The organism is Streptomyces sp. NPDC085931 (assembly GCF_044540565.1).
GTDB lineage: Bacteria > Actinomycetota > Actinomycetes > Streptomycetales > Streptomycetaceae > Streptomyces.
Genome location: NZ_JBITSK010000002.1, coordinates 346,028 through 402,491, shown reverse-complemented (window position 1 = coordinate 402,491; position 56,464 = coordinate 346,028). Strand labels below are relative to the sequence as shown.

The window sequence follows — 56,464 nt, the reverse complement described above, 5'->3', positions numbered from 1 at the left end:
GAACTGGTGGCCGGACGCGGCATCTCCCCGGGCGTGGCCTGGGACGTGCTGAACGGCGGCGGTGACGCGACGGAGCGCCACATCCTGTTCCAACTGCGCCTGCCCAGAATGCTGGTGGCGCTCTGCGCCGGTGCCTGCCTGGCCGTCGCCGGGCTGGTCCTGCAGTCCGCCCTGCGCAATCCCCTGGCCGGACCGGAAGTGACGGGCGTGACCCCGGGCGCGGTGCTCGGCGCCGTCACCGCGACCGCGCTGGGACTCGCCGGGTGGGACTCGCCCCTCGCCGTGGTCCTCGCCGCGTGTGCGGGCGGGTGCGCCGGAGCGGCGCTGCTGTGGCTGCTCGCCGGGCGCGGGCGCGGCGACCCCGCGCAGACCGCCGTGCACGGGGTCCTGGTGTCGGCGGTGCTGGGCGGCCTGACCGCCATGGTGCTCCTGGTGGAGCCGGGCGAACTCGGCAGCGTCGTCCAGTGGCTGGTGGGCACCACGGAGGGCCGGGTGTGGCAGCACTGGCACCTGCTGTGGCCGTGGGCCCTCGCCTGGGGGGTTGCGGCCTGGCTGCTGGCGGGACCGCTGACCCTGCTGCGCTGCGGGGACGACATCGCGCTGGCCGCCGGCCTCTCCGCCCGCCGGGCCCGGACCCTGGCGCTGCTGTGCGCGGTGGCGCTGACGGCGGGCGCGGTGGCCGCCGTGGGAGCGCTGGGCTTCGTGGGGCTGCTCGTACCGCACCTGGCCGTGGCCGTCTTCGGAGCGGACCTGCGGATGAGTCTGCCCGGTGCCGCCCTGGTGGGCGCGGTGGTGGTGTGCGGGGCGGACGCGGCGGCGCAACTGTCCTCGCGGCTGCTGGCGCAGGCGCTGGACTCCGGTCGGCTCACCCTGCCGGTCGGCGCGCTCACCGCCTGCCTCGGGGCCGCGTTGCTGCTGCTCGTCGTCCGCCGCGCGCCGAGCCGTTCGTTGTGACGTCGAATCGAGGACTGACGATGACCGAGTCCGTGGGGATCCATGTCGAGGGGGTCCACTTCGGCTACCCCGGGCGACCCGTGCTGCGGGGCGTCGACCTGACCGTCCGGCCGGGCGAACTGACCGCCCTGATCGGCCTGAACGGCTGTGGCAAGTCGACCCTGCTGCGCCTGGCCGCCGGGCTGCTGCAACCGGACCGGGGGCGCGTGCGGCTCGGCGGGGACGACCTCGCCCGGCTGTCGCGGCGCGCCACGGCCCGGCGGGTGGCGCTGCTGCACCAGTCCGCGCCCGCCGTACCCGGCATGACGGTGCGTCACCTGGTGCGCCAGGGGAGATACGCGGCGCGCGGGCCTTTGGGCATGCTCCGCGAGGGCGACGACCCCGTCGTGCGCCGGGCGTTGCGGGACGTCGGGGTGGAGGAGTGGGCCGACCGGGACGTCGACGCGCTGTCCGGGGGCGAACGGCAGCGGGTCCGGCTCGCGATGGCGCTCGCCCAGGACACGCGCGTCCTGCTGCTCGACGAGCCGACCACCTACCTGGATCTGCACCACCAGCTCGACGTGCTGCAGACGGTGGTCCGCCTGCGCGAGGAACGCGGGCTCACCGTGGTGATGGTGCTGCACGACCTGGCGCACGCGGCCCGGTTCGCCGAACGCGTCGTGGCGCTGCGCGACGGCCGTGTGGTGGCCGACGGAGCACCGGCCGAGGTCGTCACGCCGGCGTTGCTGGCGGATGTGCTGAGGGTGGCCGGGCGGGTCGGCCGGGACCCCGAGGGGGGCTGGCCGGTGTGTTACCCAGATCACCCTCTCTCCGCTCTAGAATATGAAAATCAGATTCATTAGTGTGGCGGGTGCGGCGCTCGACCGAACGCCGTAACTCCCGTACGAACAAGGAGAGTTCATGGACAACGAGCAGATCTTCACGCCGATCGCCGACCAGGGGCAGCTGGCCCACGCCTCGGCCTCCCACTCCAACGCGCTCGTCGAGAACCCCTTCGACGACAACGAGGAGTAAGCGAGGGCCCGTCCCCCTCGACCGTGGGCCCGCCCGGTGCCTTCCGGGCGGGCCCACGCCCATCCCCGAGCTTCCCGTCAGGAGGATCACCGTGTCCCGCAGCCGACTCGTCCCCGGCGCCGAGGTCGTCGCCGTACCCGGGCGAGGGCTCGCCGTCCGGACCCCGGAGGGGGAGTTCCTCGGCGTCCGGACGACAGGCGCCGACGAGAACGTCCTGCTCTCCCGGCTCACGGGCGCGACCACGGGCCCGCTCGGTGAGGAACTCGACCGTGTGCTGCGGGCGTTCGAGGAGGCCGGCTACGTCGCGCCGGACCGCCCGGACGCGCAGTGGCCCGCCGCGCGCCGGGACATCCGGCTCCTCGGCGACCCGGTCCTCACCGAACCGCTCGCCGCGCAACTGACCGCCCTGGGCGCCCGGCCCCGCACGACCGGGACCGCCCCCGCCTCGGACGCATCACCGGTCTCCGTCGCGGACCTGCTCGACGGAGACCCTGCCGCCGTCGTGTGGTGCCTCGACGGGCCCGTGCCCGACGGGCTGTGGGACGCCGCCGACAGCCTGCCCTCCCACGGCGTCGCGTGGCTGCGCTGCCACCGCGAGGGGTGGCAGGCGTACGTCGAACCGGTGGCCGCAGCCCCCGGCGACGTCACCGCGGCGCACGTCCGCTCCCGCCGGCTGGCCGCCACCCCCGCCCACCGCGAACTGGCCGCGTATTGGAGCGGACCGCGCACCGCCGGCGCGCCGGTCCGGCTCACCCCGCCCGCCGCCACGCTGCTCGCGGCGCTGCTCGCGGACGAACTCGGCCGCTGGGCCACCGGCGCCCCCGACCCGGCCGGCCTCCCGGCCCGGCGCCGGCTCCGCCGCGTCGACCTGCGCACCCTGACCGTCACCGAGCACCCCGTCCTGCCGGTGCCGGAGGTCGCACCCATGCCGAGGACTGACGGATGACAACCGCCGGCGCGGCCGACACCGAGGACAGGCGGACGAGAGCCGCCGGTGAGGAAGGGCGCACGGCTGCCTCGGGCACGGCTGTCGGTGAGGGCGGGCGAAGGCGGGCCCTCGGTGAGGGCGGGCGAACCGGTCGCCTTCGCGCGGCCGTTGGCGAGAAGGGGCGCACGGACGCCTCGGGCGCGGCTGTCGGTGAGACAGATCCCACCGGAGTTCTCGGCGCGGCCGGCGGGCCCGGCGGGCCGGTGGTGGACTTCCGTGCGGTCGTCGGAGGGCTCGCCGCCGACGTCGTCCTCCCGGCCGGCGACGGTCCCTTCCCGGCCGTACTGATCCGCACCCCCTACGACCGCACCCGGCACCGGGCCGAGGCCCTCGGCTGGGCGCGGCGCGGCTTCGCCGCCGTCGTCCAGGACGTGCGCGGCCGGTTCGCGTCGCCGGGGGAGTGGCATCCCTACGCGCACGAGGACACCGACGGCGCGGCGGCCGCGCGCTGGATCCGGCGGCAGCCGTGGAGCGACGGCCGCCTGGTGGCCGCCGGTGCCTCGTACGCGGCCCACTGCGCCCTCGTCCTCGCCCTGGATGCGCCTGAGGACGCCCGGCCCGACGCCGTCCTCGCGGCCGTGCCCGCCCTCGGCCCGGCGGAGACGGCCCGTGAGCCGTCCGGCGTGGAGCGGCTGCTGTCCCGCGCCGGCTGGTGGGCCGCCCACGGTGACCGGCCCGACTCGGACGAGCAGGCGCTGGAAAGGGCCCTCGCGCAGGATCCCGGTCTCCTGGCCCACCTGCCGCTCACCGGCCTGCCCGAACGGCTGGGCCGCCCCCTGCCTTCCTGGGCGGGCCTGTGGCACCACCGCGACCGCGGCCGCCTGATCGCGCGCGCGGCGCACGCCGCCGTACCCCTGCTCGCGGTGGGCGGCCACCACGACCACTTCGCCGAGGAGACCGTCGCCCTGTGGCGCGCCTGGGCGGGACCCTCGGCGCGGATGCTGCTGGGCCCCTGGTACCACGGCCTCGGCAGCACACCCGGACCCGACGCCGGCCCGGCCCACCGGATCAACCTCGGCGAGCTGTACGTGCGGTGGGCCCGCCGCGCCCTGACCGGCGAACTCGCCCCCGGCCGCCACGGCGCCCAAGGGCTGGGCGGGGCCGACCTGTGGCTGCCCGCCGGCACGGACGGCGAGCCGAGCACGCGGCGACCGCGGCCGCTGCGCGGGACCGTCTTCACCGCCGACCCCGAACGGCCCGTTCGCTCCGACTCGTTGACCGTGCCCGCCGACGGCCCGCCCGACCGCTGCCTGCTGGTCACCCCGCCGCTGCCGCGCCCCCTCGATGCCGTCGGCCCCGTGCGCGTCCACCTGCGGGCGACCGCCGACACCCCGTCCGCCGACTGGGCCGCCCGGCTGGTCGCCCTCCCACCGGAAGGGACCGCCGAGCGAGTCGCCGCCGGGATCGTGCGGCGTGCCGAACCGGCCGGGCGCGAGGCCGCGTTCACCATCGGCCTCGGCCGCATCGCGCGCCGGCTGCCGGCCGGCACCCGGCTGCGCCTGGAGATCAGCGGACACCACTTCCCGGCCCACGCCCGCAACCCGCACACCGGGCAGGACCCGATGACGGCCACCCGGCTGCACGCCTCCCGGCGCGAGATCGATCCGGACCGTGTGGAGCTGATCCTGCCTGTGCTCCCGTCCCGCCCCACCCCTGTCGACCCCGCGGAGGAGATCCTGAGATGACGACGCTGCCGCTGGAAGCACTCGTCGACCCCGTCTGCGGCATCGTCCGCACGGTAGAGCCCGTCGCCCACCCCGCAGGAGCCCCGCCCCGCTACACCGCTCTCACGGCTGAGATAGCCGACGCCCGCAGACACGGCCTGTGGCCCGCCGACCGGGTCTCCCTCGGCACCACCTTCGGCGACCCGGCAGGGGCCCGCATCGCCGCCATAGCCGAAGGGGTGGAACGCTACTGCGGCAACCGCGTGCCACCGCCCGGCCACCCCGACGCTCCGCTGCGCGCCACCGCCGCCGAACTGGCCGACAAGGGCCTGCGGCTCTACGGCCCGGGAGACCTGCCCGCCTACGCCGACTGGCAGTACGCCCGGGAGAAGTTCCCCTACCGCCGGTTCACCCCCGACACCCCGGCCCTGTGGACACGCGGCAGCGAACTGCTGCCCGGCGGGGGGACGACGGAGGTCTGGGCCCCCGTCGCGCTCACCCACCTCAACTGGCGCCAGGGCGAACTGCGCGAGCTGCCCCGCACCCACCACCTCAACTACGCCGGGATCGCCACCGGGCAGGGCTTCGACGACGCCGTCGAACGCGGCCTGCTGGAGATCGTCGAACGCGACGCCCTGGAACTGTGGTGGCACCTGGACGGCCCCGCCCGCGGCATCGACCCCGCGAGCGTGCCCGGCCTCGCCGAGGACCTCGCCGGCTCCGCCTTCGACGTCCACATCGTCGAGATGCACTCGGAGTTCGCCCCCTGCATGGCCGCCTTGGTGCACGACCCGCGCCTCGGCCTGTACGCGGCCGGCTTCGCCTGCAAGTACGACCCGGCCGAAGCCGCCCGCAAGGCCGTCCTGGAAGCCGTCCACACCTGGGTCTTCACCCAGGGCCTGACCGATCCCGACGGCTGGGTGTTCCAGGCCGTTCAGGCCGGGCTGCTCGCCCGCGGGCTGTACCTCGACCACCGGGCCGACGGCCGCTATCTCGACGCGTGCGGCGAGCAGTTCGAGCACGTACGGGACCTGGGCGCGCACGTGCAGGTGTGGCTGGACGCCAGGATGGCCGCCGAGGCCGGGCGGTTCACCGAGCCCGCGCTCGGGACCGTGTCCGTCGACCAGGTCGAGCCCGGCAGCCGGCAGCGGCTGGACGCCGCGCTCCAAACCGGCGGCCACCGTGTCATGACCTTCGACCTCACCACCGAGGACGTGGCCGAGACCCCCCTGCGCGTCGCGCGGGTCCTCGTCTCCGGACTGCTGCCCAACGCCCCGGCCGCCTTCGGCTACTTCGGCTGCCCGCGCCTGGCCGGGGCCGCCGTCGCCCGAGGGTGGCGCACCAGCCCGCCGAGCGCGCCGGAGGACTTCACGCTGGCGCCCCCGCCGCACATGTGAGGACCTCAGCCGTGGAAGACCTCCGCGAGGACCGTCCGGTGGACCTCGTCGCCGCCCTCGCCCGCGCCCGCTCCCCGGAGCCGCCCGGCCCCGACACACCCGCCGGGAGAGCGGTCCGGAGCTGGCCCGGGCCGCCGTGCCCCCTTCCGCAGGCGGGCCCGGCCGGCCTCGACCTGGGGACCCTGCTGCGTCTCTCGCTGGCCGCCGCGGACGACAGCGGACGCCTCAGGCCCGTACCCTCCGCCGGTGCGCTGCACCCGGTGGACACCCGGCTGGTCGTCGGCGCGGGCTGCTCCCTGCCACCGGGCCGCTACGGCTACGACCCGGTGCGCCACCGCGTCCACCGCCTCGGCCCGCAGCCCCGGGACACGCCGCCGGGTGTGACGGCCGAACTCTTCGTCACCGCGCGGCGCACCGCCTCCCACTACGGCCACCGGGCGTGGCCGCTGCTGCTGCTGGACACCGGGCACGCCGCCGCCGCCCTGTTCCTCGCGGCCCGCGCGCTGGGCACGGACGAGCCCGAGGCCCGGCTGGACGGTGGCACCGGGAGCCCTCTGGCCACCGTGCGCGTCCCGCCGCCCGGCGGGCGGGGCCCGGCGCACCCGGACGCTGCCACCCGCGCCGCGAACCCGCCGCCGGAGGTGGCTGCACCCACCCCCGCCGACCTGCTGGCGCGCCGCAGCGCCCCACCGCCGCTGCCGGGCACCCCGCCCCCGGACGCCCTGCGGGCGGTCCTCACCGCCGCCGCACGGGCGGGCTCCGGCGACCTGCGCTGGTGCGTCGCGGTGGGCCCGCCGCAACCCGCCCTGCTGGCCCTGTCCGCCGACGGCACCGCCCTGAGGCGGCTCGCGACCGGCGAGGCCCGTCCGACGCTCGCCGTCTGGGCGGCGGGCCAGGCGTGGCTCGCGGACGCCGGCGCCGTCCTGCTCGCCCACGGCTGCCCCGCGGACGCCGACGCCCCGCACATACGCCGCGCCCACCTGCGGGCCGGCTTCGCCGTCCACCTGGCCCAGGTCACCGCCCTGCGCCACGGGCTGGCGGCCCGGCCCGTCGGCTCCTGGCAGCAGGCGGACCTCGGCGCCGCCCTGGGAGCCGCCCCGGACCGGGACTTCGTCGTCCACGGCCTGGCCCTCGGCACCCCTCACGCCGACGAGGAGAACCCCACGTGATCGTCCACCCCGAGCTGCGCCGCGCCGCCGGACGCGCCCGGCGCCCCCTGCTCGCGGCCACCCTCCTGCAGGGCGCCGTCACCCTGACCCACCTCGCCCAGGCCGCACTGCTGGCCCTCGCGCTCGCCGACCTGGCCCGCGGGAACACCGGCCGGCTCCCGTGGCTGCTGGCCGCGGCGCTCACCGTCGTCGCCGCCCGCGCGGGACTCTCCCTGGGGCAGCGGCGCACCGCCACCCGTGCCGGGGCCGCGGTCAGAGTGGCCCTGCGTGACGAACTCCTCGCCCACCTGGGCAGGTTGGGCCCCGCCCGGATCACCAGCGCCCGGGCCGGAGCCGTCCGCACCACGCTCGTCGACGGCGTGGAGGGCGTCGACGCCTACGTCTCCCGCTACCTGCCGCAGCTCCTGATCACCCTCACGGTGCCGCCGGTGGTGCTGGCCGCCCTGACCCTGGTCGAACCGTGGGCCCTCCTCGGCCTGGTCCCCGCCCTGGTGCTGGCCCTCGCCGGGCCGCGCGCCTGGGACCGGCTGCTGGCCGCCCGCGGCAAGGAGCACTGGGACACCTACGAAGGGCTCGGCGCCGACTACCTGGAAGCGCTCCAGGGCATGCCCGCCCTCCGTGCCGCCGGCGCGGTCGCGCGCACCCGGGCCCGCCTGGAGGAGCGGTCCGCCGCGCTGCACCGGGCGACCGTCGCCAAACTGCGGGTGTCCCTGGTCGACACCGCCATCACCGACCTGGCCATCCAGGGCGGCACCGTCGCCGCCGCGCTCCTGGCGTGCTGGTCGTCCGTCACCGGATCCACCACGGCGACCGGCACCTACCTGGTGCTGCTGGTGGCCTCCGAGTGCTTCCGTCCGGTCCGCGACCTGGCCCGCGAATGGCACGCCGGCTACCTGGGCGTGTCGGCCGCGGACGGACTCGCCGCCCTGCGCACCGCGGAGCCGGCCGTCCCGGACACCGGCAGGACCCCCGCCCGCTGGACCACCCCGCCCGAAGTGCGTTTCGACGACGTCCGCTTCGCCTACGACGGCACACCGGCGCCCGTCCTCGACGGTGTCTCCTTCACCGCGCAGGCGGGACGGACGACGGCGATCGTCGGCCCCTCCGGCGCGGGCAAGTCCACGCTGCTGGCCCTGCTGCTGCGCCACCACGACCCGCAGCGGGGCCGCATCACGCTCGACGGGCGCCCCACCACCGCGTACGCACTCGACTCGCTGCGGCAGGGCATCGCCGTCGTCTCGCAGGAGACCTACCTGTTCCACGCCACCATCGCCGACAACCTGCGCCTGGCCCGGCCCGGCGCCGGTGACGAGGACCTGATCCGGGCGGCCCGCGTCGCCGGCATCCACGACGAGATAGCGGCCCTCCCCGACGGTTACGCCACCGTCCTCGGAGAACGCGGCGCCACCCTCTCGGGCGGCCAGCGGCAGCGTCTCGCCCTCGCGCGGGCCCTGCTGGCCAACGCGCCGGTGCTGGTCCTCGACGAGGCCACCAGCGCCGTCGACGAGCGCCGCGAAGCGGACATCGTCCGGGAACTGACGAACGCCGCGCGCGGCCGGACCGTCCTGGTGGTCGCCCACCGGCTGGCCGCCGTCCGGCACGCCGACCGCATCGTCGTGCTCGACGAGGGACGGGTGGACGCCGTCGGCACGCACGCCGACCTGGCCGAGGCCGGGGGCGTGTACACGCGGCTCGTCCACGCCGGCCGCGCCCACCGAGGAGAACTCGCCGCATGAGCACCACCGCAGCCACCACGACCGCCACCGCCGGCGTACCCGCGCGAGGCGCCCTGCGCGCCCTCCTGCCCGCTCTCGCGGCCCACCGCGCCATGACGGCCCGCACCTGCGTCGCCGCCCTCCTCGAACAGGGCTCGCTCGTCGCGCTGCTGACCCTGGCCGCGCACACCGTGGGCACCGCGGTCATCGAAGGGCGGGCCCCCTCGGCCACCGCCGTCACGGCGCTCGTCGCCCTGGTCCTCGTCCGCGCCCTGACGACCTGGCGGGAGATGGACCTCTCGCACGACCTGGCCTACCGTGTCCTGGCCGTGCTGCGGGTGCGCGTCTTCGACGGGCTCGCCCGCAGCGCGCCCGCCCGGGTGGCGGGCCGGCGCAGCGGCGACCTCGCCGCCACCGCCATGGCCGACGTGGAGGCACTGGAGTTCTTCTACGCCCACACCACCGCCCAGCTCCTGGCCTCGGGAACCGTCCTCGCCGGCGGCTCGCTGGTCCTCGCCGTGGCCGAACCGTGGCTGCTGGCGGCCGTACTGCCCGTCGCGGCCCTGCTCGCCGCGGCACCCTTCGCCGACGCCCGCACCCGCGCGGCACACGGCGGCCGCACCCGTACGGCCACGGCGCGGCTGTCGGCGGACACGGTGGAGACCGTCGACGGACTGCGCGAACTGCTCGCCTTCGGCCGGCTCGCGGAACGCCGCCGCGTGCTGGCGGAGCGGGGGCGGCAGGTGGGCGACGCGCAGCGCGCCGAGGCCACGTGGGAGGCGGTGGCCGCCGCGGTCCGCGACCTCCTCATCGTGGCCGCCGTCCTGGGCGTGGTCGCCGCGGCGGCGCAGTCCGTGACGTCCGGACGGCTGCACGGGGCATGGGCCCCGGCGGCGATGACCCTGGCCCTGTCCGTCCTCGGCCCGGTCGCGGAGTCCGCCCGTGCCCTGAGCCAGGCCGTGACACTGCGCGCCGCGGCCGCCCGCGTCGGCGCGGCCGTGCGGGCCCCCGCCCTCGCCCCGCCGCCCTCCGCGCCCCGCCCCCTGCCGCCGGGCCCGCTGGGCGTCCGGCTGCGGGGGGTGCGGTTCGACTACGGCGGACGGCCCGTGCTGGACGGGGTCGACCTGGCCGTCCCGCCGGGGCGGACCCTCGCCCTGGTCGGTGCCTCGGGCGCCGGCAAGTCGACCTGCGCCCACCTGCTGGCCAGGTTCTGGGACCCCTCCCGGGGAACGGTCGAGCTGGTGTCCGGCGACGGCGAGGCCGTGGACGTCCGTGACGTGAGCGACCCCGAACTGCGCCGGGCCGTCGTCCTCGTCGGACAGGACACGCCCCTCTTCCACGGCACCCTCGCCGAGAACCTGCGGCTCGCCGCCCCCGAGGCGGACGACGACGAGCTCGCCGCGGTGGCGCGCCGGTGCGGTGTGGACCGGATCGCCGCCATGGACACGCTGGTCGGGGAGCGCGGTGCCACCCTGTCGGGAGGGCAGCGGGCCCGGATCGCGCTCGCCCGCGCGCTGCTGGTCCGCCCGCGGGTCCTCGTCCTCGACGAGTCCACCGCCCACCTGGACAACACCGGTGACGCCGAACTGTCCGCCGCGCTGCGGGAGGAGGGCCGTACGACGATCGTCATCGCCCACCGGCCGGCCACGATCCGCCGTGCCGACCGCATCGCCGTCCTCGACGAGGGCCGCATCACCGAAGAGGGAGACTGGGAGACCCTCACGAGCGACCCCGCCAGTGCCCTCAACCGCGTCCTGGCCAGGCCCTCCTGAACCCCGGACAGGGTGGCTGCGGACCGCCGCGTCCCTCCGGAGAGTCGTACGTGCGTTTGATGCGGCGAATAGCGGTCATCCGCATGCCAGGCCTGCCTCCCGGTGGGGCAGCGCCGACAGGTTCATGCGGAGAGACGACGCAGGCGACGAAGGGTGAACGCGATGACCGTCGCGACGCAGCAGGGTGGCGGGGGCGGTTCCAGCGGCCTCTACGACGTTCTTGAACTCATCCTCGACCGCGGGCTGGTGATCGACGCGTTCGTGCGCGTCTCCCTCGTCGGTATCGAGATCCTCAAGATCGACATACGGATCGTGGTGGCCAGCGTGGACACCTACCTGCGCTTCGCCGAGGCGTGCAACCGCCTCGACCTGGAGGCCGGGCCGCGCAAGCCGGCCGGGCTGACGGAACTCGCGGGCAAGGTCACCGAGTCCGGTGCCCGGGGCAAGACCAAGGGCGCGCTGTCCGGCGCGGCGGAGACGATCGCCGAGGCCTTCCAGCAGGCCCGTGACGAGGGCCGGGAACGACAGGGCACACGGCGCCGCACCTAGGCCGTGTCCGTAAAGTCCCGCCTGCCCCGCGACGCCTGGCACGCACTCTCGCCGCACCGAGCGAAGCCCGAAGTACGTCCAGTACGCGGGACTCCGCCCGGCGCGCCGAGAGCACGCACCAGACGCCGCAGGGCCCGCCCTCCGGGCGGACGACGGGACTTTACGGACACGACCCAGGGCCTGTCGTGTGGATCACGTCGGGGAGCTGAACAGCACCGTCACATTCCTGCGACCTGATCCAAACGAACAGGCCTCCGGCCCCGGTCGAGGGGGGCCGGAGGCCTGGGGCTCAGCGCTTCGTACGGGCCGCGGACGCCCCGTCGGGTGTGCCGGTGATGGTGAACTGCGATCCCGGCTCGATCAGTACGCTCCCTTCCGCCGAATCGGTGATCGTCACGTTCGTCAGGGTGGCGCTGCCCCGGGCCCCGCTCATCGCGAGGATGCCGGAGCCGTTGTTGGAGCCGTCGATCCGGACATCGGTGATCTTCACACCCGGCATCGCGCCGCCACCCGTCTTGAACTGGATGCCGTCGTACGTCGAGTCGAGGATCTCGGTGTCACGGATGGTGACGCCGGGGATGTCCTGCCCCTGTGCGAAGAGGGTGATGGCACCGAACTCCTGGGCCTCGTTCCAGAACGCGCCGCCCGTGCGGTGCAGGGCGTTGCCGGAGATGAGGGTCTGCCCGGAGAACGGCAGCGGGTCGTGGTCGGTGGCGAGCATGATGCCGGGGTAGTTCATCGTGTCGGCGACGACGTTGTTCTCGATGGTGTTGCCGTAGCCGCCGTACACCGCGATGCCGTTGGCCCGCCACGGCAGATGGACCGTGTTGTTGCGGAAGTGGTTGTCGTGGCCGATGTCCACCGAGGTGTCCTTGACGTACTTGCTCGACCAGACGGCGAGGGCGTCGTCCCCGGTGTTGCGGAAGGACGAGTTGTACACGGTGGAGTTGCGGGTGCCGTTGGCGAAGTTGATGCCGTCGGCGTAGGTGTTGCGGATGCGGACGCCGGAGAACTCGAGGCCGTCGCCGGGGCCCCACAGCTCGGGGATGTTGGAGTAGTCGCGGCCGGCCCACACGCCGACGTTGGCGTGCTCGATCCACACGTTGGTGATCTTCGTGCCCTTGCCGAAGCGGCCGTTGAGGCCCACTCCTCCCTCGGCGTTGCCGTCGCCGCCGCGGATGGTGCCCGAGCCGAAGATCGCGATGTCGGAGATCTGGGTGTTGTGGTCGATGTCGAAGCCGAAGTTGCCCTCGTGGGGGTGGTTGATCCCGCCGGCCTGGTGCGGCGGGGTGAGCGTGTACAGCTGGGAGTGCCACATGCCGGCGCCCCGGATGGTCACGTCCCGGATACCGACCTGGTTGTACTGGCCGCGGTTCAGCGGGTCGTCGGTGAGGATCTTCTGTTCCTGGCGCCACTGTCCGGCGGGGATCCACACGCAGGAGATCTGGCCGTTCTGGTCGGCGGTGACCGCCCGCTGGAGGGCGTCGGTGTCGTCGAGTCCGTCGTTCGGGACGGCCCCGTACTCGGTGATCGACGTGCAGTTCGAGGGTTTGTCGGCCGGGGGCGCGACCTGCTCCAGGTCCACCAGGTCGATGATGTGGAACGCGGCGGTGTCGCCGGCGTCCCGCTGCAGGCGGAACGTGGTGCCGGCCGGGTAGGTCCGCGTCAGCAGGGCGTGCGACTCGTCGAAGAGCCGCCGGGCGTCGCCGCCGGGGGTGTTGGTGAGCCCTTCCGGGTCGTCGGTTCTCCCGTACAGCCAGCTGTGCTTCGACGACAGCGTGAGCTTCCGCACGAAGGTGCCGTCGGCGTACAGGCTGATGGTGGCGTCCTGGCCGCCGCCGCGTGCCGCGTCCGGGACCGAGTTGCGCACCACGAGGGAGTTGGCGGGCGCGGTCGAGGTGAACTCGACGAACTGTCCGGTCGCGTCGAGCCGGACGGACTCGCGGCCGGAGGACTCGGTGGCGAAGTTGGTGTGCCCGAAGGTCCGTTTGGCGTCGGCGGTGAGCAGCGTGCCCTGGTAGCGGCCGTCCTCGGCCTCCAGCTCGGTGTACGGCACGGCGGCGCCCCGGCCGACCACCAGTGACTTGGTCAGCACGTTGTTGTTCTCGTTGGTCTCGGCGACGACTCCGGTCGCGTCGGCGGTCGCGGCGAGCGTGACCCCGCCGCTGGTCGCCTTCCACGTCCCGTCGACCCTCACGTCGACGGTCGCGCCGGCCGCCACCTGCCCGGTGGTGCCGTCGAGGGTGGTCGAGCCGGCCTGGAGCCGCGTGACGGAACCGGCCGCCGCGGCGCTCGTGCCGCGGTTGTGCACGGCCACGGTGAAGGTCACGGGCGAACCGGCGGCCGGATCGGCCGGGTTGCTGGTGATGCCGGTGACTTCGAGGTCGGGGCCCGGCGCCCGGCCGACCACCAGCCGGGTCGCGGCGGTGCGGCTGTTGTTGCTGTCGTCGAGTTCGGCGACCGTGCCGCGCGGGTCGACGGCGGCGGAGACGGAGTAGTCGCCGGCCGCGCGGGTGCCCGCCGCGACGGCCATGGTGGTGGACGCGCCCGGGTCGAGCGCGGGGACGTTCCCGCTGCCGGCGACGGCGCCCTCCAGGCTGGCCTCGACGATGGTGGCGGCCGAGCGGGCCGTGCCCGCGTTGCGCACGGTGGCGCGCACGGTCACCGTGTCCCGCTCGGACGGGGCGGAGGGCGTCCAGTCCAGGCCGGTGACGGTCAGATCCGGTGCGGGCGCGGCGGTTCCGACGACCTGGAACTCGGCGACCTGGCCGCCGGGAGCACCGGTGTTGGAGAAGAAGCGCAACCGTACGTCGGAGGCGCGGCCGCTCACCGGGATGGTCACCGAGTTGCTGTCACGGGACGGGCTGAAGGCGTAGTCGGCCCGGTCCTTCAGCGAGGTGAAGCCGCTCGCGGAGTGCTCGCGCCCCAGCACCTGGATGCCCTGGGTCCGCGGACCCCAGACCGGGTCCGGGTTGAGTCTGACCACCACCGCCTCGATGTCCGCGTCGGTGCCGAGCTTGACGGTGAGGTCGGCGGGGTGGCCGGCCGCCTCCCAGTAGGTGGACGTGGAGTCGTCGGTGGCGTTGGCGGCGACGAAGGTGTGGACCGACGAGGTGGCCTCGACCGGCTTGTTGCGGGCCAGGTTGGTGCCGGCGGGCGGCGGGGTGGTGCCGCCGTCGTCGCCGTGCACCTCCAGCTCGGCGAGCTGGGCGGCGTTCCAGCCGGTGTTGCCGGTGATGTGGACCCGGACGTGGCGCGTCTCGGCGGGGGAGGCGAGGTCGATCTGGACGGTGTTGGCCCGGGCGGGGTCGAACGTCCGGTCCGCGGAGGCCGAGAGCGTGCGGAAGCCGGTGCCGTCGGTGCTGCCCTGCACCGACAGCGTCTGCCTGCGGCTCTCCCAGGCGGCGGGCAGTTTGAGCACCACCCGGTCGACCGTGCGGGTCGCTCCGAGATCCACCTGGACCCACTGCGGGAACGAGCCGGCCGGCCCTTCCCAGTAGGAGGCCTGGACGCCGTCGGTGACGTTCACGGCGGTGTAACCGCCGTTCGAGCCGCCCGCCGTGGCCGGACGTCCCAGTGCGAGGTTGGCGTCGGCGGCGGCCGCCGTCCGCCCGGGGTCGGCGGGATCGGCGGCCTGGGCGGGTGACGAGAAGGCCAGGGGTATCAGCCCGGTGGTCATGAGCGCGGCTATGACGGCACCGGTCACTGACCGGCGGCCGAGGGGTCTCCATCTCATGAGGTCCTCAGTTCCGTGGGGTGCGGGAGCGCGACAGGCCGGGGAGCTGGTGCGGGGGAAGACGGGGCCCGCTGCGTATCGCGCAGGGCTTGTTCGCGATTTCAGCTGATCGGTCGACTTTTTGCGGAAACCTCGCCAACAGATTTCTAGCGGGCCTCTGCTTTGTCAACGGCCCCGGAACAAGCGGTAGTTCGCACGCAAGCCGCTTGCATGGCTTGCGGAGTTTTACGTCCTGACGGGCGGGCCCGGGCGACCGCGCCTGCCAGCGTGAACGCATCGGTGGAACAAGGGGAGTGTCCGAACGAGGGCGCGATCAGGGTGAGTCGGCGTTCCTCATCCGCAAGTCGATGACCGATCGACGCACATCACTCGGCACTCCTCGGGCCGCGCAGGACGACGTACACGAAGAGCGCGCCCATGAGGGCGACACCGGCCCACATCGACTGCTGCCAGCCGTCGACGAAGGCCTGCCGGGCGGCGTGCAGCAGGTTCGGGGCGTGCGTTCCGGTGCCCGGGGCCACCTCGACGGCGTTGGCGATGCCGTCGCGTGCGGTGGCGGCCGCTTCCGGCGGGACGCCGCCCAGCCGGTCGTCGATGGTGCGGCGGTACCCGGCCGACACCAGCGCGCCGAGCAGGGCCACCCCGAGTGCGGTGCCCAACTCCCGGGTGACGTCGTTGAGTGCGGAGGCGACGCCCTGCTCGTGACGGGGCAGGGAGGCGGTGATGGCCTCGGTGCTCGGGGTCATCGACAGACCCATGCCGAGACCGATGGCGAGCAGGCCGGGCAGCAGGGACGGGTATCCGCCGTCGACGGAGACGAACAGGGCCATGAGGGCCAGGCCGAGGGCGGCCAGGGCGACGCCCGTGGCCATCGTCGGGCGCGTGCCGATCCGGGGGGCGAGCACGGGCGCGAGGCCGGAGGCCGCCATCATCATGACGGCCATGGGCATCAGGGCGACCGTGGACAGCAGGCCGGACCAGCCCAGGACGGCCTGGAAGAAGGGGAAGAGGACCACGGCGACACCCGCCTGCACCCCGAAGACCACGAGCAGGGTGACCGATCCTCCGGCCAGGCCGCGCTCGCGGAACAGCCGCACATCCAGCAGGGCGCCGTCGCGCCGGTGCAGCTGCCAGGCGACGAACCCGGCGGAGGCGGACAGGCCCACGGCCAGGCCGGCCACCGTGGCGGGGGCGGTCCAGCCGCGTCCGGGCCCCTCCTGCAGGACGAAGACGAGGCCGGCCACGGCGACCGTCGACAGCAGCGCGCCGAGCGTGTCGAAGCGGTGGGACGGCTCCTGACGGGAGTCGGGGACCGACCTCAGTGTCATGGCCAGGGCCGCGATCACCAGCACCACCGGCAGGGCGAACAGCAGGCGCCAGTCGGCGACATCGACGAGGAGGGCGGAGAGGACCATGCCCAGGATGCCTCCGCCCCCGGCGACACCGGTCCACACGCCGATGGCCTTGCCGCGCCGGTCCTCGGGGAAGGTGGAGGTGATGACGGCCAGCGTGATCGGCATGATCAGGGCCGCGCCGACGCCGCCGGCCACGCGTGCGGCGAGCATGATCTCCGCCGTCGGGGCCAGTCCGGCGACGACGTTCGCGGAGCCGAAGACGCCGAGTCCGGCGACCAGCACGGGTTTGCGGCCCAGCCGGTCGCCGATCGCGCCCAGCGGCAGCAGGAGTGCGGCCAGGGCGAGCGTGTAGCTGTTGATGATCCACAGGATCGTGCCCTGCGAGGCGCCGAACTCGACGGCCATGTGGGTCTGCGCGACGTTCAGTCCGGACACCGAAGCGATGACGGCCATGAGGGCGAGCGAGACGGCGGTCAGGATCGCGCGCAGCCGACGCGCGTCCGGTGTGCCGTCGTCCCGCGGGTGGGCGGACGCCGCCGGGTCGGAGCGGTGGTACGTGGTCATCGTGTCCTCTCGGTCGAAGCAGGTGGGGCCGGACGTCGAGGCGCTGCGCCCCGGGACCCGCACGACGCTAAGCCCGTGTTGCGGACACGGCATAGACTCTTGCCCATGACGCAAGAAACCGAGGATCTGGACGGCCTCGTACGCAAACGCATCCGCGCGCTGCGGGTGGCGCAGGGCTGGTCGCTGGAGGAACTGGCCGGCCGCGCGAACCTCAGCCAGTCCTCGCTCAGCCGTATCGAGAACGGGCAGCGCCGCCTCGCCCTGGACCAGCTCGTCACGCTCGCCCGCGCCCTGGACACCTCACTCGACCAGCTTGTCGAGACCGCCGCCGACGACGTCGTCATCAGCCCCGCCGTCGACGCCGCCCACGGGCGCATGCGCTGGCCCGTGAAGGGCGACCCGGGCCTGAGCGTGGTGCGCCAGCGCCTGGTCGAACCGCCGCCGGAGAACCCGGCGCGCATGCGTGCCCACCCCGGGCGCGAATGGCTCGTCGTCCTGTCCGGCACGGCGATCCTGATGCTCGGCCACCGCCGCTTCCGCATCGAGACCCACCAGGCGGCCGAGTTCCCGACGATGATGCCGCACGCCATCGGCGCCGCCGGCGCGCCCTGCGAGATCCTCGGCATCTTCGACCGCGACGCCCGCCGCGGCCACCGGGACGAGGACGCGGACGACGGGACGAAACGGCGTCCCGCCTGACGAGGCGCGCGCAGGACGGCGCCGCCCGGCGCGGCACTTTGCGCGCCGCGCAACGACCGGAACCATCCCCTTGCGTAGATCGGGAGAGGTCGTGCTCCACACGCATACCCGCCCTACGGTGAGGACATGACTCACGCCCACCCGCACCACCACGCCTCGCCCGGACACCACCAGGACACGACCGGCGGCCAGGCGGACCTCCTCGACCTCGATGCCGAGATCCTCGCCGACCACACGGCCTCCCTCACCGCATGGCTCCCACTCGAGAACGCTCCCCGCCGGATCGTGGACCTGGGGTGCGGCACCGGAGCGGGCACCTTCGCCCTCCTCGACCGCTTCCCCGACGCGCACGTCACCGCCGTCGACAGCTCGTCCGAGCACCTCCGCCGCCTGCGCACGAAGGCCTGCGCCCGCGGCGTGGAGCAGCGGGTGCGCACCGTGCAGGCCGACCTCGACGCCGTCGGATGGCCCGATCTCGGCTCACCCGACCTCGTGTGGGCGTCGGCCTCGATGCACCACATGTCCCGCCCCGACCGCGTCCTGCGCGGCGTCCACGACCTGCTCGTGCCGGGCGGCCTGTTCGCCGTGGTGGAGCTGTCCGGCTTCCCGCGCTTCCTGCCGCCCGGCGCCCCCGAGGACCGGCCCGGCCTGGAGGAGCGCCTCCACGCCGTGACCGATCGCATGCAGGCGGCGCACCTGCCCCACCGGGGCGCCGACTGGGCCCCGCTGCTCGCCGACGCCGGGTTCACGGTCGAGGACCACCGCACTCTCACCGTGAGCGTCGAGGGCTCCCGCGACACGGCCGTCGGCCGCTACGCCCTCGGCGGCCTCCAGCGCATGCGCGGCGCCGTCGCCGGGACCCTGGCCCGAGAGGACCTCGCCGCGCTCGACCGGCTGCTCGACACCGACAGCCCGCACAGTGTCCTGCACCGCGACGACCTGACCCTGCGCACACAACGCACGATCTGGGCGGCCCGCCGCACCTGAGGGGCCGGCTCCGGGCGAGGGGCAGTGACAGGTCCGCGCCCCTCCGGCGCGTCCTCCGCCGTCGACGGCATGCGGCTCATGGACGGCGGAGCGCTGGGTACCCGGGTGATGATCTGGGGGCGGCTGCGCCGTGCTCATCTGTGGGGCCGGTGTGCCATCTGCGCAGTTCCGGGCTTATCCGCGAGCGAGCGGGGAACCCAGAGGATCACAGCCGCCCATCGTCCAGGGCCGGGTCACGTACCCCCCTGAGGGCAGCGCCCGGAATCCTAGGAGTGACTGTGAGCATGCGTATCGGGGTGGAGGAGGAGTTCCACGTCCTGGAGGTGGAGAGCGGCCTGCTCGTGCCGCGCGCCGACGCGATCCTGCGCCGGCTTCCCCGCGAGACCTTCACGACGGAACTGCACCAGTGCACGGTGGAGACCAACAGCGCCGTGCACACGTCCTTGCACGATCTGTACTCGGACCTCTCCCGGCTGAGACGTCAGCTGGACGGCGCCGCGTCCTCGCAGGGCCTCGCCGTGGTGGCCGCCGGGACGGCCCCGCTGGCGCCCGCCGCCGCGGCGCACCCCACGGCCGACGCCCGCTATCACCACATGGCCGAGGAGTACCGCAAGGTCGCCGACGAACAGCTCATCTGCGGCGCCCAGGTCCACGTGGACGTGCCCGACCGCGACACCGCCGTACACGTCATGTGCGAGGTCTCGCCCTGGCTGCCGGTCCTGCTGGCCGTCTCCGCGAGTTCGCCCTTCTGGCAGGGCGCCGACACGGGGTACGCGAGCTGGCGTTCCATGGTCTGGCAGCGCTGGCCCACCGCGGGCCCGGCCGCCTGCTTCGCCGACGCCGCCGAGTACGACGCGGCGGTGGAGGACTTCATACGGGCCGGCGTCATCAGCGACCCGGGCATGATCTATTACGACGTCCGTCCCTCCGCCCGCCTGCAGACGCTGGAACTGCGCATATGTGACGCCTGCCCGCGTGCCGAGACCGTCGTCCTCATCGCCGGACTCTTCCGCGCCCTGGTCACCGAGGCCCTCGAACGGCTGCGCAGGCGCGGCCCCGTATGCGACGGCAAGCACGAGTGGCTGCGGGGCGCGAGCTGGCGCGCCGCCCGGTCCGGACTCGAAGGCATGCTGGTGGACCCCGGAACACACCGTGAGGCGCCCGCGCGCCAGGTCCTGCGCAAGCTGCTGGTCCGGCTGCGCCCCGCGCTGGAGGCGCACGGCGACTGGCACACCGTCCGGGACCTGGCCGAGGCGGCCCTGGCGGACGGCAGCGCCGCCCGGCGCATCCGCCGTACCGCCCAGGAGGAAGACCTCCTCGGCTGCGTCGACCTGCTCATCGCCGAGACCCGCGGCGAACGCGCACACCGCCGTTCCGCGCCGCCCGCCCGCCGGCTCGCCCCGGCCGGCGCCGCGCACGGCCCGCGCTCCGGCGCCGACTCCGCCACGCCGGAGACCATCGGCCCCTGACGAGCCGTACGTGTCATGAGAGCCACCGGACCCACCGTCCCCGCGCGCGGCGGCCCCGCCCGCAGGCGTCCGCCGTCCCGCCGTCACCGGCGCCGCGGCCCTCTCGGATCGCGCCGCCCCCGTGTCCTGCCCCGTGGGCAGCACGTGTGTCCCGACCCCGTGCAGAAAGGTTCTGATCATGTTGTGCAGCACCGCCCCGATACCGACAGGAGGGCGGACACCGCTGGTTTCCGCCGGCAGCCGGAAGGGGGGCGGGACGTCATGTGCGGTCTGAGTGGGGAGATCCGCTTCGACGGCCGGCGGCCCGACCTGGCGGCCGTCGGACGCATGACCGACCGGCTCGCCGCGCGCGGACCCGACGGGCACGGCACCTGGACGCGGGGCGCGGTGGCGCTGGGACACCGGAGACTGAAGATCATCGACCTGTCGGACCGGGGAGGTCAGCCGATGACGGACGCCCGGGGCGAGGTCACCGGCGTCTTCAACGGCTGTGTGTACAACTATCCCGAGCTGCGGGAGGAGTTGCGCCGCCTCGGGCACCGCTTCGAGTCGACCTCGGACACCGAGGTGGTGCTCAACGCCTACCTGCAGTGGGGCACCTCCTGCGTCGAGCACCTGCGCGGCATGTTCGCCTTCGCGATCGTGGAGCACCGCACCGGCCGGGTGATCCTGGCCCGGGACCGCCTCGGCATCAAGCCGCTGTACCTGGCGCAGACACCGGACCGGCTCCGGTTCGCCTCCACGCTGCCCGCCCTCCTGGCCGCCGGGGACGTCGACACCTCCCTCGATCCCGTCGCCCTGCACCAGTACCTGAGCTGGCACGCCACGGTCGCCGCGCCGCGCACCGTCCTCAACGGCGTGCGCAAGCTCCCCCCGGCCACGGTGCGGGTCGTCGAACCGGACGGCAGCCACCAGGACCACTGCTACTGGCAGCCGTCCTACACGCGCCGGGCGGAGTACGACGGCATGAGCCCGGACGAATGGCGGGACGCGGTGCTGGACGCCCTGCGCACGGCCGTGCGCCGCCGCATGGTCGCCGACGTCCCCGTCGGCGTGCTGCTCTCCGGCGGGCTCGACTCCAGCCTGATCGTCGCCCTGCTGGCCGACGAGGGCCAGCGCGACCTGATGACGTTCAGCGTCGGGTTCGAGACGGAGGGCGGCGAGAAGGGGGACGAGTTCTCGTACTCCGACCTCGTCGCCCGGGAGTTCGGCACCGACCACCGCCGGATGATGATCCCCTCCGAGCGGGTCTCCACGGCGCTCGACGGGGCGGTCGCGGCGATGAGCGAACCGATGATCAGCCACGACACGGTCGCCTTCTACCTGCTGTCCGAGCAGGTGTCCAAGGAGGTCAAGGTCGTGCAGAGCGGACAGGGCGCCGACGAGGTCTTCGCCGGCTACCACTGGTACCCGCAACTGGCCGACGTCTCCCGCGAGGGCGAACCGGAGCGCTACGCCGAGACCTACTTCGACCGGTCGCACGCCGACCTCGCCGAGATCCTGCGGCCGGAGCTGCTGCCCGGCACCGACGTCTCGGGCGACTTCGTCCGCAGGCACATGGCCGTACCGGGGGCGCAGACCGCGCTGGACGCCGCCCTGCGCCTCGACACCCACGTCATGCTCGTCGACGACCCGGTCAAGCGGGTCGACAACATGACCATGGCCTGGGGCCTGGAAGCCCGCGTGCCCTTCCTCGACCACGAACTGGTCGAGCTGGCGGCGGCCTGCCCGCCGGAACTGAAACTGGCCGACGGCGGCAAGGGCGTACTGAAGGAGGCGGGCCGCAAGCTCCTGCCCCGTGACGTCGTCGACCGCCCCAAGGGCTACTTCCCGGTACCGGCCATCCGGCACATGGCCGGCCCCGTCCTGCAGCGGGTGCGCGAGGCACTCGAGGCACCGGAGGCCAAGCAGCGCGGACTGTTCCAGGAGCCGTACGTCGCCAAGCTGCTCGGGGCGCCCGACGAGCACCGCACCAGGCGGGGCGCGAACGCCCTGTGGCAGATAGCTTTGCTGGAGATATGGCTGCAGACCCACGGAATCAAATGACCGCTGACCCGGGCGTGCGGGCGGGGGACGGACCGCAGCCGGTCCTGCCCGCCCCCGGGACATCCGGCCCGGCCCCCGCGCCGCTCCGGCAGGGCCGGGCACAGGACCGGCCGGGCATCTCCCGGCCCACGGCCCCGAACGCCGCGCCGCCCGAGCCCGCGGCAGCACCCCCGGCCGCCGCGCCGACCGAGCCCGCCGCAGCGCCCGCCTCCGTCGCGCTGCCGGAGGCGGTCGGCCCCGCGGACGCCGTGACCAGGCTGCGCGCGCACGGCTGCTGGTACCCCTCCGCCGACGCCGACGGCACCCACGCGGCCTTCATCTGCGACCGGGGCGGCGTCCCCCAGCTGTGGGCCGCACCCGTCGGCAGCGACGAGGTGCGCCTGCTCGACTCCTCACCGGACCCCGTCAAAGAGGTGTCCTGGTCGCCGGACGGCCGCTGGATCGCCTACACCACCGCGCCCGGCGGGGGCGAACACACCCGGGTGCTGTGCGTGCGGCCCGACGGCACCGGCCGCCGCATCCTGGCCGGCGCCGACCCGGCCAGCTCCGCCTACCTGGGGTGCTGGGCGCACGACGGCTCGGCCGTCGCCGTCACCGTCGCGGACCCCGCCACCGTGCCGCCGGGCCTCTCCCAGCAGCCCGCGCCCGACCACGGCCCGGCGGACGGCCTGTACCCCGGGACCCGCCCGCGCCCCGACTGGGCCGACCGGGACGGACACGCGACACTCCTCGGCCCGGCCGCCCACGACCCCACGCCCGGCGCTGCGCCGGGCACCGGGCCGGACGGGACGCCGGACGGCACCGCGGCTCAGGCGGCCCGGCCCGGCGGCGGCCTCTCGGTCTACCTGATCGATCCCGACGGCCTCGCGTCTCCCGTGCTGCTCACCAGGGAGACACACGCCGCCTCCCTGCGCGCGTGCGACCTCAGCCGTGACGGCCGCTTCGTCCTGCTGCGCCGCGGGCCGCGCGGACGGCGCGAGGCGGTGCTCCGCCGCACCGCCGACTCCGCGGCCACCTTCGCCCTGCCGGTCGCCGACGGCGACCCGTGGATCGGCCGGTTCTCACGGGACGGTCGGACGCTGTGGCTGCGCAGCGACGCCGACCGGGAGCACGCGGCACTCCTCGCCGTCGCCCTGGACGACGACGGACGGCCGCACCACACCTCCGTCGCGGCCGAACGCGACACGAGCGACCTGGAACTCCTCGCGTTCGCCCAGGACGGCCGCACCGCCGCGCTGGCCTGGAACGCGCAGGGCGTCAGCGAGCTGGAACTCGTCGAGACCTTCCCGACCGGGCACGCCCCCGACGGCACCGGCCCGGCACGCCCCCTTCCCCTGCCCCACGAGGTCGTCACCCGCGTGACCGCCGCCGGAGCCGGGCGACTGCTGCTCGCGCTGTCCGGATCCCAGCGCCGCCCGGGTGTCTGGTGGGCCCACGAGGGCGTGTCCACGCTGCGCACACCCTGGTCCGCCCGGGACGAGGACGCCGTCCCGCCGGGCCGCCCGCCGGTACGCCCCGTGCCCCTGCGCCTGACCGCCCGCGACGGGCTGCCCCTGAGCGGCTGGTACTACCGGGCCCCGGGACGCGCCCCCGACGAACCGGCACCGTGCGTCATCCACCTGCACGGCGGTCCGGAGGAACAGGAACGCCCGGTGTTCCACCCGCTCTACCACGAGCTGCTCGGGCGCGGCCTGGACGTCTTCGCCCCCGACGTCCGCGGATCCCTGGGCCACGGCCGGTCGTTCGTCGACGCGGACCTGGGCGCGGGCCGCTTCGCCGCGTTCGCCGACGTCGCGGACTGCGCGGCGCACGCGGTCACCGCGGGCCCCGCCGATCCGACGCGGCTGGCGGTCATGGGCCCGTCCTACGGCGGCTATCTCACGTTCGCCTCCCTGGTGTGGCACCCGGACCTCTTCCGCACCGGCATCGCCGTGTGCGGCATGTCGGACCTGCTGACCTTCTTCGCCGGTACGGAGCCCTGGATCGCCGAGTCGGCGGCGCACAAGTACGGTCACCCCGAGCGCGACCGCGAACTGCTGCGCGCCCTGTCGCCGATGAGCCGCATCGAAGCGCTGCGCGTCCCCGTGCTGGCCGTCCACGGCGAACACGACACCAACGTGCCGCCGGGGGAGTCCCGGCAGTTCGTACGGGCGGCGCGGGAACGGGGCATCCACGCCGAGCTGTTGATCCTGCGCGACGAGGGCCACGACTTCCAGCGCGCGGACAACCGGCGCCTGTTCCGCCGGGCCGCCGCGGACTGGATGGAACGCCACCTCCTGGGGTGACCGGCCCCCGTACCACGAGGCGCGGTCGGGCACTTACCGGCCGACGGGGCGTTAAACCGCCTTCAACGGTTTGTCACTGCTTCGAGGTAAGCATCCGGCCTCCCCGCCGGATGCGCGCGCCGCAGCGGCTAGCTTGCTGCCGGTGGACGGATCCTCGCGCTCCCTCCCGCCAGTTGCCCGTCCCTCCCTGTGTCCCGGTCGGCGCACCCGTGTGTGCCGGGCGCCCCGTCGTGCAAGGAGAAGCTCCTTTCCATGACCGTCGACAGCAGTCCGGAGACCCGGATCACCTCCGACACACAGCAGCAGTCCCTGAGCACCGCCGCCGCCCGCAACCTCGCCACCACCACCAAGTCCGTCCCGCAGATGCAGGAGATCACCTCCCGGTGGCTGCTGCGCATGCTGCCCTGGGTCGAGGCCGCGGGAGGCGCCTACCGGGTCAACCGGCGACTGCGCCACACCGTCGGCGACGGGCGCATCGAGTTCCTGCAGGAGGGCGCCACCGTCCGGGTGATCCCCCGGGAGCTGGGCGAACTGGCCGTGCTGCGCGGCTTCGAGGACGTCGACGTCCTCACCGCGCTGGCGGACCGCTGCACCCAGCACGACTTCGCGGCGGGTGAGGTCCTCGCCGAGCGCGGCAGCCCCGCCGACCGGATCCTCCTGATCGCGCACGGGCGGATCAGCCAGACCTCCGAGGGCGAGTACGGCCAGGAGACGGCGATCGCGGTGCTCGCCGACGGCGCGCACATCGGTGGAAGCGCCGCCCTGCTCGACGCCGAGGCCCGCCACGACTGCACGTTCACCGCACAGACCGCCGGCACCCTCCTCACGCTCTCCCGCGCCGACTTCGCCGCCGTCCAGTCCTCCGCCCCCCGGCTGCGACGCCACGTCGAGGAGTTCGCCGCCCGCAGCCGGAAGCGGCAGAACAAACACGGCGAGGCGGAGATCGCCGTGTCCGCCGGCCACGTCGGCGAGGCCGAACTGCCCGGCACCTTCGTCGACTACGAGCCGCAGCCGCGCGAGTACGAACTCTCCGTCGCACAGACCGTTCTGCGGATCCACACCCGCGTCGCCGACCTCTACAACGGTCCGATGCACCAGACGGAGGAGCAACTCCGCCTGACCGTCGAGGCGTTGCGTGAGCGCCAGGAGTACGAGCTGGTCAACAACCGCGACTTCGGGCTGCTGCACAACGCCGACTTCACACAGCGCATCCAGCCCCGCTCCGGTCGGCCGACCCCGGACGACATGGACGACCTGCTCTGCCGGCGGCGGGGCACCAAGCTCTTCCTCGCCCACCCCAGGACCATCGCCGCCATCGGGCGCGGCTTCAACGCCTGCGGCCTCTATCCCGACCACGTCGACCTCGGCGGGCAGTCGGTACCGGCCTGGCGCGGCGTCCCCATCCTGCCCTGCAACAAGATCCCGATCAGCAAGGAACAGACCAGCTCCATCATCGCCCTGCGCACCGGGGAGGAGAACCAGGGCGTCATCGGCCTGCGGCAGACCGGACTGCCCGACGAGTACGAGCCGGGTCTGTCCGTACGGTTCATGGGCATCAACGAGCAGGCGATCATCTCCTACCTCGTCAGCACCTACTACTCCGCCGCGGTGCTCCTGCCCGACGCCCTCGGCGTGATGGAGAACGTGCAGATCGCTCCCCGGCCGCACTGAGCCCCCGGGCCGCCCGGGCGCTCCACCGCCCGCAGGCGGTTCCCGGCGCCGCGCCCCGGCCGCACGCCGTGCCGAAGCCCGAAGCGGCCTGCCCGCACCCCGCCCGGTCGGCTCCGCCGACAGGGCCGCCCGTCTCACCGCACCTCCTCGCACGTACCAAGGAGCCGCCGATGCCCGACTCCGGCCCCCTCGGACCACCCCCTCGCCCCCAGCGGCCGGCGCCACCGGCAGCCGTACCGGAGGCCGCCGGGGTGACCGCCCCCGGCCCCCCGGCCCCGCCGTCCGCCTCCGACTTCCTGGCCGCGCTGCATCCGCCCGTCGCGATCCCGGCCCCGGCACCGCCCCGGGCGGCCGCCCCCGCGCGCACACCCGACGCGACAGCGGCGAACACGGCCCTCCAGCGGATCCTGCGCGGACCGACCGGACCGGGCACCAGCTCCCTCTCCGTGATCCGGGGAGACGCACCCCCGCCGCCGGATCCCGTGCTCCCGCCGACCGCACCGCCCGCCGAGGGGCAGGCCGTCCCCGGGCTGTACCACCATCCCGTCCCGGAGCCCGACCCCGTGCGCGTGGAGGAGGTGAGCCGTCGGATCAAGCGCTGGGCCGAGGACGAGGTCCAGCTGTATCCCGAGGAGTGGGAAGGGCAGTTCGACGGCTTCTCCGTCGGGCGCTACATGGTCGGCTGCCACCCCGACGCACCGACGGTCGACCATCTGATGCTCGCGACCCGGCTGATGGTCGCGGAGAACGCCCTCGACGACTGCTACTGCGAGGACCACGGCGGATCCCCCGTCGGCCTGGGCGGACGCATCCTCCTCGCGCACACCGCGCTCGACCACCTCCACACCACCGCGGAGTACACCCCGGCGTGGCAGGAGTCGCTCACCTCGGACGCGCCGCGCCGGGCCTACCGCAGCGCGATGGGCTACTTCACCGGCGCGGCCACGCCCTCCCAGGCCGACCGCTACCGGCACGACATGGCCCGGCTGCACCTGGGCTACCTCGCCGAGGCGGCCTGGGCCCAGACGGACCACGTCCCGGAGGTGTGGGAGTACCTGGCGATGCGCCAGTTCAACAACTTCCGGCCCTGCCCCACGATCACCGACACGGTCGGCGGCTACGAACTGCCCGCCGACCTGCACGCCCGGCCCGACATGCAGCGCGTCATCGCCCTGGCCGGCAACGCCACCACCATCGTCAACGACCTCTACTCGTACACCAAGGAACTCAACAGCCCGGGACGCCACCTGAACCTGCCGGTGGTGATCGCGGAACGCGAGAAGCTCTCCGACCGCGACGCCTACCTGAAGGCCATCGAGATCCACAACGAACTCATGCACGCCTTCGAGGCCGCCGCGGCCGATCTGGCCGAGGCCTGCCCGGTGCCCACCGTGCTGCGTTTCCTCAGGGGCGTGGCCGCCTGGGTCGACGGCAACCACGACTGGCACCGCACCAACACCTACCGCTACAGCCTGCCCGACTTCTGGTGAGAGAACGGACCCTTCCTGTGACCACTGAAACGACTGCCCCGGCCGCCGCGAGGATCCCGGCCCCCGCGACGCCCTACCAGAGGGACATCGCCCGCTACTGGAACAACGAGGCGCGACCGGTCAACCTGCGCCTGGGTGACGTGGACGGGCTCTACCACCACCACTACGGCATCGGCGCCGTGGACCACGCCGCGCTCGGCGACCCGGCGGACAGCGCGTACGAGAAGAAGCTCATCGCGGAGCTGCACCGGCTGGAGTCCGCTCAGGCGGAACTCCTGCTGGACCACCTCGGACCCGTCCAGCCCGGCGACACCCTGGTGGACGCCGGCTGCGGGCGCGGAGGATCCATGGTGATGGCCCACCGCCGCTTCGGCTGCAAGGTCGAAGGCGTCACCCTGTCCGCGGCCCAGGCTGACTTCGGCAACCAGCGCGCACGGGAACTGCGCATCGAGGACCACGTCCGCTCCCACGTGTGCAACATGCTGGACACGCCCTTCGAGAAGGGCAGCATCACCGCCTCCTGGAACAACGAGTCGACCATGTACGTCGACCTGCACGACCTGTTCGCCGAGCACTCCCGCTTCCTCAAGGTGGGCGGGCGGTACGTGACGATCACCGGCTGCTGGAACCCGCGCTACGGCCAGCCGTCGAAGTGGGTGTCCCAGATCAACGCCCACTTCGAGTGCAACATCCACTCGCGACGCGAGTACCTGCGCGCCATGGCCGACAACCGGCTCGTGCCGCAGACCATCGTCGACCTCACCCCCGACACGCTGCCCTACTGGGAGCTGCGGGCCACGTCCTCGCTGGTCACGGGCATCGAGGAGGCCTTCATCGAGTCCTACCGCGACGGCTCCTTCCAGTACGTCCTGATCGCGGCCGACCGCGTGTAGTCAACAGGGGCCGGTGGCACGCCGGTTCGCGCGCTCACTTCTCCAGGAACTCGGCCAGTGCCGCCAGCAGCCGCTCGACGTCCTCCTGGTCGTTGTAGGGGGCGAGTCCGATGCGCAGCCCGCCGCTGTCGCCGAGGCCCAGGTGGCGGGAGGCCTCGACCGCGTAGAAGTGGCCGGCGGGAGCGTGGATGTCGCGGGCGGCGAGGAAACGGTAGGCGTCGGCGGTGTCGTGGTGCTCGAAGGTCAGCAGGAGGGTCGGGGTCCGGTCGGCGGCCCGGGAGTGGACGGTGACGCCCGGGAGCGCGGCCAGCCCTTCGTCGAGCCGGGTACGCAGGGCGCCCTCGTGCGCTTCGAGTGCTCCGAAGGAGGCGGTCAGGCGCTCGCGCCGGGTGCCGGTCGCGCTCGGATCGAGGCCGGCCAGGAAGTCGACGGCCGCGCGGGTGCCGGCGAGCAACTCGTAGGGAAGGGTGCCGAGTTCGAAGCGCTCGGGGACCGCGTCGCTCGAGGGCAGCAGCTTGTCGGGCCGCAGGGTCTCCAGCAGCGCGGGCCGGGCGGCCAGGACGCCGTGGTGCGGGCCGAGGAACTTGTACGGGGAGCAGACGAAGAAGTCCGCCCCCAGTGCCGGCAGGTCGACCAGCGTGTGCGCGGTGGAGTGGACGCCGTCGACGTGGGCGAGAGCTCCCGCCTCGTGGACCAGGCGGCAGATCTCGGCGACCGGGGGACGGGTGCCTATGAGGTTGGAGGCGGCGGTGACGGCGACGAGCCGGGTGCGGTCGGACAGGACGGCACCGATGTCGTCGGCGGTCAGCTCCCCGGTGGCGGGATCGAAGCCGGCCCATCGCACGGTGGCCCCGGCCCGCTCGGCGGCCTGCACCCAGGGGCGGATGTTGGCGTCGTGGTCGAGCCGGGTGACGACGACCTCGTCGCCGGGCGCCCAGGACGCGGCGAGGGTGCGGGCCAGGTCGTAGGTGAGCTGGGTGGCGCTGCGCCCGAAGACGACCCCCGCCGGGTCGGTGCCCAGCAGGTCGGCCATGGCCCGGCGCGCCCCGGTGACGACGGTCTCGGCGTTGCGCTCGCCCAGCGAGTACCGGCCCCGGTTGGACAGGGGCCGTGCCAGCGTCTCGGCGATCGCGTCGATGACGGGCTGTGGCGTCTGCGTGCCCCCGGGCCCGTCGAAGTGGACGGTGCCGGCGGTCAGCGCGGGGAACCGGGCGCGCAGCGCGGCGATGTCGTAGGTCAACGTCGTAGCTCCTGTCGTGGTCGGGCCAGGGGCACGAGTCAACCTCATCCGCCGGACCCGGGGGAGATCGCCCCGGGGGCGGCCGGACGCCACGCGACGGACGGCACGTGACGGACGGAGGAGCGGCGCCGCGGATTTCACCTCTCGGTGGCGTGAACCCGCGAATGGGGGGCATGCGGAGTTCTGCTTGACGGGAGTGGGGTTCGTGAGGGGAGAGGTTTGACCATGATCCTTCCGGCGGAGAAGGAGCTGCGGGCGGTGCTGGCCCGTTTCGAGCACGCGCGGATCGAACACGACGTGCGGCCCACCGGTCACACCAGCCGGGTTCTGGAGGACGCCACGTACACCCTGTGCGTGATGACCGGTGCGCGCACCGTCGAGCAGGCCCTGGACGCGGCGGAGGCCCTGCTCGAACGGAACGCCGACCGTACGGGCGTCTCCCGCCAGGGCGAGACGCTGGCCGCTTAGCGGTTCCGGGCCGACGGGGCCGGGCCGGGCGGGGCGTCACTGTTCCGAGGGGCCTGCCCCACCTCACCGGGGTTCCGGGGTCACCCCTGCCTGACCCCGTGCGACTGCGGCCAGTGCCAGTCCGACACTTGCCCGATGTCCTGCAGATGGGGCACGGACGGCAGGTGCGGGGCCCGGCTCATGGCCCGCTGCCACATTCCCCGGGCCTGCTCTTCGGGACGCTGCTGCTCTCCGTGCAGAGCGTTCAGGATCACGACGCCGCCCGTCAGTGCCGGGATCGCCCACTGCAGGACGGCGAGCTGCCGCTGCGCCTTGTCCGTGTCGACGGGGTGCTCGGCGGCCTTCGCGCTGTCCTCCGGGTCGGTGGAGGAGGCCAGTTCGATCTTCTTCCCGAGGACCCGGCTGTACGCGGTGGCCGCCAGCGCGGCTCCGGTCAGGACGGTCTTCGCCACGGTGGAGGCGGCCACTCCCTGCTGGCTGACGACCCGAGCCGCGTTCGCCGCGAGCAGGCCACTGCTGCCCACCAGGTGGGTGCCGATCGCGGCGGCGTTCACCGGGGTCCACTTGGCCCAGCCGGCACTGGCGATCCGAGCGCCGCCGCCCGTCTGCGTGGCCCCTGCTGCCCGTGCCGCGCCGTTGAGGCCCACCGCCCCCATCAGGGCACCGCCGAACCATGCGGCCAGCCCCAGGTCGTGCATGCTGCGCAGAACGGTATTGCGTTGCGACATCTCGGTGTTTCCCTTCGGAGGACAGGTGAGGCCGGCATGCGGCGGTACCGCGTTCACTGTCACTCGGGAGGAAAGGCAGCGCACCTCGGGCGCGGTCGAGCGGACTACGCACCTCGCCCCGGACGGAGGAGGCCCTCCTGTCCGGCCAGGGCCTCTTCGCGGGTTTCGTACATGCCGAGGACGGTGTCGAGGCCGACGATCTGGAGCGTGCGTATGACGGTGGGCCCCACCGCGGCCAGGCGCAGCCAGCCGCCCGCTCGGGTGAGCGAGCGGTGGGCGGTGAGGAAGACGTTGATGCCGGCGGAGTCCATGAACGACACCTGCCGCATGTCCACGACGACGCGGACACCGGCGGTGCCGGAGGGGTCGAGGGCTTCGCGCAGGACCTCACCGGTGAGATGGTCGATCTCCCCGGCCACGCTCACCACACGGATGCCGCCCTCGGCGGAGGCCGTCACGGACAGTCGTCCCGTCGACGCGGCGAACCTGGTACCTGACACGCTGTCCTCTTCCATAGCGGGAATCCTGGCACACCGGCCCCCGGCGTCGGGAAGCCGTCCCCGCGGGCACCGGTCACGGGAGCGCCCCGGGGACACCGAGAAGATCGACCGTGGCTCTGCGGGCGTCATCCCGCGCGAACGGGGTACGCGCCCTGACGTGAGTGGGTATGTGAAGGCAGTTGCGGTGGATGCCCCGCCCGTGGGCGAAGACGGCGCCAGGCGTCAGGCGGACATGCAGGCCGCGGTGGCCCTGGGCGGCGACAGCGCGGACATCGCCCGGGCCCGCCATCTCGCGGCCGGCTTCCTCACGCGCGTTCAGGCCGAGCACGGTCTGCCCGTGTCGCAGCGCGCGCTGGATCTGACCCAGTTGGTGGTCAGCGAACTGGTGACCAACGCTTTGAAGTACGCCCCCGGCCCGATGCTGCTGGATCTGCGGATCGCCGGCGATGTGGTGGAGATCGTCGTCTGGGACTCCGACCCGGTCCTGCCGGTGGCCCGGGCCGCGGACGCCGGCCGGGTCGGACAGCACGGCCTGGAGATCGTGATGGCCGTCGCCCAGGGCTTCGAGGTGCAGCGCGAACCGGTCGGCAAGCGTGTCACCGTCCGCCTCGCTCTGGCCGACGACCCCGACGGCGCCGTCAACGGCCGGTCCCCGCTCTAGGGACCCCGGCCGGACGGCCTCACGCATCGGACGTGGGCGAGGGGGGCGGGGAGCCGGCCGATGGGCGATCATCGGGTGCGCTCCATGACAAGCTGTGCTTTCCACCGTCCGAGCCCAGGAGGTCGTCATGGCCGCAGAGTCTCCATCGCCAGAAGGTTCGGAGGCGGCCGGCACCGAGCCGGCCGACACCGAGAGCCTCGCTCTCACGCCCGACGCCGACGGTCAGTACGACCTGAAGCGCAAGTTCCGGGAGGCCTTGGCGCGCAAGCGCAGTATGCAGGCGGACGCCGCCGATCAGACCGCGAACAGTCATGCGTCGAAGGTCCGCGGAACCCATGGCCCGGCCGCCAGCCAGCGGTCGTTCCGGCGCAAGAGCGGCGGCTGAGGCACGCACGGCCGCGGGTGACACCGCACGGGACAGGGCCCGGCCGCACGGCCGGGCCCTGTCCCGTCGGGTGACGCGGCTCGGCGGAGGGCGCCACCCGGAACGAGGTGGAAGGCGAGGAAAGCGAAGGAACTGGTTCAGGGCAGGAGTTGAGAAGGAAGCCCCTTCATGGCCTCGCCGACGGCAACGCTAGCACTCAACCCGGGATCAAGTCGCGCAGATTTTCGAGTGTGATGACCTGGGAGCCCGCGGGCAGCCCTTCGGGGCGTTCGAGGCCGATGTAGGTGACCGGCTCGTCCACGACGGTCTCGCAGTTCCAGAGCTCCACGGCCGTGGCGCCGTCGGACATCAGCTCCACCAGGTAGCGCACCGTCAGGTACTCGCGCTCCACGAAGGCCCGCACCAGCTTGGACACCGACAGCTGGTTCTCCTCCACCCGGTTGGCCGAGGAGATGCCTCTCAGGTACAGGTGCAGCCACGTCGCGCGCCATCGGCCGTCGTCCCCGCGCCGGAACACCAGCGGCAGCGCCACCCGGCCCACCCCGCGCAGCTCCGACTTCATCCGCACCGTGCGCGGCTCGAACGGCCGGCCCTTCTGCGCGCCGTCGCGCACCATGAAACCGAAGAACGACTCCTCTGTCTCGTCGAATCCCTCGCCGGCGTAGATGTTGACCTGCGGAACGATGAAGGTGCTGCGCACCCGCTCCAGGGACAGGTCGATGAACTCCGAGGCCCCGTCGGGCGCCTCGGTGACATCGCCCGAGTGCCTGCCTCCGACCGCCTTGAGGGAGGTGTACGAGAGCCAGGAGTCGGTGCTGTAGTCGGTGTGCAGGAGCAGCGCGGACAGGTCGTAGTCGGTCCGCTGCGCGGCCTGCTTCCAGTACGCGAAGAAGCGCAGGTGCTCGCCGTCGACCGCCGAGGCCGAACCGCGTGGCAGCACGCCGAGTCCGGCCGCGGACGCCTTGCCGCTGAGCGGCAGCGCCACGTCGAGGACATCGGGGTCGAGCAGCAGCCGGCGCGGTGCCGGGAGCCTGCGGCGCAGCTCGGCGTCGAGGACGCCGATCAGGCGGTCCCGGTCGGCGGCGGGCACCGGCGGGCGGGTGTCGTCAGCGACCCAGCCACGGCCTCGGCGGTTGACGAAGATCCGGGGGCGGTCGCTCTCCTCCGCACGGTTGTGGAAGTGCTCGCGGACGGACAGCAGGACCCGGCCGGAGACCTCGGGCGCCACGTCCGCCGCGGCGGCCAGCACCACCTCGCGCTCCGCTTCGCCGCCGGCGATGCGCAGCAGGAGGTCCAGGGCGCGGAACAGCTTCCCGGGGGCGGACTTCAGCAGCCGCGCGGCACCGGCGATGTCGTACGCGTCGAGCAGCTGCTCGACGCGGCTGTCGAACGACCGCGCCGTCTTCTCGCCCCGGGCCACCGCGAACACGTCGGCCGCGTTCGGCCACTGCGGATACTCGTGCGGGTGGAGCCGCTCCCCGAGCCGCTTGAAGGGCTCGCGGTAGGCGTGTACGTCGGCCAGCTTGGCGGGGTTCGCCGCGATCACGGCGTCCAGGCCCGCGAGCAGCTTCCGGCGCACCGGCCGCGGGAAGCCCTTGAACCGGGTCGGCTCCCGCAGCGTCACGTCACCGCCCGAGAGCGCGCAGGCCAGGCGCAGTACGTCGACGACGGTGTCGAGCAGCGGGTCGGCGCCGACGGCGAGTCGGGCCGCGTTGACGACCGCGCGGTTCTCCCGGACCGGGATGGACTCCGGCTGGGGTCCGAGCGCGCACCGCTCGGCGAGGATCCTGAGGTCGCCCAGGTGCTCCTCGCCCAGAGGTGTCGTGCTGCCCGCCAGGGCCAGATACAGGTCGGTGAGTTCCTCGTCGAGGTCGCGTCCGAGGTGCAGGACGGTCACCCGGTCGCCCGCCGAGGCGATCAGCTCGTCCTGCGCCGCGAGCATCTCCTCGTAGGTGTGCTGGTAGCGGCCGTACGTGGGCAGGCTGAGCAGGTTCAGCACGCCGTGCCGCAGCTGCGTCAGCACGTTCCCGCGCGAGCTGTCGTCGGCGAGCGCCTTGGCCACACAGCGCATCCAGAACTCTTCGGTGTCCGGCACGTTCGCGGGGAAGTCGATGAAGTACGAGTTGTGCCGGACGTGGTCGCCGGCCATCTCGCTCACCGTGCTCAGTGTCCGTCTGGCGGTGTGGAGGACGGCGGCCTCGGACAGCCCGGACAGCCGGTCCAGCAACTCCGCCGAGAGCTTGAAGCCCACGGTCGCCAGCGTCGCGTCGAACTGCCGCGCGGCGGTGGCACCTTGTCCGGCGGAGCCTGCGGGGGAGGGGATGCGGTGGGTGTGTCGGAGGACGAGTGATTCCAGACCGTGCGGCATTCGGGGATGATCGCAGATCTGTGCGAACCGGTGCACGGGAGTTTCCTGGCTGCGGGAGCCGCCGCCGAGCCGCGCACCGGCCGGGCGTCAGGCGAAGGGCTCGTAGCAGTCGTAGGTGCGCTGGGCGACGATCCTGCCGTCCCGGAAGTCGAGGAAGGCCGCGATGTGCGCGCGCATGACGTGGCCGGCGGGCAGCTCACCGAAGCCGGCCGCGAGGGTGCCGGACCACTTGATCTCCAGGGCGACCCGGTCGCCGGCGGCCACGGCGCTGACCACGTCGTAGCGCTGAGCGGAGAGCAGGGTGCGGGCCCGGGCGGACGCGGCGAGCGTCTCCGCGCGATCGCGGTCGGCACCGGCGGGGAAGAGCGCGTTGGGCACCTGGGAGTGGGTCATCTCGGGGTGCAGGAACTCCTCGAGTTCCTGCGGCGCCGCCAGCCGGGCGACGGCACCGTGGTAGCGGAGGGCGATACGGACGTTGGGGTGGTCGTCGAACTGGGCCATGTGTCGCCCTGACCCGCAGGGGCGGGGAAGCCGTCGCCGCCGCTCGTCGCCCGCGAGCGCCTGGAGAGGCGGCTGCGCGAGCGATCCGATCCGGCGGCGTTCGACGCGGCCCGGGCCCTACTGGTCGGCCTTCTGGACGAACTCGGCGGCACGGCGGCGGTGCACCGTCGCGACATCCGGCCGCCGCGCTGATCCTCGCCGCGGGCGGGGAGGGGTGGTGAACTCGCGCGCCCTCGGCGGTCACCGAGGGGACGACGGTCCCGCCGTCCCCTCGGTGACCAGGTCCTCCCGCAGTGCCGCGCGGTACGACGCCAGCCGTTTCGTCCGCCCGATGGTCAGGGCTCCGACCAGCCGGCCGGCGCGGTGGTAGCTGATCTCCAGCCGGCGGCCCGCGAGGTCGTGCTCGACGACCCGCGTCTCGTCGGCGACGGCGGGCAGGCCCACCGAGCGGATCCTGGCGCCGTGCAGGTCCGACCAGAAGGACGGCACGGCTGCGAAGGGCTCGGATGGGTGCTGCCCGGCCAGGAGTGTGGCGGCGGCCGTGGCCGCCTGCTCGACGGCGTCGGTCCAGTGACCGAGCGCCAGGCGCCGCCCGTCGGCCAGTGGTTGCGGCACCCGTGCCACGTCGCCGGCCGCCACCACGTCGGGCACGACCGAGCCGTCGGTGCGCAGGACGCGCAGATACGGGTCGCAGTGGACGCCGCCGTCATGGGCGAGGCCGGATCCGGCCAGCCAGCTTGTCGAGGGCGTCCCGCCCAGGGCCAGCACCGCCGTGTCGGCTCGGACCGTGGTGCCGTCGGAGAGGCGGACGCCGGTGAGGCGCCCGTCGGCGCCGTTCAGGAAGCCTTCGACGGTGGTGCCGGTTCTCAGATCGATGCCGGCCTCCCGGTGGAGGGCGGTGATGTAGGCGCCCGCGATGGTGCCGACGGCGCGTCGCAGAGGCTGGGTGGCGGCTTCGACGAGTGTGGTGTCGAGTCCGCGCTCCCGGGCGGCGGCGGCGATCTCGCCGCCGAGGAATCCGGCGCCGACGACGACGAGTCGCCGACTCACGGCCAGCGCGGCCCGCAGTTCGCGCGCGTCCTCCCGGCTGCGCAGGGTGAGTACGCCGGCCGGTGGTGAGGGCTCGGTGGCGGGCCAGGCGCGGGCGGCCGAACCGGTGGCGATGACCAGGCCGTCGTAGGACAGCCGGGTGCCGTCCGCCAGGGTGACGGTCTTCGCCGCCGGGTCCAGGCGGACGGCCGCCTGTCCGAGCTGCCAGCGGGCCTCCAGCCCTCGCGGCAGGGGCAGTTCGACGTCGGGTGGGTGGCCGGGAGTGGTCAGCACCCGCTTCGACAGCGGGGGCCGGTCGTAGGGAGGGTGCGGTTCGTCGCCCACGAGGGTCAGGGCGCCGGTGTGGCCCCGCTCGCGCAGGGCCTGCGCGGTCCGCAGTCCGGCGAGCGAGGCGCCCACGACGAGTACGTGGCGGTGTCCGTCCGTCCTCACGAGGCGGCCGACGAGACGGTGATGGCGCGGACCGGGCAGACGGCCGCCGCCTTCTCGGCCTTGCCGAGCAGCGCGTCGGACGGGGTGGCTTCGTAGGTGAGGTGGTCCTCGTCGTCGAAGGAGAAGATCTCCGGTGCCGCGAAGACGCACTGTCCGTGGCTCTCGCACAGGTTCATGTCCACGGTGATCCGCATGGTCGCTCCGTTGGGGGCTCGGGGTGGTCGGTGGTGCTGCGGCGCGGCGGTCAGCCGACCGGGGGGTTGAAGCGCGAGTAGGCGGGGCCGGTCCAGCGCAGCGGGGAGGCGGCGGTGATCTCCCGTACGGCCTCGACGGAGAACTCCACCAGGCGTTGCGCGCCGGGCACTTCGGCGATCCGCTCGGCGTCCCAGACGGTGTGCGCGGTGCCGGACAGGTGGAGGGCGGTGCCCGTCTCCCAGTCGGGGAACAGGAGCCCCGCCGACGCGTTGAGCTGCAGGTTGCCCAGGGTCAGGAACATGGCGTTGCCGACGTAGTCGGGCCAGCGCAGCAGGGTGGGGGAGAGGACCCGGACGAAGCCGGGGTTGCCACCGCGGTGGGAGGCGTCCGCGTCACCCCGGTCGGAGGCGGTGGCGACGAAGAACGTGTCGGCCGCGCGCACCGCCCGTTGCTGGGCGGGGCTGAGGGCGGTGCCGTCCGTGACGGTGCGCTCCGCGGCCGCGCCCTCGTGCGGCCCGGCCCGGTGGTGGTCGCGCTTCTGCAGGTACTTGGGGCAGTTGGCGATGACCTGGTCGAGATCGACGCGCAGGCCGTCGCCCTCCCGTCGGGCCTGCCCGTTGACGCGCATCCGGCGCCGGGTGGCGGGCTCGATGGCGATCATTCCGGCCCGGACGGGCGACGGCCCGGTGAGGACCTCGGCCAGCGGGTCCTGCGGCAGGGGCAGGGCGTCGACGAGGAGGGTGCGGGGATCGGGCACCCGCAGGAACCCGGCCCGGCCTGTCAGCTGGGTGGCCCAGAGGCGGCCGTCGCGGTCGGCGGCGCCGAGCACGATCATCGGCTGCTCGGCGAGGAAGTCCCGCGCGACGGGCGGGATGCTCTCGCCGATACCGCCGAGCGCGATTCCCGCCTGCCGGGCGAGGCCCGCGCGCTCCTGCACCGCGATCTCGCCGCTGTGATAGGTGGCCACGGCATGTCCTTTCCGGGCGTACTGGCCTGGCGGTCGTCGGGCGGTCCGCCGGGATGCCGGGCCCGGGGTGGGGGCGGCCCGGCGGACCGAGGGCTTTCGTCCTAGAAGAAGCCGCAGGTGGGGGCGCCGGGGGTCGGGGCGTCAGCCGGGTCGGCGCCGGTGGGCGCGTAGATCTCCAGGCGGATGCCGTCGGGGTCGGTGAAGTAGAGGCCGCCCGACGTGCCGTTCTCGCCGTGCGGGACGACACCGTCGTGGGCGAACTCCGCGCCCAGGCCGCGCAGCACCTCTTCGGTGGCCTTGACCTCCTCGACCGTGTCGACCTGGAAGGACAGGTGGTGCAGCCCCGGGCGGTCGGCGGGGAAGGAGCCCGTGCTCTGCTGCCACAGCGTCACGAGCAGCCGGTCGTCGCGTCCGAGGAACGCCCAGCGCCGGTCGTCCTCCTTGCCCTCGGCCAGCACGTCGAAGTCGAAGACGGCGCGGTAGAAGGCGAGGGAGCGTTCGAGGTCGGTGACGTTCAGTCCGACGTGCCCGGTCTGCAGGGACTTCGCCTTGGCCATGGTGCATCACATGCCTTCACTCATCGTCACGAGCTGGTCTCGCAACCACTGAAATCGACTTTAGGGGTTAGAAAGAGAAGCGTCAACCGCTGATCAGGCGATGACCGGTTATGCTGGTCCATAGAGACCGCCGGGACCGCGGAGACCGCCGGGACCGCAGAGGAAGGACGTCGCACCGTGCCGCCAAACGCGGGGGCCGACCCTCGCCCCTTGACCGACGAGCCCCTGTGCATCGACCTGCTCAACACCCGCTGGATCGACGCCGCCGGCCGTCATGACCTGCTGGACTCGCTCGACGGGCTGGCGACCTGGCTCGCCGGGCCCCTGGTCGCCCGGGCCCTCGGCGACGCGGCGGTCCCCGTGGACCACGCCACCCTGGAACGGCTGCTTCAGGCGCGCACCGCCCTGGACAGGGCGATCGCGAACCCGCGGCACCCGGACGCCACCGCCGTCGACGCCCTCAACGCCGTCCTCGCCCACGGACACCGCGGGCACCGGCTGACCCCCGACGGTCCGGACACCTTCGTCGAGGTGGAGGCACCCTCCTGGCTGCCCGCCTGGCGGGCGGCCGAGGACTACCTGCGGCTCCTCGCCGACCGGCCGGAACGCATCCGCTCGTGCACCAACTCCGAGTGCATCCTGCACTTCTACGACGTGTCCAAGAACGGCACGCGCCGTTGGTGCTCGATGGCCGGCTGCGGAAACCGGGCGAAGGCGCAACGCCACTACGCGCGCCAGAAGAAGGCCTGACCGTCCGGGCCTGACTGTCCGGGCCTGACTGTCCGGACCTGACCGTCCGGGTCGGCCTTCTCCGGCCGCGCTCCGCTGCGGCTGCGCCACAGGCCCGGCCGGGGCGGCGGTACGAGGGGCCGAGGGCGGCCGTGCGGGCGATCAGGGGCGGCGGTGCGAGGGAAGGGCCGGCCGGCGACCCCGCTGTCGTCAGGAACTCGACCCGGCGCGTCGCGCTTCTTCGCCCTGGTGGGAGCGGGGAGTTCGGGCCGGCAGCAGTTGGACGCAGTCCTCGCGCAGCGGCGTGAGGATGGCTTCGGTGAGGTCTTCGAGCTGTTCGGCCTCTCGGGGGTCGAGGCGGGCGAAGACATGCCGGTGCACTTCGCGGGCGTATCCCGGTTCGGTGCGCCGCACCATCTGCGCCCCGGCCTCGGTCAGGCGTGCCAAGGTCCGGCGGGCGTCGTGCGGGTCGCTGCTGCGAGTGATCCACTGCCGCTTCTCCAGCCTGCCCACGATGCGGGACAGGTGGGAGGGGGTGACGCTGGCCGTGGCGGCCAGCCGGCTCATGTGGACCTCGCGGTCCTCGCTGAGCGACAGCCAGCGCAGGACCTGGTACTCGGCGTGGCTGATCCCGGCTGTGCGTTCGAGGTAGGCGTCCAGCTCGGCCGGTAGCCACATCATCACTCCGACCAGCAGGGACCAGGTGCGGTCCTGCTGGGGCGTGAGGTGCTCGGGGTCTGCCATGGGGGCCATCCTACCGTTGCTTGCCACGGAAAGTATCTCCGCGTACGGTTACTTTCCGCGGCAAGGAAATGCCGCGCTCACCCGATCCCAGGAGATCCCCATGCAGGCTGCGCGCTACCACCGCTACGGCGACCCGGACGTCCTGGTCGTCGAAGACGCCCCCGAACCCCACGCCGGACCGGGCTCGATACGCATCAAGGTGCTGGCCACCAGCGTCAATCCCATCGACTACCTGCTGCGCGCCGGTCACCTGCGGGACGTGCTGCCGGTGGAACTGCCGGCGGTGCCCGGCCGTGACGCGGTCGGGATCGTGGACGAAGTGGGGCCTGCCGTCGAGGGCACTCACGTGGGCGACCTGGTCTTCGGCCTGGGCGGAATCAGCGACACCACCGCCCAGTACGCGGTGCTGAGCGCATGGAGCACCGTTCCCCCCGGCTGGTCGACGGAGCAGGCCGCCGCCGCCGGGCTCGCCTCGGCCACCGCGGGCGCTGTCATCGCCGCCCTCGGTGACCTCGGCGGACGGACCCTGCTCGTCGAGGGGGCCTCCGGCGCGGTCGGCAGCGCGGTCGCCGCCTTCGCCAAGGCGGCGGGAGCGACGGTGATCGGCACCGCCCGCCAGGCCCACCACGCCCATCTCGCCGGTCTCGGCGTCCAGGCGACCACCTACGGCCCCGGTCTGGGCGAACGAGTCGCGGCCCTGGCCCCGGCCGGTGTCGACGCGGCCGTCCACGCCGCACCGTCGGCCTCGCTGCCCGACCTCCTGGACATCGTCGGCGACCCCGGCCGCGTCATCACGGTCATCGACACCGAGGGCGCCGCACGACTGGGGCTGCGCAAGGTCGACGCCCGCAACGACTCCACCCTCCTGCGGCAGGCCGCCGACCTCGGCCGCCGAGGGCTGTACACCCCCCGCGTCGAGCACGTGCTGCCGCTGGCCTCCGTCGCCGAAGCCCACACGCTCGCCCAGAGCGGCAGCGGCAAGGTCGTCGTCACGCTGCCCTGAGTACCACGGCTCCCCGTGCACGGCCCGGCCGGGCAGGGGCGGCGTCAGGCCGCGGCCGGAACGACGATGACCTTGCCGTGCACCGCACCCTGGGCGGCCCGGGCGTGCAGAGCGGCCAGCTCGGCCAGCGGCACCCGCTCGGCGACGGCCACGCGCAGCTCCCCGCCGTCCACCAGCGCCACCAGCTTCGCCAGTTGCTCGGCGTCGCTGCGGACGAACAGGTCGATGCCGCGCACACCGCGTTCCTCGTCGGCCGGTGCGGGCATCCACACCGTCGTGTTGACCAGGGCGCCGCCCGGGCGGATCAGCGTGACGAGCGCGGCCAGTTCGGACGGGTCGACCGGTGCGAGATTGAGCACGAGGTCGACCGGTTCGGTCACCGCCGCGGTCACGCTGGTGGCGGTGTGGTCGATGACCTCGTCCGCACCGGCGGACGTGACCGCCTCGCCGCTGCGCGGGCCGGCCGTGGCGATCACGTGGGCACCGGCCCTCTTGGCCAGTTGCACGGCGTAGCCGCCCACCGCGCCGCCGGCGCCGTTGATCAGCACGCGTTGCCCGGCCGTCAGCCGGCCGTGGTCGAACAGCGCCTGGTACGCGGTGAGGCCCACGACCGGCAGCGCGGCGGCGTCGGCCAGCGGGATGCTCCCGGGGGCCGGCGTCAGGATGTCCGCCGGCGCGAGGACGTACTCCGCGGCGGCGCCGTTCCCGTTCATCGGCAGGAAGCCGATGACGTCGTCGCCGACCGCGATGCCGTCCACGCCCTCGCCCAGCGCGTCGACCGTGCCGGCGACGTCGAGACCAGGGGTGTGGGGCAGCTCCACCGGTATGGGGCCGCGCATGAAGCCGCCGCGGATGTTGCCGTCCACCGAGTTGAACGATGTCGCGGCGACCCGGATCCGGACCTGGCCGGCACCGGGGACGGGCTGCTCCACGTCCTCGTGGCGCAGGACGTCGGGGTCGCCGTACTCGTGGAAACGCACTGCCTTCATGTCGGTACTCGCCTTCACGGGGATCCAAGATGCTTCGAGTTCGAAGCAACTGATGTCGACCGTACTCTTACTTCGAATTCGAAGCAAGGGCTCAGGGGGGTGAGGGAGGGATGTACGTCACGCTCTTCGAATTCGAAGCAGTAGAATCCCGGTCATGTCCGACTCGCCGCCGTCGCTCGATCCCGTGCAGCTCGGTGCCTACTTCGACCTCATCGAAGTGACCAGCCTGCTCCGGCACGCGGTCGAGCAGCAGCTGCGCGACAGCGGCGGTCTCAGTTACGTGCAGTTCCAGCTGCTGGCCCGCCTGGGGGACTCGCCGACGGGCAGTCACCGCATGACCGACCTGGCCGACGGCGTGGTCTACAGCCGCAGCGGTCTGACGTACCAGGTGGGTCTGCTCGAGAAGGAGGGCCTGGTCGTCCGTGCTCCGTCGCCGGACGACGAGCGGAGCATCACCGTCACCATCACCGATACCGGACGTGAGCTGCTGGCCCGGGTGCTGCCGGGCCACGTGGAGGTGGTGAGGGGCCTCCTGTTCGAGCCGCTGTCGCGCGACGACGTCCGGGCTCTCGCCGGTCTGCTGGCGCCGGTGCGCGAGCACATGCGGTCGGCTCCGCCGCGTTCGGCCGCGTCCCGGCGCCGCAAGGGCGAAGGATAGGGACGCGCGTCGGGGGTGAGTCGGCCCGGCCGGCACGCTCCCGTACCCACAGGGTCTGCCGTGCGAGACGCGCGGCAGACCCGCAGGTGATTCCCGTGTCACCGCACCGGCGCTGTCACCGCACCGGCGCTGTCACCGCACCGGCGCTGTCACCGCACCGGCGTTGCCGCGGCGCCGGCTCGCAGACCGCCCCGGCAGCGGGTCTGCGTCGCCTCAGCCGAGCATGGCCGGGATCCCCGAGTGGCCGAAGAAGCCGGGGAGTCCTCCGGTGTGGACCAGGACCGTCGTCTCGCCGGGGCGGATCTCTCCGTCACGGACGGCCGCACGCAGTCCGGCGAGGGCCCGGCCCGTGTAGACGGGGTCGAGCACCACGCCCTCGCACCGGGCGGCCAGTGACAGTGCGTCGGCTGTCTCCGGGGTCAGCGTCCCGTAGCCCGCGCCGATCTGGTCGGTCCGCACCCGGAGGTCTCCGGCCGCGAGGGGCCCCTCGGCCAGCGCGGACGCGTACGCGTGGACGGCCTGCTGCGCCTCGGGCCGGGCGCCGGTGTCCACGCCGAGGACACGCCGGGCTCCGGCGGCGGCGACCAGCCCGGCCATCGTGCCGCCCGAGCCGAGGGCCACGACGATGTGCCGGACGCCCGAACTCTGCTCGAGCAGCTCCCGGCCGGCCTCCAGGTAGCCGCGCGCGCCGAGGACGCTGGAGCCGCCGAAGGGGATGAGGGCGGGGGCCGCGCCCGCACCGCGCAGCTCCACGACGGTCTCGTCGGCCAGTGCGCGGAGTCCGTCGGCGTCCACGTCACCGGCCCAGACCGGGCGGGCGCCGAGGAGGCTGTCGAGCAGGAGGTTGCCGGACGCGGTGGCCGGCGGATCGCCCGCGAGGACGAGTACCACGTCCAGGCCGAGACGGGCCCCGGCCGCGGCGGTCAGGCGGGCGTGATTGCTCTGGGCGGCACCCGTGGTGACCAGGGTGTCCGCGCCCTCGGCGAGTGCCCCCGCCACGGTCCACTCCAGCTTGCGGATCTTGTTGCCGCCTCCGGCGAGCCCGGTGAGGTCGTCGCGCTTGATCCACAGGTCGTCGGCGCGGAGCCCCAGCGCCTGGGCGAGCCGGGGAGCCGGCTCCAGAGGAGTGGGCCAGGTGCCCAGGCGCAGCCGGGAGAAGGGCAGCTCATGCGGGTGGGCGGGGTCACCGGCCGTTGCCGGGGGCGTACGCGGTTCCATGCTGTCTCCTCTGGCATCGGTGTGTGCCGGTGCACCGCAAGACAGTACCGCTGGACAATAAATGCGATTTGGTCGGTTTTCTCCTGTTTCTCGGTGGTGACTCGTACGCAAAGGCCAACGAGTAAGGGACGCAGGAACATGATCACTCGCGAGCAGATACCGACTGTGCTGGAACACCCTGTCTACGACACGGACGGCAACAAGATCGGAGAGGCACGGCACGTCTTCTTCGACGACGTCACCGGTGAGCCGGAATGGGTCAGTGTCAGCACCGGCCTGTTCGGCACCAACGAGTCTTTCGTACCCATCCACGACGCCACCCTCGTCGAGGACCACCTGGAGGTGCCCTACGACAAGAACCGGGTCAAGGACGCCCCCAACGTCGACGTCGATGCCGGCGGCCACCTGTCCGAACAGGAGGAGCACCGCCTGTACGAGCACTACGGCATCGACTGGGACGCGGCCTGGCAGCGGGCGAACCGGCCCGGCGAAGCCGGCTGGGCCCACAGCGGCACCGAGGACACGACCGGGACGTCCCGCACCATGGACACCGACATGGACACCGGCATGGGCACCGACGACGCCATGACGCGCTCGGAGGAGCGCATGCACGTCGGCACCGAGCGGCGTGAGGTCGGACGGGCGCGGCTGCGCAAGTACGTCGTCACCGAAGAGGTGCAGCAGACCGTTCCGGTGCGCCGGGAGGAAGTGCGCGTCGAACGTGAACCGATCACGGACGACAACATGGACGCCGCCATGTCCGGCCCCGAGATCACCGAGGCCGAGCACGAGGTGACCCTGCACGAGGAGCGCCCCGTGACCGAGACCGAGACGGTGCCGGTGGAACGGGTGCGGATGACGACCGACGAGCACACGGACGAGGAGACCGTGCGCGGTCAGGTCCGCAAGGAGCGCATCGAGACCGAAGGCGCCGAGGAACCCCGCGACCGCTGAGGACGACGGCCCCAGCGCCGCAGGACGGCCTCCTCGCCTGTACGCGTCGGCCCGCTCGGCTCCACCCGAGCGGGCCGGCGAGGTGTGTCCGGAGACCTCACCCGCCCTCCCACGCGCACTCTTCCGTCCCGCACCGCCGCCGCGACGCACCCGCGCCACCGCGCACACCAGCGGGGTTGCGGCGCGTGCGTCCGCCGGACGGCCCCTCCTGCCCTAACCGTTCGAGAAACGGTGACCTGATCTGGCCTTTTCGGGGTACTCGCGTGCCCACCACGTCCACCGGTCAAGGAACGGCCGGTCGGCGTGGACCTGCAACGAAAGAGAAGTTGGGAGGTGATCGTCGTGTCGACCATGCAGCAACCCCCTGCCGGCCCCGGCCGCGGGAGCGCTCACCACAGCGACGAGCCGGTGAGCGAACTGGTGCAGCGGGCATCGCAGCAGCTGACGGAGCTGGTGCGCGGCGAACTGCGGCTGGCGCAGGCGGAGATGAAGGAGAAGGGCAAGCGCTACGGCAAGGGCGGCGGGCTGTTCGGCGGCGCCGGAGTGCTCGGCTTCCTGACGCTGGAGGCGCTGGTCGTCACCGCGATCGCCGCGCTGGCGGTGCCGCTGCCGGTGTGGGCCGCCGCTCTGATCGTCACCGCGGTGCTGGGCGTGATCACCGCGGTCATGGCCATCAGCGGCAAGAAGCAGGTCCAGCAGGGCGCACCGCCCACGCCCGAGAAGACGATCGACAGTGTGAAGGCCGACGTGGCCGAGATCAAGGAGAGTGCACAGCGATGACCCAGCCGCCCCACGACGAGCAGACCGCCTCCAGCCCCGAGCAGCTGCGCGAGCAGATCGAGGGCACCCGCCAGGAACTCGGGCGGACGGTCGAGGCGCTCGCGGCCAAGACCGACGTCAAGGCCCGTGCCCAGGACAAGGCAGCCGAGGTCAAGCAGCAGGCCGCGACCAAGGCCGGGGAGTTGAAGGAGCAGGCCGCGACCAAGGCCGGGGAGCTGAAGGAGCAGGCCACCGTCAAGGCCGGGGAGCTGAAGGCCAAGGCGGCCGAGAGCGCGTCCCGCGTGCAGGACAAGCTTCCCGAGCCGGTGAAGGACAAGGCCGCTCTGGCCGCGGAGCAGGCCCGGGCCAAGGCCGCCCAGGCCTCTCACCTGCTCCAGGAGAAGGCGCCCGAGCCGGTGCGGAACAAGGCGGCTCAGGGTGCCCAATTGGCGCGGGACAACCGCACCCTGCTGCTGACGGCCGCCGCGGGCGCCGTCCTGGTGTGGCTGGCAGCGCGCCGCGCGAAGAAGTGAGCCGAAGCGGGGCCTGAAAGGAACGGCTGGTGCCCGGTCCGCGGAACGCGGACCGGGCACCAGCCCGTTTCGGAGGGTCCTGCCGCAACCGGCCTCCCCGGCCGGATGCCGTCCCCGCTGCCGCCACCCGTCCTGCCGTCACGGCAGTGACGTGTCAGCGGCGTCCGCCGTCGCCTCCCCGCAGAGGTGCTACCGGTGGCAGTGGCGTGGGTGCCGGTTCCGTCTCGGGTGGGGCGCGGAACGCCTCGATCACGTAGGCGGCGAAGCGCCGGGAGGCCGCGACCCGGAGGGCGTGCGGAGTGTCCTGGAGGCCCCGGTGGGCCATCAGCATGAGCACCAGGTCGTCGACGACGAAGCCGGGGCGCAGGTGGCCGGACTGCCGGGCGCGGCGGGCCAGTTCACCCACCGCGCGCAGCGTCTGCTCCCGGTCCGCGGCGAAGTCCATGGCCTCGGGGAAGGCTGTCATGAAGGCGTCGGCGAATCCCCGGCTGTGGGCGTGGAGTTCGCAGATCTGCTCGATCAGGCCGCGGAATCCGTGCCACGGGTCCGGGTGCGCGAGGGCGTCGCGGACGGCGGCGTGGCAGGCCCGCCGCTGTTCGGCGAAGGTCTCCACGATCAGTGACTGCTTGGTCGGGAAGTGCCGGTACAGCGTGGCGGGGCCGACCCGCGCCTGCCGGGCGACCTCGCGCATGGGTGCGGCCAGACCCTGCTCACCGAACACCGCACGGGCGGCGTCCAGGATGCGGGCCCGGTTGTCGCGGGCGTCGGAGCGCACTGTCCGAGGCAATCGGCTGGTCATCGTCTCTCACTTCAACCAAGCGGACGGGGGCGTCCGTTACGTTCTCATGGCGGTGCCGACGGCCCGGCCACGCGCCTCCCCGCTGCCACCCCGGCCGTCGGGGCGGCCCGGCAGCCGAAGCGCGGCACGTGCGAACCATCCTTTCACCGACCTGAGGAGCAGAGATGAAAGCCGTCGTGATCAGGAAGTTCGGCGACCCCGCGGGGCTGGAGGTCGTCGACGTGCCTGCGCCCGTTCCCGCACCGGGGCAGGTCAAGGTCACCACGGAGGCGATCGGGGTGGGCGGGGTGGATGCCGTCATCCGCCGGGGAACGCTCGCCGCCTACGGTTTTCAGGAGGGACACGTCCTCGGCAGCGAGGTCGCGGGGCGGGTCACCGAGGTAGGGGAGGGCGTGGACCCGTCGTGGACCGGGCGGCGGGTCTGGGCGTTCACCGGCCTGTCCGGTGGCTACGCCGAACAGGCCGTCGCCGCGGTCGGGGACGTGCTGCCGCTGCCCGACGACCTGACCGCGGCCGATGCGGTGACCCTCGGCGGCTCCGGGGTGGTCGCCCACTTCGCCCTGGAACGGGCCCACTTCGCGCCCGGTGAGACGGTGCTGGTGCGCGGTGCGGCGGGCGGCATCGGCATCACGGCGGTGCAACTCGCAGCCCGGCGCGGGGCAAGCGCGGTGGCGGTCACGACGTCGTCGGCGCGGCGCGGCAGCCGCCTGCTCGACCTGGGCGCGACCCATGTCCTGGACCGCTCCGGCGTCGCCGGCGCCGTGACGGAGGGCCCGGACGCACCGACCGGCTTCGACGTGGTGATCGATGTCGTAGGCGGCACCGGGCTTCCCCTCTTCCTCGACCGGCTGAACGCCAACGGGCGGTACATGGCCGTCGGAGTGGTCGGCGGCCACATACCGGCGGACTTCGGCACGCGGCTCATCGCCGCCTTCCGCCGCTCGTTGACCTTCGCCACCTTCAGCGCCGACACCGTGCCCGCCCCCGAGCAGCAGGCCGTGCGGTCGTCCCAGTTCGCCGCGGCCGCACGCGGCGCCCTCCGCGCCGTCGTGCACGACGAGTTGCCCCTGGACCGGGCGGCGCAGGCGCACCACTCGATGGACGCGGGCGAGGTGTTCGGCAGAGTGGTGCTGGCACCCTGACCCGACTGCGGGGCCTTCCGGCACAGGAACCGGGGCGACCCGTGACGCGCCTGGTATTACTGGTGCATGCAGGAAGAGACCGCGCGTTCCGCGATCGACATGTTCATCTCCGCCTTCAACGCCTCGGACGACAGCCGTGTGACGGCACTGCTCTCCCAGGCGCTGACGTCGGACGTGGTCTTCTGGGGGCCGTTGGGCCGCAGCGAAGGGGTCGAGGCGGTCGAGCGGTTCGTGCTGGACATCCGGCACCACCCGGCGGGCGCCGGCACCATGGTGCGCTGCTCGGCGGTGGACATGCCGGACGAGTGGGCCCGCTACCAGTGGGTCTTCACCCTGCCGGACGGAGGTCCCCGCCTGGCGGGAACGGACGTGGTCCACCTCCGGCGGAATCTCATCGACCAGATCATCGTCTTCGCGGGAGAGATCGAGCCCGCCCCGTCCAGCGGCCCCGGCACCCCGGACACCGCCGACGCCGGCTGAAACGCGACACGGGTTGTCAGTGGCCGGTGGCGGTTTCACCGAATCCCCGTCCCTCCGCTGCCCATAGCCCCGCTCTCCGTGCGGGGCGTCCCCTTCTGCGCCCACCCGGACAGGCCGACGTGTTCGAGCTGTCCTCGTGCCCCCACGATCACGAACCCCCTGCCGAGCCCGCCACCGCCCTGCTCCGGCGGTCCGCCGCGGCCGTCGGCGCGTAGGTCGGCGGTCGGCCACCGCGCGGCCGCATCGGCCCGTACCCCCGTTCTGCGCGATCTGCGACGCCCGCGGGGTCCCACCTGCTGACCGTCGGGCGCAGCAGCCCTGGCAGCGTGCCGCCACCGTGACTCCCACTCCGACGCCGCCATAGACGATCCGAGCAATAATCGATTATCCGTGTTAGTGTCGATGTACTCGAACGGAGTCAGCGTCTGAGAGGACGATCGTGATGAGCCTGAACAACCCCTTCGCCCGCCTCCCCGAGGTGCCGGCGTTCAGCGTCACCAGTGCCGACGTCTCCGACGGCGGGGCGTGGAAGTCCGAGCAGATGTCCGGGATCGCCGGCGTTCCCGGCGGGAAGGACCTGTCTCCGCAGTTGTCCTGGAGCGGCGCCCCGGAGGGCACCAGGAGCTACGCCGTGACGGTGTACGACGCGGACGCCCCGACCGGCTCGGGCTTCTGGCACTGGGCCGTGGCGGACATCCCCGCCGCCGTCACCGAGCTGCCCGAGGGCGCCGGTGACGACACGGGCTCCGGCCTGCCCGCGGGAGCCTTCCAACTGCCCAACGACGCCCGCGCGGCCCGCTACATCGGTGCCGCGCCGCCCGCCGGCCACGGCGTGCACCGCTACTTCGTCGTCGTGCACGCCCTGGACACCGAACACATCGACGTCCCGCGCGACGCGACCCCGGCCTACCTGGGCTTCACCATGGCCGGTCACATCCTCGGCCGCGCCGTCCTGACCGCCACGGCCGAGACCGCGGCCTGACACCCTTCGACGACAGGAGCGCACTGTGACCGAGTCCGAGCAGAGCACCGACGCGCCGGTCCCGCCCGGCCGCCCCCCTGCCGAGGGCGGGGACCGTCTCAACTGGTTCATCACCGGCGCCACTTCGGGCATCGGCCTGGCTCTGACCCATGCGGCGGCCCGGCGCGGTGACAACGTGGTGGCCCTGGCCCGCCGCACCGAGACCCTCGCACCTCTCGTCGAGGCCCATGGGGCACGGGTGCTGCCTGTGGCGGCCGACGTGCGCAGCCCCGAGCAGCTGCGTGCCGCGGTGGCGGCCGCCACCGGTGCCTTCGGCCGGATCGACGTGGTCGCCAACAACGCCGGATACGGCCTGTTCGGCGCGGTCGAGGAGAGCACGGACGCCCAGGCGCGCGGCGTCTTCGACACCAACGTCTTCGGTGTCCTCAACGTCCTGCGCGCCGTCCTGCCCGTGCTGCGCGCCCAGGGCGGCGGCCATATCCTGCAGGGCTCGTCCTTCTACGGGCAGACCGCCCACCCCGGCGTCGGTCTGCTCGCCGCCACCAAGTACGCCGTGGAAGGACTCACCGACGCCCTCGTCGGCGAACTCGCCCCCCTGGGCATCAAGGTGACCCTCGTCGAACCGGGCCCCACCGCCACGGCCTTCCTGTCCGCACTCGACGTCGCCGGCACCCTGCCCGACTACGACTCCACCGTCCGCGCCGTGCAGAAGGACATCGGCGAGCTGCCGGCCGCGGCGTTCAACGCACCCGACCGGGTCGCCACCGCCATCCTCGCCGCGGTCGACGCCGAGCAGCCGCCGCTGCGCCTGGCCACCGGCACCACCGCCGTGACCCGGATACGGGCCGCCCTGCACGCCCGCCTGGCCGAACTCGACGCGTGGGAGGCCGTCAGCGCCGCCGTCGACACCCCCACGTCCCTCCCCGAGTCCACCGCACACGCCGCTCGGACATGAGTGAGGCGGGCTCCCGGGCCGACCCGACCGACGCGAGGATAATCGATTATCCGTCGGACTGTTTATGCTGCAGGTATGCCCGAGACAGCGAAGCAGATGCTCTCCGAACGCGTGTACAACGAGCTCAAGAACGCGGTGATGCGGGGCGATTTCGCCCCCGAGGAGGCTCTCAAGCCCCAGGAACTGGCCCGGGAGCACGCGGTCAGCCTGGCCGTGGTGCGCGAGGCGCTGGTCCGGCTGGTCGGTGACGGCATCGCGGACCGGCTGCCCAACCGCGGCTTCGCCGTTTCCGCCTTCTCCGATCAGCGGTGGCAGGAGGTGGCCCAGGCCCGCTGCGCGATCGAGCCGGTCGTGCTGCGGATGGCCATCGAGCGCGGCGACCTCGACTGGGAGGCCCGGGTCCGCGCCGCGCACCACCGGCTGTCCCGCACCCCGATCCACGTGCCGGAGGAGGGAAAGTACTACAGCACCGCCTGGTCACAGGCCCATCGTGACTTCCATCGCGCGCTGCTGGAAGGCTGCGGCAATGCCGTCCTGCTGGACACCTTCGACCGCCTGTGGACGGCCAGCGAACTGGCCCGCCGGTGGTCGGCGACCCGTACGCCCGATCGCGACGCCGAAGCCGAGCACCGCCGACTGGAACAAGCCGCCCTGGCCCGCGACGCCGACACCGCAGCGGACGTCCTCACCCGGCATCTCACCCTCACCGCCACCGCCCTGACCGACAACGCCCCCCGAGGAGCCTGAAGGGCAGGTGCGGAACGGCGGAGCACGAACACGTGCTCGTGAGGCCACGTACGGCGGTGCCGCTCAGCCGGCGGACCGGTCGTCGTCGACGGGGAGCGCCGCGCTGCCTGCCGGCCCGCCGTGCGGGGTGCCCCCGGGTTCGGTCCGGGCGAGCGCGGCGAGGAGTCGCAGCTTCTCGTCGCTGTCGCTGTGCCTGTCGGGGTAGTAGACGACGAGGATGACGTCGTCGATGGGGAGTTTGTCGCGGTGGAGCCGCAGTTCACCGACGACGGGGTGGTGGACGGTGGTGGTGCCTCCGTCGAGGTTGCGGACGTCGTGCCGGGCCCACAGGGTGCGGAAGCGCTGACTGGACAGCGCCAGCTCTCCGACGAGTTCGACGAACCGGGGGTTGTCGATGTCGTCCCCGATGGTGGTGCGCAGAGCGGCGACGATGCCGGCCGCGGCGTGAGCCCAGTCCTGGTGGAAGGCTTGTTCCTCGGGGTCGAGGAAGAGGGACCGAAGCCGGTTCTGGCCGGGCCGCAGGCGCGGGGAGAGCGCGACGGCCAGGGGATTGGAGGCCAGGACGTCGAAGGCGCGCCCTTCGACGAACGCGGGGATGTGGAGGTGGGCGAGCAGCTGGTGCACGCGTGCCGGTACGTGCTCGGGCCGCTTGCGGCGCGGAGCCCGGGGGCGCCCCGCGGCGAGGCCTAGCAGGTAGGTCCGCTCGACCTCGTCCAGGCGCAGGACGCGCGCAAGGGCTTCGAGGACCTGAGGTGAGGGGTTCGTGTCCCGGCCGCGTTCCAGCCTGAGGTAGTAGTCGGGGCTGATCCCGGCGAGCAGGGCGACTTCCTCACGGCGCAGGCCCGGCACGCGGCGATTGCCGCCCGGCGGGATTCCTGCCTGCTCCGGTGTGATCAGCTCGCGGCGGGCGCGCAGGTATCTGCCGAGCCGATTGCCGGATTCCTCATCCTTCATACCGACACCGTAATGCGGTGCCGGTGACGCAGAGGGGGCCCTGACAGGACCAGGGAAGACGGGGGCGCTGTCACCCGCCCCGGATGCCGTCGAGACTGCGAGAGCACTGCCCGCGAGGGGCAGCGACCATCGCTGGAAGCGCCGCGGACCCGCATGCCGTCGGCGCCCTGGACTGAAGGGAAGATCCCGTGGATCTCTCCAACCGCACCGTTCTCATCGTCGGCGGGACCTCGGGCATCGGGCGGGAACTGGCCCGCAGGTTCGCCGCTGAGGGCAGCGTCGTGATCGTCGGCGGCCGCAACCCCGAGGCACTGGCGGAACTGGCCGACGAGGGCTTCGGCACCGTCGGCATCGATGTCACCGAGAGCGCCTCCGTCGCAGCCGCGCGGGACACCGTGCTCGCCCGGTGTCCCGAGCTGGACACCGTGGTGACGATGCAGGGCGTGATGCTCCTGGAGGACCTGCGCGACCCCGCGCACTTCGAGGCGGCGAAGACGACCATCGACACGAACCTGGTGGGCACCATCCGGGTGCTCGACGCCTTCGTCCCGCACCTGGTCCGGCGGGGTGCCGGCACCGTCGTCACCGTCACCTCGGGCATCGCCTTCCTGCCCTTCCCGCCCATGCCCACCTACGCCGCCTCGAAGGCCGCCGTGCACGCCTACTCCGAGGCACTGCGCGCGCAGCTCGACGGCACGGGTGTCGACGTCGTGGAACTCGTCCCGCCGGCCGTGGCCACAGCGGGGCAGGAAAAGGTGAATCCGCACGCGCTGCCGCTCGACGACTTCGCCACCGAGGTCATGGACCTGCTCGCGGAGGAACCCACCCCGCGGGAGATCCTCGTCAAGGGGGTCCTCATGCACCGCTGGGCCGAGCGCGACGGCACCTACGACGACCTCGTCGCGCAGCGTTCCCGGGCCCTGGCCATGCTCCCCGGCCGACCCTCTCCCTCATAGACGGCAGGGGGCGCGGGGACCCTACGGACTCGGCTCAGGTGTGAAAGGACCCACCCGTCCAACCGCCCCCGGAGTCACCGGTCCAGCCGCTGCCGTAGTCACCGCCACTGCCGTAGTCGCTGCTGTGGCCGCCGCCGGAACCACGCGGCCGGTCCCGTTGCGGACGTCGCGGTATCGGGTTCTCCCGCAGGTAGCGCGCGGCCGGGTCCGGTCGCCCGTTGCGCCGGGCGGTGTCGATGAACTGCCAGGTCCGGCTGTGGGCGTGGAGGTCGGGGGAGCGGTGGACGTCGAGATAGGCGGCGTACACCAGCTCCCCGTCCGGGTCGACCGCGTCGTACTTCTCCCACTGCTCCGTCAGGAAGTAGAAGACGGCGCGTTCGCGCTGTCCCTCCGGCGCGTACCCCGCGTCGATCGCCGCCGCGACGGCCTCCTCGTAGCCCGGCATCCGGGAGCAGGCGATCTCGCACAGACGCTCCCGCGCCCCGCCCTCAGGCAACTCCCGCAGGACTCGCCTGTACTTCTCGGCCAGCTCGGCGCTCGCCAGCCGCGTGCCGTTCAGGACGGCGTCGACCGTGCCGGGGCGGGTGAGGTCGATCAGATCGGGGCGGTCCTTCGCCACCGCCAGCAGCACGCCGCCGGCGCGGCCCGGCGGGGTCGCCGGGTCCAGGTGCGGATTGGCCGTGCTCACCTGCGCCACGGACGCCCCGGGCAGGAAGCCGCCGTCGTCCCAGCGTGCGGCCAGGGCGGCCAGGATCAGTGGCTGGTCCGTGGCCGACAGGAAGCGCACCAGATCGGGGCGTCGGGGAGAATCGGACAGCAGCATCATCAGGCGCTCGGCGATGCCCTCCGGCCGGGTCCACTCGTGGTCTCCGGCCGGCTCACCGTCGAGGAACCGGACCAGCCGCGGCGGCGGCCCGCCTCCCAGCAGCAGGGGCCCTGCCACGGCCGTCCACGCCCGGTCGTCCCCCGCGTCCCGCCCGCCTCCGCACTGCAACAGGCTCTGATAGACCACTTCCCCCGCGGCCCGGGGCTCCTCGCACACGGCGACCAGCGCGTCGAAGGCCTGGCCGGCCACCGGTTGCGAGGCCTTGGCCGCGATCCGCACCAGGCTCCCGGCGGCGAGCGAGCCCGTGTCCCGCTGTAGCTGCCGCGCCAGGCGCGCGACGGCATACGACCCCAGGACCCGTCCGAACACCCGGCCCCGGCCCGTGCCCCACCTCTCCCAGCGTCTTGTCGCGTACGGAGACGTCATCCACCGATTGTCGGCGAACCGGACGCCTGAGGCCATAGACGGGTGCCGCGGCCGAGCGGCGACCGAGGTGCGGAACCGAGAGCGCGCCGTCGTGTGAGTGGTGGCGCACCGGGGCGCGAAAGGGCGGGCTCGGCGTGTCGCCGGGCCCGCCCGTGGCCGGCTCCCTGTCGGAGCCGGACCCGTGTCACGCCGTCAGCGCTGCAGGGTCAGCAGACCCGGACGGTAGGGCAGCAGGCCGTAGTCGCCGCCGGAGTTGGGGCTGCGGCCCTGGTAGAGCAGTTGCAGGTTGCAGGGGTCGACGGTCATGGTCTGATCGGCGCTGGTGCGCAGCAGTTCGCCGTGGCTGATGTCATTGGTCCAGGTGGCGCCACTGTTGGCCTTGCCGGCGAAGGGGTTGCTCTCGGTCGCGGCCTGGGGCGTCCATGACCCGTTCAGGCTGGTGGCCGTGAACGACCGGAAGTAGCGGTGGCCCTGCGCGCCGATCGCCTCGACGATCATGAGGTACCGGTTCTGGCCCTGCAGCTTGTACACCTGCGGCGCTTCGAACAGGTTGTTCGTCGTGTCGCTCATGACCACGGTCGAGGACGACCCGAAGCTGCCCGGGAAGTTCCCGATGGGCATGCTGGCCCGGTAGATCTTGCCGTTGTCACCCGCGAAGAACAGGTACATGTTCGTCCCGTCACCGATCAGCGTCTGGTCGATGGGACCCGTTCCGGAGCCGGAGATGCTTCCGGAGAACAGCTCCTGCTCGGCGGACCAGCCGTTGGGATTGGTGGGGTCGCTCGATGTGCGGTAGGAGAAGGAGGTCCTGCCCCACTGGTAGGCGAGCACCCAGATGTTCTTCGGCGCGAAGTAGAAGAGCGTGGGCGCGACGGTGGCGGCCGACATCGCGTTCTGGCTGGCCGAGCCCATCTCCGACCAGTTGGTGAACGGGCCGAAGTTCATCGAGCCCCACCGCGTGCCCGTGTCGTGCGTCGTCGCGTAGACGAGCTGCCTGCCGTTGTGGGGGGCGACGGTGAAGTCCTTCAGCGAGACCCACCCCGACCTGGGCTGCGCGAGCGCCCCCGTCGATGTCCAGCGGTAGGACGAGGGGAGGGTGCACGAGCCGGGGTTGTCCGCGCCGACCTTCACGAGCTGCCACTGCTGGTTGGTGCCGCCCCAGTCGTCGTACTGGACGATGTTGGCGTTGTCGGCGGTGGACGCGCCCTGCACTTCGAGGGCCTTGTTGCTGTGGCGCGAGATGAGCCTCACGTAGCCGTCCGGGCTGTCGGCCAGCCGCCACTGCTGGTTGGTGGCGTTGAGGTCGGTCCACTGGACGATCGAGCCGCCGTTGGCGGTGGACCAGTTGTAGAGGTCGAGCACCTTGCCGGAGTGGCGGGATTTGATGCGGTAGTAGCCGCCTCCGGCATCGACGAACTGCCACTGCTGCTGGCTCTGATCGTTCCTCGACCACTGGGTGATGCGGGCGCCGTCGTTGGTCGCCATGTTGTAGACGTCCAGGGCTTTGCCGCTGTTGCGGTTGACCAGCACGTAGGAGGCGTTGGGGTCCACGGTGGCCGCCTCGGCGGGCTGGGCACCGAGGAAGGTGGCCACGAGCAACAAGGGCGCGAGGACGGCGAGTAAGCGTCTTGGACGGACCGGGGACTGGTGGTCGAACCACATGAGAGGGCCTCCTTGGGGAGTGGGGTGAGGTCCCGATGCGACACGGAGCGGACGTGCCGGGAACGCGGCGATCCTCGAATGTTTCGAAGAGTTCCCGGATGTCATGACGGCCCAAGCTAGGAACGCGGTGCCCTCTGGTCAAGGCCTGTCGCTGAACTGTCCACAAACAGCGCCCTCGCCCCTGAGGTGACAAATCGCCCCGCTGTTCGCCCCGTCGGCATGCCCTGGGATCGAATGTTTCGATTGATGAATCGAAATTCTTCTGCGGAAGCTGTTGACGACCCGTCACCCCCGCCTCAATCATCCCTGTCTGAGGAACCGAGCGTGGTTCGGCATGTCGAACCGCGTCACAGAGCCGCGTCCCTCAGAGCCGCGTCCCCACGGCGCTTGCGCCACCCCGTTCCGCTTCCGGTGAGGTTCCACCCGTGCGTCCCGGTGCTTCTCGCTGTCCGCCCGGCAGCGATGCGCGAGGGCGTGCG

Annotated in this window: 51 protein-coding genes (1 of these 51 only partly in view); 33 read left to right on the top strand and 18 right to left on the bottom strand. The window is 73.2% G+C overall.

Annotated features, from left to right (window positions below; translation table 11 throughout):
• From ACIGAN_RS04670 to ACIGAN_RS04625, 10 genes are all read left to right on the top strand, one after another.
• Positions 1-954, top strand: partial view of a FecCD family ABC transporter permease gene (locus tag ACIGAN_RS04670; protein ID WP_399854836.1) — the 3' portion only. Its footprint begins 54 nt before the window's first position; the window shows 954 of its 1,008 coding nt (coding positions 55-1,008); its start codon lies beyond the left edge, outside the window; its stop codon occupies positions 952-954.
• 20 nt (positions 955-974) lie between these two features.
• Positions 975-1,796 (top strand): ABC transporter ATP-binding protein, encoded by an 822-nt coding sequence (locus tag ACIGAN_RS04665; RefSeq protein ID WP_399854835.1) that lies wholly within the window; start codon positions 975-977, stop codon positions 1,794-1,796.
• 58 nt (positions 1,797-1,854) lie between these two features.
• A complete protein-coding gene (amiA, locus tag ACIGAN_RS04660) occupies positions 1,855-1,968 on the top strand; it encodes a streptamidine family RiPP (protein ID WP_240797855.1) in 114 nt (37 codons plus the stop codon).
• Between the two features lie 91 nt (positions 1,969-2,059).
• Positions 2,060-2,914, top strand: coding sequence for a hypothetical protein (locus tag ACIGAN_RS04655; RefSeq protein ID WP_399854833.1), 855 nt, complete (start codon positions 2,060-2,062; stop codon positions 2,912-2,914).
• Positions 2,915-3,162: 248 nt separating this feature from the next.
• Positions 3,163-4,641, top strand: a complete 1,479-nt coding sequence (locus tag ACIGAN_RS04650) for a CocE/NonD family hydrolase (RefSeq protein WP_399854831.1) — start codon at positions 3,163-3,165, stop codon at positions 4,639-4,641.
• Complete coding sequence (locus ACIGAN_RS04645; RefSeq protein ID WP_399854829.1) at positions 4,638-6,017, top strand: YcaO-like family protein; 1,380 nt, start codon at positions 4,638-4,640, stop codon at positions 6,015-6,017. Before ACIGAN_RS04650 ends, ACIGAN_RS04645 begins: the two co-directional genes overlap by 4 nt.
• Before the next feature lie 11 nt (positions 6,018-6,028).
• Positions 6,029-7,186, top strand: a complete 1,158-nt coding sequence (locus ACIGAN_RS04640; protein WP_399854828.1) for a SagB/ThcOx family dehydrogenase — start codon at positions 6,029-6,031, stop codon at positions 7,184-7,186.
• Positions 7,183-8,922 (top strand): ABC transporter ATP-binding protein/permease, encoded by a 1,740-nt coding sequence (locus ACIGAN_RS04635; RefSeq protein WP_399854826.1) that lies wholly within the window; start codon positions 7,183-7,185, stop codon positions 8,920-8,922. The genes ACIGAN_RS04640 and ACIGAN_RS04635 overlap by 4 nt, the downstream gene beginning before the upstream one ends.
• Positions 8,919-10,673: an ABC transporter ATP-binding protein gene (locus tag ACIGAN_RS04630; protein WP_399854824.1), complete on the top strand. Its 1,755-nt coding sequence runs from the start codon at positions 8,919-8,921 to the stop codon at positions 10,671-10,673. The genes ACIGAN_RS04635 and ACIGAN_RS04630 overlap by 4 nt, the downstream gene beginning before the upstream one ends.
• A gap of 162 nt (positions 10,674-10,835) precedes the next feature.
• Complete coding sequence (locus ACIGAN_RS04625) at positions 10,836-11,222, top strand: gas vesicle structural protein GvpA (RefSeq protein WP_365099142.1); 387 nt, start codon at positions 10,836-10,838, stop codon at positions 11,220-11,222.
• A 289-nt stretch (positions 11,223-11,511) separates the two neighbouring features.
• On the opposite strand, the gene ACIGAN_RS04620 is transcribed toward ACIGAN_RS04625, so the two are convergent.
• Both ACIGAN_RS04620 and ACIGAN_RS04615 read right to left on the bottom strand, forming a co-directional pair.
• Positions 11,512-14,958, bottom strand: coding sequence for a CARDB domain-containing protein (locus tag ACIGAN_RS04620; protein ID WP_399854823.1), 3,447 nt, complete (start codon positions 14,956-14,958; stop codon positions 11,512-11,514).
• A gap of 365 nt (positions 14,959-15,323) precedes the next feature.
• Entirely contained in the window at positions 15,324-16,877 is a 1,554-nt protein-coding gene (locus tag ACIGAN_RS04615; protein WP_399854821.1) for an MFS transporter, read from the bottom strand.
• 105 nt (positions 16,878-16,982) lie between these two features.
• Here ACIGAN_RS04615 and ACIGAN_RS04610 point away from each other — a divergent pair, with 105 nt between their 5' ends.
• From ACIGAN_RS04610 to ACIGAN_RS04575, 8 genes are all read left to right on the top strand, one after another.
• Entirely contained in the window at positions 16,983-17,576 is a 594-nt protein-coding gene (locus ACIGAN_RS04610; RefSeq protein ID WP_399854819.1) for a helix-turn-helix domain-containing protein, read from the top strand.
• Between the two features lie 126 nt (positions 17,577-17,702).
• A complete protein-coding gene (locus ACIGAN_RS04605) occupies positions 17,703-18,563 on the top strand; it encodes a class I SAM-dependent methyltransferase (protein ID WP_399854818.1) in 861 nt (286 codons plus the stop codon).
• A gap of 284 nt (positions 18,564-18,847) precedes the next feature.
• Positions 18,848-20,032 carry a carboxylate-amine ligase gene (locus ACIGAN_RS04600; RefSeq protein WP_399855335.1) on the top strand — a complete coding sequence of 395 codons (1,185 nt, stop codon included), beginning with the start codon at positions 18,848-18,850 and terminating at the stop codon, positions 20,030-20,032.
• A 261-nt stretch (positions 20,033-20,293) separates the two neighbouring features.
• Positions 20,294-22,078, top strand: coding sequence for an N-acetylglutaminylglutamine amidotransferase (locus ACIGAN_RS04595; RefSeq protein WP_399854816.1), 1,785 nt, complete (start codon positions 20,294-20,296; stop codon positions 22,076-22,078).
• Positions 22,075-24,363, top strand: a complete 2,289-nt coding sequence (locus ACIGAN_RS04590) for a S9 family peptidase (protein WP_399854814.1) — start codon at positions 22,075-22,077, stop codon at positions 24,361-24,363. The genes ACIGAN_RS04595 and ACIGAN_RS04590 overlap by 4 nt, the downstream gene beginning before the upstream one ends.
• A gap of 252 nt (positions 24,364-24,615) precedes the next feature.
• Entirely contained in the window at positions 24,616-26,034 is a 1,419-nt protein-coding gene (locus ACIGAN_RS04585) for a family 2B encapsulin nanocompartment shell protein (protein WP_399854812.1), read from the top strand.
• Positions 26,035-26,204: 170 nt separating this feature from the next.
• A complete protein-coding gene (locus tag ACIGAN_RS04580; RefSeq protein ID WP_399854811.1) occupies positions 26,205-27,524 on the top strand; it encodes a family 2 encapsulin nanocompartment cargo protein terpene cyclase in 1,320 nt (439 codons plus the stop codon).
• Positions 27,525-27,541: 17 nt separating this feature from the next.
• Positions 27,542-28,417: a geranyl diphosphate 2-C-methyltransferase gene (locus tag ACIGAN_RS04575; protein WP_365743148.1), complete on the top strand. Its 876-nt coding sequence runs from the start codon at positions 27,542-27,544 to the stop codon at positions 28,415-28,417.
• 34 nt (positions 28,418-28,451) lie between these two features.
• Here ACIGAN_RS04575 and ACIGAN_RS04570 read toward each other — a convergent pair whose 3' ends face one another.
• Complete coding sequence (locus ACIGAN_RS04570; protein WP_365743146.1) at positions 28,452-29,657, bottom strand: cysteine desulfurase-like protein; 1,206 nt, start codon at positions 29,655-29,657, stop codon at positions 28,452-28,454.
• Positions 29,658-29,882: 225 nt separating this feature from the next.
• Between ACIGAN_RS04570 and ACIGAN_RS04565 the strand changes: the two genes are divergently transcribed.
• A complete protein-coding gene (locus tag ACIGAN_RS04565) occupies positions 29,883-30,125 on the top strand; it encodes a DUF5133 domain-containing protein (protein ID WP_399854809.1) in 243 nt (80 codons plus the stop codon).
• A gap of 80 nt (positions 30,126-30,205) precedes the next feature.
• Here ACIGAN_RS04565 and ACIGAN_RS04560 read toward each other — a convergent pair whose 3' ends face one another.
• Complete coding sequence (locus tag ACIGAN_RS04560) at positions 30,206-30,853, bottom strand: hypothetical protein (RefSeq protein WP_399854808.1); 648 nt, start codon at positions 30,851-30,853, stop codon at positions 30,206-30,208.
• A gap of 104 nt (positions 30,854-30,957) precedes the next feature.
• The gene (locus ACIGAN_RS04555) at positions 30,958-31,353 is read right to left on the bottom strand and encodes an STAS domain-containing protein (protein WP_399854806.1); all 396 of its coding nucleotides are present in this window, start codon (positions 31,351-31,353) and stop codon (positions 30,958-30,960) included.
• A 232-nt stretch (positions 31,354-31,585) separates the two neighbouring features.
• On the opposite strand from ACIGAN_RS04555, the gene ACIGAN_RS04550 reads away from it, so the two are divergent.
• Together ACIGAN_RS04550 and ACIGAN_RS04545 are read left to right on the top strand one after the other, a co-directional pair.
• Entirely contained in the window at positions 31,586-32,014 is a 429-nt protein-coding gene (locus tag ACIGAN_RS04550) for an ATP-binding protein (RefSeq protein WP_399855332.1), read from the top strand.
• 127 nt (positions 32,015-32,141) lie between these two features.
• On the top strand, positions 32,142-32,399 hold the full coding sequence (locus ACIGAN_RS04545) for a DUF5302 domain-containing protein (protein WP_399854804.1): 258 nt from the start codon (positions 32,142-32,144) through the stop codon (positions 32,397-32,399).
• Between the two features lie 196 nt (positions 32,400-32,595).
• Here the strand turns inward: ACIGAN_RS04545 and ACIGAN_RS04540 are convergent, their stop codons facing one another.
• The 6 genes from ACIGAN_RS04540 to ACIGAN_RS04515 all read right to left on the bottom strand — a co-directional run bounded on the left by ACIGAN_RS04540 (position 32,596) and on the right by ACIGAN_RS04515 (position 38,469).
• Positions 32,596-34,767: a hypothetical protein gene (locus ACIGAN_RS04540; RefSeq protein ID WP_399854803.1), complete on the bottom strand. Its 2,172-nt coding sequence runs from the start codon at positions 34,765-34,767 to the stop codon at positions 32,596-32,598.
• Positions 34,768-34,854: 87 nt separating this feature from the next.
• Positions 34,855-35,268 (bottom strand): nuclear transport factor 2 family protein, encoded by a 414-nt coding sequence (locus ACIGAN_RS04535; protein WP_399854801.1) that lies wholly within the window; start codon positions 35,266-35,268, stop codon positions 34,855-34,857.
• A 240-nt stretch (positions 35,269-35,508) separates the two neighbouring features.
• Positions 35,509-36,750 (bottom strand): NAD(P)/FAD-dependent oxidoreductase, encoded by a 1,242-nt coding sequence (locus ACIGAN_RS04530; protein ID WP_399854800.1) that lies wholly within the window; start codon positions 36,748-36,750, stop codon positions 35,509-35,511.
• Entirely contained in the window at positions 36,747-36,944 is a 198-nt protein-coding gene (locus ACIGAN_RS04525) for a ferredoxin (protein WP_399854798.1), read from the bottom strand. Before ACIGAN_RS04525 ends, ACIGAN_RS04530 begins: the two co-directional genes overlap by 4 nt.
• A 50-nt stretch (positions 36,945-36,994) precedes the next feature.
• Positions 36,995-37,912 (bottom strand): pyridoxamine 5'-phosphate oxidase family protein, encoded by a 918-nt coding sequence (locus ACIGAN_RS04520; RefSeq protein WP_399854797.1) that lies wholly within the window; start codon positions 37,910-37,912, stop codon positions 36,995-36,997.
• A gap of 101 nt (positions 37,913-38,013) precedes the next feature.
• Complete coding sequence (locus tag ACIGAN_RS04515; RefSeq protein ID WP_365099160.1) at positions 38,014-38,469, bottom strand: VOC family protein; 456 nt, start codon at positions 38,467-38,469, stop codon at positions 38,014-38,016.
• A 177-nt stretch (positions 38,470-38,646) separates the two neighbouring features.
• Here ACIGAN_RS04515 and ACIGAN_RS04510 point away from each other — a divergent pair, with 177 nt between their 5' ends.
• Positions 38,647-39,219, top strand: a complete 573-nt coding sequence (locus ACIGAN_RS04510) for a CGNR zinc finger domain-containing protein (RefSeq protein WP_399854795.1) — start codon at positions 38,647-38,649, stop codon at positions 39,217-39,219.
• 189 nt (positions 39,220-39,408) lie between these two features.
• Here the strand turns inward: ACIGAN_RS04510 and ACIGAN_RS04505 are convergent, their stop codons facing one another.
• Positions 39,409-39,942 (bottom strand): MarR family winged helix-turn-helix transcriptional regulator, encoded by a 534-nt coding sequence (locus ACIGAN_RS04505; RefSeq protein ID WP_399854794.1) that lies wholly within the window; start codon positions 39,940-39,942, stop codon positions 39,409-39,411.
• Positions 39,943-40,042: 100 nt separating this feature from the next.
• Between ACIGAN_RS04505 and ACIGAN_RS04500 the strand changes: the two genes are divergently transcribed.
• Positions 40,043-40,945: an NADP-dependent oxidoreductase gene (locus ACIGAN_RS04500; protein WP_399854792.1), complete on the top strand. Its 903-nt coding sequence runs from the start codon at positions 40,043-40,045 to the stop codon at positions 40,943-40,945.
• Between the two features lie 44 nt (positions 40,946-40,989).
• Here ACIGAN_RS04500 and ACIGAN_RS04495 read toward each other — a convergent pair whose 3' ends face one another.
• A complete protein-coding gene (locus ACIGAN_RS04495) occupies positions 40,990-41,934 on the bottom strand; it encodes an NADP-dependent oxidoreductase (protein ID WP_399854790.1) in 945 nt (314 codons plus the stop codon).
• A gap of 154 nt (positions 41,935-42,088) precedes the next feature.
• Here ACIGAN_RS04495 and ACIGAN_RS04490 point away from each other — a divergent pair, with 154 nt between their 5' ends.
• On the top strand, positions 42,089-42,592 hold the full coding sequence (locus tag ACIGAN_RS04490; protein WP_365099165.1) for a MarR family winged helix-turn-helix transcriptional regulator: 504 nt from the start codon (positions 42,089-42,091) through the stop codon (positions 42,590-42,592).
• A gap of 213 nt (positions 42,593-42,805) precedes the next feature.
• On the opposite strand, the gene ACIGAN_RS04485 is transcribed toward ACIGAN_RS04490, so the two are convergent.
• Positions 42,806-43,810, bottom strand: coding sequence for a D-cysteine desulfhydrase family protein (locus ACIGAN_RS04485; protein ID WP_399854789.1), 1,005 nt, complete (start codon positions 43,808-43,810; stop codon positions 42,806-42,808).
• 138 nt (positions 43,811-43,948) lie between these two features.
• On the opposite strand from ACIGAN_RS04485, the gene ACIGAN_RS04480 reads away from it, so the two are divergent.
• The 3 genes from ACIGAN_RS04480 (at position 43,949) to ACIGAN_RS04470 (ending at position 46,056) form a co-directional block, all read left to right on the top strand.
• On the top strand, positions 43,949-44,764 hold the full coding sequence (locus ACIGAN_RS04480; RefSeq protein WP_365092340.1) for a PRC and DUF2382 domain-containing protein: 816 nt from the start codon (positions 43,949-43,951) through the stop codon (positions 44,762-44,764).
• Between the two features lie 351 nt (positions 44,765-45,115).
• Positions 45,116-45,544 carry a phage holin family protein gene (locus tag ACIGAN_RS04475; RefSeq protein WP_365743190.1) on the top strand — a complete coding sequence of 143 codons (429 nt, stop codon included), beginning with the start codon at positions 45,116-45,118 and terminating at the stop codon, positions 45,542-45,544.
• Complete coding sequence (locus tag ACIGAN_RS04470) at positions 45,541-46,056, top strand: DUF3618 domain-containing protein (RefSeq protein ID WP_399854788.1); 516 nt, start codon at positions 45,541-45,543, stop codon at positions 46,054-46,056. The genes ACIGAN_RS04475 and ACIGAN_RS04470 overlap by 4 nt, the downstream gene beginning before the upstream one ends.
• Positions 46,057-46,210: 154 nt before the next feature.
• Here ACIGAN_RS04470 and ACIGAN_RS04465 read toward each other — a convergent pair whose 3' ends face one another.
• Positions 46,211-46,855, bottom strand: coding sequence for a TetR/AcrR family transcriptional regulator (locus ACIGAN_RS04465; RefSeq protein WP_399854787.1), 645 nt, complete (start codon positions 46,853-46,855; stop codon positions 46,211-46,213).
• A gap of 164 nt (positions 46,856-47,019) precedes the next feature.
• Here ACIGAN_RS04465 and ACIGAN_RS04460 point away from each other — a divergent pair, with 164 nt between their 5' ends.
• The 5 genes from ACIGAN_RS04460 to ACIGAN_RS04440 all read left to right on the top strand — a co-directional run bounded on the left by ACIGAN_RS04460 (position 47,020) and on the right by ACIGAN_RS04440 (position 51,161).
• Positions 47,020-47,997, top strand: a complete 978-nt coding sequence (locus tag ACIGAN_RS04460) for a zinc-binding dehydrogenase (RefSeq protein ID WP_399854785.1) — start codon at positions 47,020-47,022, stop codon at positions 47,995-47,997.
• Between the two features lie 66 nt (positions 47,998-48,063).
• Positions 48,064-48,477: a nuclear transport factor 2 family protein gene (locus ACIGAN_RS04455; RefSeq protein ID WP_365743105.1), complete on the top strand. Its 414-nt coding sequence runs from the start codon at positions 48,064-48,066 to the stop codon at positions 48,475-48,477.
• 442 nt (positions 48,478-48,919) lie between these two features.
• The gene (locus ACIGAN_RS04450; RefSeq protein ID WP_365743103.1) at positions 48,920-49,459 is read left to right on the top strand and encodes a YbhB/YbcL family Raf kinase inhibitor-like protein; all 540 of its coding nucleotides are present in this window, start codon (positions 48,920-48,922) and stop codon (positions 49,457-49,459) included.
• A gap of 25 nt (positions 49,460-49,484) precedes the next feature.
• Entirely contained in the window at positions 49,485-50,414 is a 930-nt protein-coding gene (locus ACIGAN_RS04445) for an SDR family NAD(P)-dependent oxidoreductase (protein WP_399854784.1), read from the top strand.
• 75 nt (positions 50,415-50,489) lie between these two features.
• Positions 50,490-51,161, top strand: a complete 672-nt coding sequence (locus ACIGAN_RS04440) for a GntR family transcriptional regulator (protein WP_365092324.1) — start codon at positions 50,490-50,492, stop codon at positions 51,159-51,161.
• Between the two features lie 63 nt (positions 51,162-51,224).
• Here ACIGAN_RS04440 and ACIGAN_RS04435 read toward each other — a convergent pair whose 3' ends face one another.
• The gene (locus ACIGAN_RS04435) at positions 51,225-52,115 is read right to left on the bottom strand and encodes a helix-turn-helix transcriptional regulator (RefSeq protein WP_365743099.1); all 891 of its coding nucleotides are present in this window, start codon (positions 52,113-52,115) and stop codon (positions 51,225-51,227) included.
• A gap of 188 nt (positions 52,116-52,303) precedes the next feature.
• On the opposite strand from ACIGAN_RS04435, the gene ACIGAN_RS04430 reads away from it, so the two are divergent.
• Positions 52,304-53,071 (top strand): SDR family oxidoreductase, encoded by a 768-nt coding sequence (locus ACIGAN_RS04430; protein WP_399854782.1) that lies wholly within the window; start codon positions 52,304-52,306, stop codon positions 53,069-53,071.
• A gap of 34 nt (positions 53,072-53,105) precedes the next feature.
• Here ACIGAN_RS04430 and ACIGAN_RS04425 read toward each other — a convergent pair whose 3' ends face one another.
• Both ACIGAN_RS04425 and ACIGAN_RS04420 read right to left on the bottom strand, forming a co-directional pair.
• Positions 53,106-54,323: a hypothetical protein gene (locus tag ACIGAN_RS04425; protein WP_399854781.1), complete on the bottom strand. Its 1,218-nt coding sequence runs from the start codon at positions 54,321-54,323 to the stop codon at positions 53,106-53,108.
• Positions 54,324-54,515: 192 nt separating this feature from the next.
• On the bottom strand, positions 54,516-55,985 hold the full coding sequence (locus ACIGAN_RS04420) for a non-reducing end alpha-L-arabinofuranosidase family hydrolase (RefSeq protein WP_399854779.1): 1,470 nt from the start codon (positions 55,983-55,985) through the stop codon (positions 54,516-54,518).
• Positions 55,986-56,464 lie beyond the last annotated feature (479 nt).

Bases quoted from the DNA above. Each gene is read 5' to 3' on its own strand.
- ACIGAN_RS04545 (WP_399854804.1), top strand. From the start codon at position 32,142: ATGGCCGCAGAGTCTCCATCGCCAGAAGGTTCGGAGGCGGCCGGCACC.
- ACIGAN_RS04580 (WP_399854811.1), top strand. From the start codon at position 26,205: ATGCCCGACTCCGGCCCCCTCGGACCACCCCCTCGCCCCCAGCGGCCG.
- ACIGAN_RS04485 (WP_399854789.1), bottom strand. From the start codon at position 43,810: ATGGAACCGCGTACGCCCCCGGCAACGGCCGGTGACCCCGCCCACCCG.
- ACIGAN_RS04465 (WP_399854787.1), bottom strand. From the start codon at position 46,855: ATGACCAGCCGATTGCCTCGGACAGTGCGCTCCGACGCCCGCGACAAC.
- amiA (WP_240797855.1), top strand. From the start codon at position 1,855: ATGGACAACGAGCAGATCTTCACGCCGATCGCCGACCAGGGGCAGCTG.
- ACIGAN_RS04480 (WP_365092340.1), top strand. From the start codon at position 43,949: ATGATCACTCGCGAGCAGATACCGACTGTGCTGGAACACCCTGTCTAC.
- ACIGAN_RS04500 (WP_399854792.1), top strand. From the start codon at position 40,043: ATGCAGGCTGCGCGCTACCACCGCTACGGCGACCCGGACGTCCTGGTC.
- ACIGAN_RS04600 (WP_399855335.1), top strand. From the start codon at position 18,848: ATGCGTATCGGGGTGGAGGAGGAGTTCCACGTCCTGGAGGTGGAGAGC.
- ACIGAN_RS04565 (WP_399854809.1), top strand. From the start codon at position 29,883: ATGATCCTTCCGGCGGAGAAGGAGCTGCGGGCGGTGCTGGCCCGTTTC.
- ACIGAN_RS04590 (WP_399854814.1), top strand. From the start codon at position 22,075: ATGACCGCTGACCCGGGCGTGCGGGCGGGGGACGGACCGCAGCCGGTC.
- ACIGAN_RS04455 (WP_365743105.1), top strand. From the start codon at position 48,064: ATGCAGGAAGAGACCGCGCGTTCCGCGATCGACATGTTCATCTCCGCC.
- ACIGAN_RS04540 (WP_399854803.1), bottom strand. From the start codon at position 34,767: ATGCCGCACGGTCTGGAATCACTCGTCCTCCGACACACCCACCGCATC.
- ACIGAN_RS04665 (WP_399854835.1), top strand. From the start codon at position 975: ATGACCGAGTCCGTGGGGATCCATGTCGAGGGGGTCCACTTCGGCTAC.
- ACIGAN_RS04425 (WP_399854781.1), bottom strand. From the start codon at position 54,323: ATGACGTCTCCGTACGCGACAAGACGCTGGGAGAGGTGGGGCACGGGC.
- ACIGAN_RS04475 (WP_365743190.1), top strand. From the start codon at position 45,116: ATGCAGCAACCCCCTGCCGGCCCCGGCCGCGGGAGCGCTCACCACAGC.
- ACIGAN_RS04450 (WP_365743103.1), top strand. From the start codon at position 48,920: ATGAGCCTGAACAACCCCTTCGCCCGCCTCCCCGAGGTGCCGGCGTTC.
- ACIGAN_RS04615 (WP_399854821.1), bottom strand. From the start codon at position 16,877: ATGACCACGTACCACCGCTCCGACCCGGCGGCGTCCGCCCACCCGCGG.
- ACIGAN_RS04625 (WP_365099142.1), top strand. From the start codon at position 10,836: ATGACCGTCGCGACGCAGCAGGGTGGCGGGGGCGGTTCCAGCGGCCTC.
- ACIGAN_RS04645 (WP_399854829.1), top strand. From the start codon at position 4,638: ATGACGACGCTGCCGCTGGAAGCACTCGTCGACCCCGTCTGCGGCATC.
- ACIGAN_RS04435 (WP_365743099.1), bottom strand. From the start codon at position 52,115: ATGAAGGATGAGGAATCCGGCAATCGGCTCGGCAGATACCTGCGCGCC.
- ACIGAN_RS04470 (WP_399854788.1), top strand. From the start codon at position 45,541: ATGACCCAGCCGCCCCACGACGAGCAGACCGCCTCCAGCCCCGAGCAG.
- ACIGAN_RS04630 (WP_399854824.1), top strand. From the start codon at position 8,919: ATGAGCACCACCGCAGCCACCACGACCGCCACCGCCGGCGTACCCGCG.
- ACIGAN_RS04525 (WP_399854798.1), bottom strand. From the start codon at position 36,944: ATGCGGATCACCGTGGACATGAACCTGTGCGAGAGCCACGGACAGTGC.
- ACIGAN_RS04420 (WP_399854779.1), bottom strand. From the start codon at position 55,985: ATGTGGTTCGACCACCAGTCCCCGGTCCGTCCAAGACGCTTACTCGCC.
- ACIGAN_RS04505 (WP_399854794.1), bottom strand. From the start codon at position 39,942: ATGGCAGACCCCGAGCACCTCACGCCCCAGCAGGACCGCACCTGGTCC.
- ACIGAN_RS04440 (WP_365092324.1), top strand. From the start codon at position 50,490: ATGCCCGAGACAGCGAAGCAGATGCTCTCCGAACGCGTGTACAACGAG.
- ACIGAN_RS04550 (WP_399855332.1), top strand. From the start codon at position 31,586: ATGCAGGCCGCGGTGGCCCTGGGCGGCGACAGCGCGGACATCGCCCGG.
- ACIGAN_RS04535 (WP_399854801.1), bottom strand. From the start codon at position 35,268: ATGGCCCAGTTCGACGACCACCCCAACGTCCGTATCGCCCTCCGCTAC.
- ACIGAN_RS04460 (WP_399854785.1), top strand. From the start codon at position 47,020: ATGAAAGCCGTCGTGATCAGGAAGTTCGGCGACCCCGCGGGGCTGGAG.
- ACIGAN_RS04595 (WP_399854816.1), top strand. From the start codon at position 20,294: ATGTGCGGTCTGAGTGGGGAGATCCGCTTCGACGGCCGGCGGCCCGAC.
- ACIGAN_RS04495 (WP_399854790.1), bottom strand. From the start codon at position 41,934: ATGAAGGCAGTGCGTTTCCACGAGTACGGCGACCCCGACGTCCTGCGC.
- ACIGAN_RS04560 (WP_399854808.1), bottom strand. From the start codon at position 30,853: ATGTCGCAACGCAATACCGTTCTGCGCAGCATGCACGACCTGGGGCTG.
- ACIGAN_RS04585 (WP_399854812.1), top strand. From the start codon at position 24,616: ATGACCGTCGACAGCAGTCCGGAGACCCGGATCACCTCCGACACACAG.
- ACIGAN_RS04515 (WP_365099160.1), bottom strand. From the start codon at position 38,469: ATGGCCAAGGCGAAGTCCCTGCAGACCGGGCACGTCGGACTGAACGTC.
- ACIGAN_RS04605 (WP_399854818.1), top strand. From the start codon at position 17,703: ATGACTCACGCCCACCCGCACCACCACGCCTCGCCCGGACACCACCAG.
- ACIGAN_RS04490 (WP_365099165.1), top strand. From the start codon at position 42,089: ATGTCCGACTCGCCGCCGTCGCTCGATCCCGTGCAGCTCGGTGCCTAC.
- ACIGAN_RS04620 (WP_399854823.1), bottom strand. From the start codon at position 14,958: ATGAGATGGAGACCCCTCGGCCGCCGGTCAGTGACCGGTGCCGTCATA.
- ACIGAN_RS04610 (WP_399854819.1), top strand. From the start codon at position 16,983: ATGACGCAAGAAACCGAGGATCTGGACGGCCTCGTACGCAAACGCATC.